Source organism: Sulfurimonas sp., assembly GCF_019429335.1.
Classification (GTDB): domain Bacteria; phylum Campylobacterota; class Campylobacteria; order Campylobacterales; family Sulfurimonadaceae; genus Sulfurimonas.
The window spans coordinates 1-56,933 of sequence record NZ_JAHYJB010000009.1 but is presented as its reverse complement, the minus strand read 5'-3'; the positions used below and the strand labels follow the sequence as shown (position 1 = coordinate 56,933).

The following is a 56,933-nucleotide window of genomic DNA, read 5'->3' as shown; positions in this document are numbered from 1 at the left end:
AAGGCGATAGAAAAAGGCGAGCTTCACAGAAACTTCCAAGGCTATACAACAAAGGGCGGGGCTGATTTGATAGGCGTTGGTCTTACTTCCATCGGCGAGGGAGTTGCCCACTATGCTCAAAACTTTAAAGAGATGAGGGATTATGAAGATGCTATTGACGCTGGAAAACTCCCGTTTGAGCGTGGCATATCTCTCAATGAAGATGATATTATCCGTCAATATGTAATCATGGAGCTTATGAGTAATTTCAAGCTTGATATAAAAAGATTTGAAAAGTTGTTTAACATTGAGTTTAAAACATATTTTGCAGACGCTCTCATTGCGCTCAAGCCTTTTGTAGAGGATGAGCTTTTGACTATAAGCAATGATTTTATAGAGTGCTCTCAGACTGGAACTCTGCTTATTAGAAATATAGCGATGCCTTTTGATGCTTATATGAAAAAACACGCAGCAAGCTCTAAAACATTCTCTAAAACGGTTTAATAATGAGCAAAAGCACGCAAGAAATTTTTAATTTTGGTGCAACTACGGATGAGTGCATTAAGTGCGCAAAGTGTATCCCCGTCTGCACGATTCACAACGTAAATGCAGATGAGGTTACCTCTCCAAGGGGATTTTTAGACCTTTTGGGAGCGTACCAGAGAGGCAATCTAGAGTTAGATGAAAATGCAAAAGCCATCTTTGAGAGCTGTTTTTTATGTACCGCATGCGTTGAGGTGTGTCCAAAATCGCTTCCTACGGATATGGTCATAGAGCAGGTTCGCTCTGACATAGGAAAAAAATTTGGCATCGCTTGGTATAAAAGAGCATTTTTTCTGCTTCTTCGTCACCGCTGGCTCAATGACTTGGCATTTAAGCTGGGTTGGGTATTTCAGACATGTTCGTTTAAGATTCAGGCAAACAAGGACTCTATGACCTCGCGCTTTAATCTGCCTATGCTAAAAGCCGACAGAGTGCTTCCTAGTCTTAAAAAAGTGTCGTTTCTGAACTCCCATAAAGAGAACATAGACAACGGCGGCAAAAGAAAAGTAGCGGTGTTTATAGGGTGTCTTGGCAACTACAACTATGTAAATGTCGGTAATTCGCTTTTAGAAATTTTGGAGCATTTAGAAATTGACGCATTTTTAGCAAAAGAGCAAAAGTGCTGCGGAGCACCTGCCTATTTTACCGGTGATTTTTACACGGTTGATTATAATGCGAAATTCAATATAGAGTATTTTGAGAGTTTTAGCAAAGATGTCGAGGCTATTATAATTCCCGAAGCGACATGTTCGGCTATGCTAAAAATTGATTATGAGCACTATTTCCATGACCAGCCGGAGTGGAAGGCAAGAGCAGTGGCACTTAGAGATAAAATCTTTATGGCGACCGAATGGCTTGAAAAACATACCGAGCTTAGTAAGATACTCGCATCCAAGAAAAAAGACCCAAAAATAGTAACTTACCATGACCCATGTCATGCAAAAAAGATGCAGGGAATACATATGGAGCCTAGAAATCTTATAAGCAAAAATTACAAAATCGTTGAGATGAGCGATTCAAATACATGTTGCGGTTTTGGTGGTGTTACTATGCAAAGCGAGAAGTATCACTTTGCAAAGGCGGCAGGCATTCCAAAGGCTGACATGATAAACAAGACAAAAGCAGACGTAGTCAGCGCTGAGTGCAGTGCTTGCAGGATGCAGATAAACTCATCACTCGGCTACACGCAGAGCAATGTTATATTTAAAAACCCTATTGAGCTTATTGCCCAAGCTCTGAGAGATTAAGCGTTAGATGTACAGCCAATGGAATAACATATACGAAAGATTCGACCCGATAGCTTTTAGCTTATTTTCAATACCTGTCCACTGGTATGGCATCATGTACGTTTTGGCACTTTTAAGCGCTCTTTACATAGGGAAATATTTTATTAAAAAAGACAATCTCGACTTTAAGGGCAAGGAGATTGACATCTACTTTATCTATGTAGAGATAGGCGTGATTTTAGGTGCAAGGCTCGGATATATCCTATTTTATGATACGCAGACACTCTATTATCTCTCACATCCTTGGCAGATATTCAATCCCTTTGTTAACGGAGAGTTTGTCGGAATAAGAGGCATGAGTTATCATGGCGCAGTTTTGGGCTTTTTGATAGCAACCTACATGTACTCTAAAAAACACAAGATAGATTTCGGCAGGATTATGGATTTGGTCGCAATAAGCGTGCCTCTTGCTTTTGTTTTTGGACGCATAGGAAATTTTTTAAATAAAGAGCTTATAGGGCGTGAAACTGATGTAAGCTGGGGAATTTTGGTAGATGGAATCCTCAGACACCCGTCACAGCTTTATGAGGCTATTTTAGAAGGTTTTGGTGTTTTTATAGTCGTTTATATATACAGAAATTTTCAAAAATTCAGCGGAGAGCTTATTTTGGTATATGGCATAAGCTATGGACTCTTTCGCGCAATTGCCGAGATTTGGCGTGCACCGGATGTTCAGATAGGCTATGTCTGCTGCGATGCGATAACACAAGGCCAAGTTATGAGTTTAGCTATGAGTTTAGCCGGAGTTGTTGCGTGGTTCTATTTTAAAAATAGAGGCGTAAAAGTTTAAGCGTCGCCCTCTTTTTTATCTTTTACTTTGTTTCTGTCGTTTTTTCGTAAATTATTATCTTTTTTAACCGAGTTTCTCCATAGGTGATTTATAAGGTAGTATGCTGTCGATGAGACAATAACCGAGTAAAAAGCTGCTCCTACATAGAGCGGGATAAAAATATTTCCTATATTTTCGCCAAACCACTCCAGAGTCATCTCAACCGGTGTTGTCTGGATTCCTAAAATAAAACTGCCCGTTAAGTACTCTATGTAGTACATTGCAGGCATTGTCAGCGGGTTGCTTACCCAGCACATAGCAAGTGCAATAGGGACATTAAATCTTGTAAATGGTATTACAGCAACAACTGCCAGCATCTGCATAGGCATAGGAATAAATGCAATAAAGAGACCTATAAATACACCTTTAGAGATCATTTTTCTGTTGGCTGAGAGATATTCAAAAGGGATGTTGTATTTTTGTGTAAGAGCTTTTAACTTCTCGCTTGCATTTAAATTTTTAAAAGTTTTTCTTATCATGAAGTTATGCCATTTTGAAATGTTTGTGATTATATCCACAAAAAACTTATTTTTTTAATAATATGTTAAAATTGCGATATTAATTGAAAGTAGGTAGACAATGTCATTTGAAAAATTAGGAGTTATTAAACAACTTCTTAGCGCTATAAAAGATTTAGGCTATGAAAAACCTACAACCGTGCAATCAAGAGCAATTCCCCTAGTTTTGGCAAAAAGCGATGTTTTTGCAACAGCTCAGACTGGAACCGGAAAAACTGCCGCATTTGGACTTCCGATGCTTCAGAGACTTAGAAATGTAACACCACAAGCAAGAGTCCTAAGAGGGCTTATTATCGCTCCTACACGCGAGCTTTCAATCCAGATATACGAAGATTTACGGGGTTATGCAAAAAATATGACTCTCAATATTGCGGTTTTGGTCGGCGGAAAAGATTTGGAGAGCCAGCAGAAAATTCTAAAAGAGGGAGTTGATATCGTCATAGCAACCCCAGGCAGAATTATGGAGCATATAGACAAGGGTTTAAACGTCTCAAATATAGAAATTTTTGTACTTGATGAAGCAGACAGAATGCTTGATATGGGCTTTATGAAAGAGATAAGAAAGATTCATCCGCTTTTGCCAAAAAGACATCAGACGCTTCTTTTCTCGGCAACATACAGTGACAAAGTAAGAAAGCTCTCAAAACTTATATTGAGAAAACCTGAGTTTATAGAGACATCTAAAAAGAACTCCACGGTTGATGCAATTAACCAAGTTGCTTATATGGTAGATACTGAGAAGAAAGCGCCGCTTTTAGCTTACATCATAGGTTCAAGAAACTTCAGACAGGTTTTGGTTTTCACTAGAACAAAAGCGAGCGCTGACGAGTTGGTGTTGGAGCTCAAAAAAGATGGCTTAAAATGCGGGATAATTCATGGAGACAAAACTCAAGCAAACCGCCTGAAAACTCTTAATGAATTTAAAGAGGGCAAAACCAAAGTTCTTGTTGCAACTGATATCGCTTCAAGAGGTCTTGACATAGAGGAGCTGCCGTTTGTTATCAACTATGAACTCCCTTCGGTTCCCGAAGATTATGTTCATAGAGTAGGGCGAACGGGTCGTGCGGGCAGAGAAGGCATGGCGATAAGCTTGATAGATGTTTACGAAAAGCATGATATCAGAGACATTGAGAGACTAATAGGTATGAAAATACCACAAGAGACCATAGAGGGCTTTGAGCCTGACCCTAATGTGCGAAGACGTGACCAAGATGAGGTAAAGCTAAAGAGCGAGCATAAAAAAGCAGAGGTAAAACGCATAAGAAAAGCGTATGTGAAGCCCGATAAAAACAAAAAAGAGACATCTTATAAAAAGCCTGTAACAACCAAAAAAAGAAAAACAACAAAGCGCGGATAGCAGATATTGCTAGAAATTTTATATAGGGATGAATTTTTAGTGGCTATAAACAAGCCATCGGGACTTTTAGTTCACCGCTCACCCATTGACAGGCATGAGACGGAATTTGCACTTCAGATTCTTCGCGATCAGATAGGGCAGTTTGTATACCCAGCTCATCGCCTTGACAAGCCTACTTCGGGAGTTTTACTTTTCGCGCTTGATAAAGAAAGTGCCAGAGTTATGGGCGAGCAGTTTATGTCAAGAGATACAAAAAAGAGCTACATCGCAGTTGTCCGAGGCTATACCGATGAGAGCGGCATGATTGAACATGCTCTGAGTATAAAGCTTGACAAAATAGCGGATAAAGATAGCGCTAAAGACAAAGAAGCCCAAGAAGCAGCAACTCTATACGAGAGACTTGCAACGGTTGAGCTTCCATTTGCCGTAGGAAAGTACGATAAAACACGTTATTCGCTAGTAAAGCTGACTCCGTTAACGGGACGTAAACATCAGCTTCGCCGTCACATGAAGCACATCTCTCATCATATTTTAGGCGATACAAAACATGGAAGAGGCGAGCATAACAAATTTATCCGCCAAGAATTCGGCTGCAATAGAATGCTTTTACATGCTTATGAACTTCAGATTAAACATCCGCGAACAAATGAGATGTTAATTATTAAAGCACCTTTAGATGAGACTTTTAACTCAATATGCAAGTTTTTCAATTGGCATCTTTGATATAATCACACTTATTTAAACAGGAGTTACAATGGAAGCAATATATCCATACGCGCATATTATCCACTTGATTTTGGCAATCATATTTTTAGGTTATGTCTTTACTGACGTATTTATGATATCGGCACTTAAAGGGAAGTTTGCCAAAGATACCGACAAAGAGATTAACCGAACTTTGGGGGCAAAAAGCTTCAAGATTTTCCCTATCTCGCTGCTTATTATAGTTTTAACGGGTGGCATGATGATGTCAAGATACATCAACTCAAATGCAGGTTTTTTTGAAACTGATTTGCAAAAACTTCTAGTCATTAAAATAGTTCTGGCGCTAATTATCGCTGCCGGCGTGCTGTTTAATCTTTTTATAAAATTTACGGGTCGCACTAAGCCCATTTTTATGCAGGAACATTTTCATAAAGTAGTTTTGGTTTTAGGCTTTTTTATAGTGGTTCTGGCAAAAATGATGTTCAGCGCATAATTTCTTAAAATGCTTAGATGAATAAAATCAAACTTATAACCGCTTTGGCGGTCATCGCCCTAATATTTTTAGTAGCTACAAGAGAGAGTAAAAGTAATTTGTCCACTATTGAGCTTAAAAGAGACGCAACAATACTCGCTTTTGGCGATAGCATAACTTACGGCTACGGTGTAATGCAAAAAGATAGCTACCCTTCGCAACTTCAGAAAAAAACTGGTTTACATGTAATTAATGCAGGCATCTCAGGCGAACTCTCTTCAGAAGGGTTGTTGCGTCTTCCAAAACTGCTAAAAGGGAAGCCTGATTTAGTCATCCTCTGCCACGGCGGCAATGACATCTTGCGTAAACGTTCACAAGAGCAGTTAAAGAGCAATCTAGTAGCGATGATTAATCTTATAAAAGAGAGCGGTGCAAAGGTTCTGCTTGTCGGAGTTCCGAATTTTGGCATGCTCGGGGTTAAAACACATCCGCTTTATAGCGAAGTTGCAAATGAGACAGGAGTCTTCTTTGAAGAGGATGTTCTATCTTTGGTAGAGGCGGACAATAGGCTCAAAATAGACTATATCCATCCAAATAAGCAAGGTTATGAGATTATGGCAGATGCATTTATAAAGCATTTGAAACTTATTTAAAAGTCCGTAATTTTACTCCATATAGATGTCACCAGTCTGATTGTATAGTCTAAAATCAGGGCTGGTTGTTGCATTCCCATCCCTGCAGTGTACTTCGTAAATTTTACCAAATGTATAACTGACAAAAATACCGTTACCCTCAGCGTTGCAGTTGATAAGGGCGGGTGCTAAAGTGTAATTTGGAATCATTTCTATATATTTGTCTAAAACAGCATTATAATCTGCAAAAGCAACGCTTCCGCCGCGGTTATCATCTATTGATTTGAACCAGATTGCAGGACCTACCGATCTGTTAAGCGTTCCGACAAAAGATTTTAGCTGAGTCTCTTTTGCTTGTTTTGCCATGTTAGTCATTTTCACAATTACTACGCTAGATAAGATACCCAAGATTATGATGACAAAGATTAGCTCAATAAGATTAAAAGCGGCTCTTTTCATAAGGCAGATCCAACTCTAATAATAGAAAATTTTTCCATATCTTTTATGGCTTCTTCTAAAATAGAACATTGGTTATCCTCTTCACATGAAGCCATTCCTATTGAGAGTTGGAGTTTGATTTTACTTTTCGATAGTTTTGACTCCAAATCTTTTTCCAGAATGAATGAAATCTTTTTTATGTTTGACGGTGACGCATTAGGTACTATTGAGGCAAAACAATTATTCTCAATCCTGCATATAGTGTCGCTGCGTCTGAAGAAATTACTAAAAATAGTGCCAACTTCCTTTATGTGCTTCTCAAAATCCGTTCTATTTAATGAGCTCTTTTGTTCATCATAGTTGTTTATCGAGAGAAGAAGAAGGGAGAGCGGTTTGTTATGGCGTATTGCCAGCTCTTTGGAGTTTTGCAAAACGCTCTCAAAATATTTTTTGTTGTACAAGCCTGTTACATGGTCGTATAACGTATGTTTGGAAAACTGCAATTTTATATAAGTGCGCACAAAAAATATGAGGATAATTACTAGAAGCGTCGTAAAAGCAAGAGAAACATAGAGCTTGTTCAGAGCCGTTTCGATTTTATACGACGTCATCTCCTCGACAAGTTTAGAAAAGGCATTAATCTCCATGGAAACCTTATCTGCAGCATCTCTTATTTTAGTGCTGTTTTGAGTAGAATTTTCTAACTTTTCATAGGCATTTTTTAGTAAAGAAAACATCTCCTTGGCACGGAACAGCTCTACATACTCTTTGTTTGGAGAAAAGTTTATAAAATTTTGTTCAATCGCACCCAGTGATGAGTCAATGCTCTTTGCAAGAATCTCTTTTTTATGTAACTCATCTTCAACAGATAGAGCTTGAATAGCTCCACTAAGTAAAACAAGACTATGCATAGTTGCGGCATCGTTTTTAATGCCATTAAACGACCCTTTTACAAAATAGTAGTTGATGGGAATAAGTAAGACGATGAGGTAGAGTAGGAGTGTTATTCTTATGGCAGACCAATCTTTTTTCATAAAAAACCTTTAGTTACAAGTTGCTAATCGTACAACTAGAATGATTAAAAACTATTTAATGGTTGAATAGAATGGATGATATTTTGGACATAAAATGGCTACAATGTAGCTACTGCCTGTTTTTGAAGTTCTAAAATATAGTGTTCATTAGGGGTTTGTTTAAGTGTGGCTCCGGATACTGGATTCGAACCAGTGGCCAAGTGATTAACAGTCACCTACTCTACCGCTGAGCTAATCCGGAATCTTAAAAAATGGTGTCAGAGGAACTATTTAAAAAACTCTCAAACCCCGTTAATACGGTTAAAGTAGTCATTTTAAAAATCCTTATTTAAGTTGTTTTAAAGTTGTCATCATTTAAGAAGTGTAATTATACTTTTTTTTACTTCATTAAGTCTTAAAACCTCTCATAAGTGGATAAGAATAAAGAAAATAATCAATTCGTGAAACGAATTGAAAAAAAACCATCATTCTTAAAAAACATTAACTTTTATTATAAAAACTATTCTTGTACAAAACATTATGTGTTGATTTTGAGTTATAAATCAAATGAAACTTATAAATCTATTCATGAAAAAACAATTTCCTAAATTTTTACCTATTTTTTTATTTTATGATAACCATTATCAATTTTTAATTTTGATTTAAATTTCTTTTAGTAGGTTTATCCTCTTGTCTTGAAAACTCCTCGAAACGAAGTGATAGAGGTGTTTTCAAGAACTAAAAGAAATAAAGAAAACACGATAGTGTTTTCTCTTGAAGATACTTTATACAAAGTGTAGGAAATTATTAAAAAATTACAATTTATTAAAATAAAAAAAACTTGACAAGAAAAAGAAATTTATTAAAATCTATAAAAGATTAAAATAAAGGTTTAAAAATGTTTGAGTTATTTGAAAATTTTAATACAGATATAAAACAATTGTCTAAAGATTATAATAATAAAATGTTTGAAGATATTTATAAAAAACAATTAGAAGAAGAAGAAAAAAATAAATCTAAAACTATAAAAATAAATCATTTAAACGAACATTATGAGATACAAGAACGATTTATAGAGATTGTTAAAGAAAAAGAAAAAAAACAAAATGATTTCTTTAAACATAAATATATAAAAAATTCAAAAAAAACAGAATATTATAAAATGAATTTTGATTTAGAAAAATGGTATATTAAACAAGGACAATTATCTTTACAAAAACTTTTATACAATAAATCAGTATCAAAAGATTTGGGTTTAAATGTAAGTTTTATAACTTTAACATTACCTTCGAGATTTCACAAATACATAACAACTGAAAAAGTTTATGATAAAAAAAGAAAAAAATATGTATCTAAAAAATTAAAATTTGAAAATTGGAAATTAAATAAAAAATTTGGTTTTAATAGTATAGAAGAGAGTATAGAAGAGGGTTATAAATTTTTATCTGATGTGTGGAGAAATTTATATTTATCTATAAAATTAAATGAAGAACATAAAGAAAAAATGGAAAATATGAAATATGATGTAGTGAGTGAATTTACAAAACAATTCTCTAATCATTTACATATTTTATTATATCACGATAAGAAATTAAATGATTTTATACATGAAGAATATAGAAATATTCTAAAAAAATATGAAATGAATGAAAAAAGTAATGATATAAAACAAGACTTCAAAAAAATCGATTTTGGAGTAAATTATATAATGAAATATATAACAAAAACTTTATTTGTAAATCAAAAAAATATCGTTGTTAATGGTGTAGAAATAGAACAAGATAAAGAAGATATAGTAGAAGAACAAGACAGAAAAAATTATATCGAAATGTATAACGGTTGGAGAACTGTTCTAGGGAAACATTCAAGAATACATAAATCTTCTAATTCTAAAATAGGTATAGGAAATTATAAAAAAATCTATCATTCAATGAGTGAAGAAGATAAAAAAATATTACTAAAACGAAGTAAAGATAATAACACTTGTTTACTCTATGAAATTGAAAAAGTAACATATAAAGAGACACATATTAAAGACGAAGATAAAATTAAAATAAAAACATTTAATGAAGAAATTAAAACTAAATGTATGTTTCAAGTTTACATAGAAAAAGAAGTAGTTAGAAAAGAAAAAGAAATTATTGATAATAGAAAGTTTTACAAATACATAGATAAAGACAAATATAAAAATATGTTTAAAAAAGATATAGAAAGAAGAAATAAATTTAAAATAGATAAAGAATTAACTTTAAACAAGTTACACAAAGACTTAATAGACGAATTAGAAATAAATCGAATATTTAATAAAAACAAAGAAATATACGAATTACAATTTAAAATATACGACTTAGAAGAATTTAATAATGAAAATGATTTAACTTTAACTTATAAAATCAATAAATTATCAGTTTTTAACAATAAAAAAGAAGAAATTTATAATAAAAATTGGTATGAAATGAAAATAAATCAAAATAATTTAGAAAATATCAAAACTTAAAACTCCTAAAATATGGGGTAATTTACAAATTTTAAAATTCTTTTACAATTTTCTTGGAAAAAAACATTTTTTTCTTATAATAGTTATGTAAAGAGAAAAAAGACAACTCTTTATCAAAAATAATTATATAAAAGGATAAAAAAATGTCGGAAGTTAAAAAAAGTATTAAAGAAATCGTATTATCACAAGATAGTATGTTTTACAAAAAAGTAAAAATCTCTGTTGGTGGTTATAGTATAAGTGAATTAGGGAATGTTACTTTACAAACTTGGAAAAAAGATAAAAGGTATCAAATTACATTACACAATGAAATTGGAATTAAAAAAGAACAATTAGAAACTATGTTAGATAAAGTTTATTATATTGACAATGTAATGGTTCAAAATGGTTGGGATAATGATAAAAAAGTTCAACTAAAAGGACAAGATTCTTATTTTGGAATTCTTAATAAAGAGAACTTAAAAGAAGTGTCTAAATACGACAAAGATTCAACAGAAGACGGATTATTTGAAATTTACTTTGATAGTAAAGAACCTTTACCTATTACAAATATTGAAGTAGTCGAAGTTACTGAATGGGTAGATAAAAAACCTAATAAAGTTAAACAATTAACTTTTACTACTAAACAAAGAGTTGACGGAAAAGTAACAAAAAGAGTTTATTTTGTTGATATGAAATTAAAAAGTGGTTTAGAAAATCTTAAAGGTAAAAAAGTTTTAGTAAATGATATTTACTCAACTGGAACAGGGAATTATACAAAATATCATACTGATATTTTACCAAAAATTTTAGGGGAAAATTCAAGAGTTCAAGAACCACAAAAAACAAACTAATTCTTAATGAATTAGTTTAAAAAGGGTAAAAAATGAGAAAAAGATTATTTGATAAAGAAAAATATAAAGAGATAAAGATTTTAGTAAATAGAGAAGATTACGACAGAGTATCAAAAAAAATTAAAGATATGAGTTTAAATCTCTCTGATATTTATAGTACATATATAGAAGAAACAATATTAGAAATAGAAAAAATTATAGATAAAAAAGAAAAATTAAAAACAGTAAATAGATTTTACTACAAGGATGTTTAAAATGGGTATTCAGAACAATATAGACAATATGTCTAAAGGAAAAGGTTTAATAGAGAATTTTGATGAAAAAACAAGAGAAATAATGGTTGAGTGGACTGAAAATAAAATTTTACAAACTCCATTTCGAATTATACACTTTTTATTAATTTCTGTTTTTTTAACAATGGTTTACAAAATGTTAAATGTGGTATTAGGAAAATGGTTAAATATGGAAAATAAAAACAATCAAATATTGAATTTAATACTAACAATAATTTCTACTATTTTTTTTATTTTATTTGGAATAGACAAAGAGTTAGAACTTGGAATATTCAATTATCTCTTATTACAATAGTTATATAAAAAAGAATTTCACAATTTTTAATTAAAAAATTTGGAAAAAAATATTTATTTATTACAATAGTTATATAGAGAGAAAAATTTTAAATCTCTTTATAAACAATAATACAAAAAAGGAAAAAAAAATGAAAAAAACAAGTTTAATATTAGTAATGTTGATGGGGTATAGTAGTTTATTCGGAGATTGGAAAATCGAACAAAATAAAGAAGAAATTGATAAATGTTTAAAATTGTCACAAGATTTTGATTATAACGAAAATTATGTATCTAACAAAGAAGAAGAAGAAAAATGTTTTATTATTCTTCAAGATTATTTAAAAAATAAAGGAGAATAAAGTGAAAAAAATATTATTAGGAATAGTGTTTATAAGTGTAAGTTTATTTGGAAATGAAATTGAAATAAGTCCAAAAGTTGGAGTTAGTTTTGTAAAAATTAATGAAATTGAAGAAAATGGTGAAAAAATCGACATGGTAGGAACTATTGTCAATGTAGGTTTAGATGGAATAAAAGATAATTTTTTAGTTGGAATGAACTTCGAAATTTTGACAAATGACGAAGATAGGGCTATTTCTCTACATGGAATTGTTTATAAAAACGATATTTTGACATCGAAATATAATTGTGGTTTAGGTGTAGAAGTTGGACGTGTTGGATGGGATTTATTATACGATTATGTTAATTATATAACTCCAAAAGTGTCATTTATTTATAATAGAAATCTTATGTTAGATATTAAAAAACGAGAAGACGATTTTATCTTAACAGTAAGTTATAGTTTTTAACTTACGAAAGGATAATAAAATGAATGATTTAAAATTTAGAGATATAAAAAATTATGAAATCAAAATAAATGAATGTAACGAAATGATAAAACATTATATAAAAATGATTTTAATGATAGAGATAGAAGAAAGAGAAGAAAGAAAACAAAAGAGAGAAAAATATAAAAATAATATATAAAAAAGGAGAATAAAATGTTTAAATGTGTTGAATGTAAAAAAGTAATAATTATAAAAGGTTTAAAAGGTTTTCACTTTTATGTTTGTGATAGATATTTAGAAATACATAAATAATTCAATAATAATATAAAAATATTAGAAGATAACAAAAAATACTAAAAAACACACTTTAAATAAACTCCTAAAAATCGTACTAATTTACAAATTTTAAAATTCTTTGGAAAATTTCTTGGAAAATACTATTTTTTTATTATAATAGTTATATATACATAAAAAAGGATTAAAAAATGTTAGAAATAATTTTAATAGTAGGACTTATAATATTAAGTCAAATAGTAAAAATAATCGAAATAAGAGGACTTTAAAATGAAAAATGACTATAAAATAAAAAATGAAGTAGAAATAGATTTCTTAGAAATTGATATAAATAAATTAAGAAAATTACTATTAAAAACGAAAAAAAAGAAATTAACGAAAAATTTGGAAAAAACTAAAAAGTTTTTATAATAGTTTAATAGAACAAAAAAAGGAGAATAAAAAATGGATTTTCATGTTGAAATATTTCAAAAAAGATATAGTGAAATTAAACCAAACGGATTTAATAAAGGTTACGTAGGAAAAGTAAATGTTGATTGTATGTTATCTTATGTCAAAAGTGGACTCGGTGGTTTAAAAAAAACAAGAATAGATAGAAACTATAAAGTTTTATTATTAGTAAATACAAACACAAGAAGTGTTGAAGTCTTTGAATTTTATGATTTTGAAAATGAGAAAAAAACAAGAAAAGACTTTCAAACATTAGATTATAACTTCAATGATATAAAATCTAAAACAATGAAATTAATAAAAATAGAACAAGATATTATTCTAGAAAAAACTTATAATGTAGGAAAATATTATGTCTAAGAAGAATCAAAAAGATTTTAATAATATATTATTTACAAGTGTATTTTTAAGTTTTATTACTACTATTTTCTTAGTATCAATATATTTTTTATTATATGAATATTATCAAAATCATAGAATAAACACTAATTTATATCATTATGTTTTTAACATAAGACAAAATCAACATCACGAATTAAATATAATTTTTTATACATTTATAACAATTACAATATTATATTTTATAAAGTTTTCAAGTAGTGATACAATTTTTTCAATTGGAGATATTAAGAAATATAAAGAATTACCTCAAAAATTAGGTTTTTATCAAAATGACAATAATAATAGTAATGAAAAGATATATGATAAATTTCATAGTTATGATAAAGAAAAAGGTGAAATAATATATAAAAATAATTTTGGTTTTATAGAAAGTAAAAATTACACTGATAGTAAAAAGATACAAAATATTCAACAATTTTTAAGTATAAATACAGAAAAAGACTATTTTGAACCTTATGTAATTTCAAAAAATATGATGGGAATTAGGTTAAAAAGTCCGTTTAAAGATTATAAATTTTCAATTGATTTTTTGAAGAAAGGACAAATTTTAGAAGGTTTCGATAAACAAGGAATTCCTTATTATACTTCTATTTTTAAACAAACACATATATATTCAACAGGAACCACTGGTTCAGGGAAATCTACAGATATAAGACTAAAATTAATAAGTATTTTATATCATTTGAAATTAGAAAATGAAACTGGTATTAAATACATAGAAAAGTTATATTTGACGGATTTAAAAGGAGGTATGGAGTTAAAAAAATATGATAGTATGTTTAACAATAAAGTTAAAGTAAATACTAATGTTGAAGAATTTATGAATTTTATAACAGAATTTTATAATATTATGATGGAAAGAAATAAAAAATGTGTTGAAAATGGTTTAGAATTCAGTGATGAACCTTTAATTTTAAGTATTGTAGATGAATTTGGACAATTATCACTAACTAAATTTACAGATAAAGTAATGAGAGATAAATATGATGATACTTTAAATAAACTTGACAAAATAATGACAGTTGGTAGAAGTATGAATATGTATATGAATTTCTATTCTCAGATATCAACTACTGAACATGTATCATCTTCGACTTTGGCGATGTGTATAACGAGATGTATTCTAAAAACTGACGATAAACCAAGTATAAATAAGTCTATTTCAAATGAAAAACTTGAAGAATTGAAATGTAATCCTGAGTATTTTCCAATTGGTGTTAAAGTGTTAAGAGATGAAACAGAATCTAATCAAAAAGGTGTCGTATATAAAGTTTTAAGAGGTGTATTTACTTCTCAAAAAGATGTTATAGATATTCTTACTGAAGAAGATAAAATTAAAGTTGTAACTCAATTACGAACACAATTAGAAAAAATGATAATTACTCAATCATACATTCATAATATGAAAGTAAAAGATAGATATGAAGAGTTAATAGAACTATTTAAAAATGAAGAACTACATAAATACATAGATAAAAATTTAATGTTAAGTAATTTAGTAAAACAAGGTGTTATAAACGATATACAAGTAAAAGTAAATAATCAAATAGAGAGTTTTAAAGAAATATACAATAAATGTAGAACAAATAATCTTATTAATGAAGTTTACGAAAAAGTTATAATAAATGAAGTTGTTGTAAGAGACGATAAAGAATTTCAATTATTATTAGATTTACAAAATAAGATAAAAGAAGAATTAGAAAACTTTGAAAAAGGTAAAGTATTTAAAAGTAAAAAAGACGATATTAAAAAATTTATAGAAGATAATAAAATGAAGTTTGACGAAACGAATACAGAACTTACAAATCTAATTTTAGAAAAAATCGAAGAAATGGACGAAGAAGAAGTAGTCGATATTGAAGACGAAATTAAAATTATAGAAGAAGAGTTAAAAAATGAAAATAAAGAACTTGATAAAGACATTAAAGAAAAAATTAAAATGTTTAGAGATTTAATTTCTAAAATCAAAGATGAAAAAATAAGAAAAAAGTTTTATAAAGAGACTGATAAAATTACAAGATTATTTAAAAGTGATACAAAAGAAGACATAATATTAGAATTATTAAAAGAACTTCATAATGAAGTAAAGAAGTATATTTAACAGAATTCTAATACTTCTTCATCAAATTTATCTTGTATTTTTTGAACTTCGAGAAAATTAGTAAAATCAATATTATTTATTTTTTCTAACATTGATTTATAATCTCTTTTACCTAAGATATAATGTGTGTCTGTAACATCGTTTTTAGTAGAATGTCCTAAAATAGTTTGAACTTCTAAATGTGTAAATTCATTACTTAAATGTATAATTTGAGTAAAACTTTTTCTTAAACTATGAATATCTAAGAATTTTTTAACATTTTCTCCAACAACGATTTTTATAATTTCGTTTATTATTCCTCCTACTTTTTCTTCTCTATATTTTTCTGTAAGTTTAGTCCATTCTTTTTCATTATAAAAAAGTAAATCTTCTCTATTTTTATCTATAATTTGTTCTTTAATAGTAGATATTAAATCTTCGTGAATAAACATCAATCTTTTAGAATTTTCTGTTTTAGTTCCATTGATATATATAGTTTTATTTTTAAAATCAATATCTTTTAATCTAATACTTAAAATTTCTCCTCTTCTTAAACCACTCATTAAACCAAATTTAAAAAAGTTGAATTCTTGATTTAGTTTTTTATTTTTCATGTATTTTAGAATTAAACTACTTTCTAATTCACTAAAATCTCTTTTTTTTGTAAATTTAGTGTTTAATTTTGACATTTTACTAAAGGGATTTTTATATATTAAAGTATTATCTAAAAAATATTCAAAAATACTTTTTGTTTTTACTATAATTTCATCTACTGTTTTAATATTAACTTTTTCATATTTATCTAAAATTTTCATTTTTTTATCAATCATAAGTTTTAAATTTTTATCTTTTAAATCTATCTTAGATTTCCATCTTACTGGAACTTTCATTAAAAAAGTTCTAAAATCATTACACTCTTGAATTGTAATATCTTTAATTAGTTTTTTTTCTCCAAAAAAAATAAATAAATACTCTATTGATTGTCTATATTTCATCATAACTCTATTATCTACAAGAAGAGATTTGAAATCTATATACTTATCACAAGACTTCTTTAAAGTCTGTATATCTCTTGTTTCTTCTTGACTTACACTTACTTTCTTATCTTTACTTATAAGTTTAATCTTCTTAATAATAGTCTTCTCTATCTCACTTAAAAGTAATCTTTCTTCTTCATTTTCAGGTGTTAAGATTAAACCATTTCCTCCGAGATTATTAATAGTGTAATAAGAATTTTTAGTGTCTTTTAATACATCTAATTCATTATCATCATTTTTAATCTTTCTAATCACTTCTAAGATTTTATATTTTAGTAGATTAGAATAAGTGAAATTATCTGTTTTAAGTGATTTCTTAAAAGTGTAATCGTTTATCTTTATAACAAAGTAATAAACATTATTCTTAAAAGTTAAATATTTGTTATTTAGAAGTCTGTTATCTTCTAAAAGTTGTTCTATTCGTTTAAGTTGTTTTAAAGTTGTCATGATTGTGTTTAAGTCCAATGAAATCGGAGTTTGTAGACAGTTTCTCTTGGTGTCAGAGGGGGGACTTGAACCCCCGACCCCCGGCTTATGAGACCAGTGCTCTAACCAGCTGAGCTACCCTGACATCTTTTAAGAGGCAGAATTATATACATATTAAACTTTAAATAACCTAAGATACGAAAAGCCAGCAAAAAAGATATTTTAGAGTTAATAGATATGTACATTTACCCTCAACAAAGTTTATAATATCCTATAAACTAACTTTAGTCATATTGGCTAAGACATTGACTTTGTTACCTTATTTGTATAAAATTCGCGTTGCAAATTATATTATTTAAGGAGTCAAAATGAATTTTCAACCGTTAGGCGAAAGAGTCTTAGTAAAAAGAGTAGAAGAGGCAAATACTACAAGCAGTGGTATTATTATTCCTGATAATGCGCAAGAGAAGCCATCACGTGGCGAAGTCGTAGCAGTAAGCAAAGAAGTTAGCGAACTTGCGTGTGGTGACGTTGTGGTTTTTGGCAAATATTCCGGTAGTGAAGTTTCACTTGAGGGCGGAAAGTTTCTAGTTTTAGAAACAAAAGATATTTTTGGAATTGTAAAATAAATTTAAAGGATTTTTAATGGCAAAAGAGATAATTTTTTCAGACAATGCACGTAATGCGATTGCTCGCGGCGTTGCAAAACTAACAGATGCAGTAAAAGTAACAATGGGGCCGAGAGGTCGTAATGTTTTGATTCAAAAAAGTTATGGTAATCCTGTAATAACAAAAGACGGTGTTTCTGTTGCTCGTGAAATTGAGTTAAAAGACAGACTCGAAAATATGGGTGCAACTCTTGTAAAAGATGTAGCTTCAAAAACTGCTGATGAGGCGGGAGACGGTACGACTACGGCTACAGTTTTGGCAAATGCTATTTTTAGTGAGGGTCTTAGAAACATAACAGCTGGTGCAAATCCTATCGAAGTTAAACGCGGTATGGACAAGGCTTGTGAAGCGATTTTGACACACTTAAAAGCATCAAGCAAAACAATCAACGGCAAGAAAGATATAGCTCAAGTTGCGACTATCTCTGCAAACTCTGATGAACAAATCGGAAATTTGATAGCCGAAGCTATGGAGAGAGTAGGTCAGGACGGTGTTATAACTGTTGAAGAGGCAAAAGGTATAGTTGATGAGCTTGACGTTGTTGAGGGTATGCAGTTTGACCGCGGTTATTTAAGTCCGTACTTTATTACAAATACTGAGAAGATGACGGCTGAGATAGAAAATCCTTGGATTTTACTGGTTGACAGCAAGATAGCATCTCTAAAAGACCTTCTTCCTGTTTTAGAGCAGGTTCAAAAAACTTCTCGTCCGCTTCTTATCATCGCTGAAGATGTAGAGGGAGAAGCGCTATCGACTCTGGTTGTAAACAAACTTCGCGGTGTTTTAAATATCTCTGCCGTTAAGGCTCCAGGTTTTGGCGACAGAAGAAAAGCTATGCTTCAAGATATAGCGGTTTTAACTGCCGGTACTGTAATAGCTGAGGAGACAGGACACACATTGAGCGCTGCAACTCTGCAGCATCTTGGTCAAGCATCTCGTGTTGTAATCGACAAGGACAACAGTGTAATTGTAAACGGCGCAGGTAAAGCTGAGGCTGTTAAAGCTAGAATTGCTGAGATTAAAGTTCAAATCGGCTCGACTACAAGCGAGTATGATAAAGAGAAACTCCAAGAGCGTTTGGCAAAACTCTCAGGCGGCGTTGCTGTTATCAAAGTCGGTGCGTCAAGCGAGACCGAGATGAAAGAGAAAAAAGACCGCGTTGATGATGCACTCTCTGCTACAAAAGCAGCAGTTGAAGAGGGTATCGTGATAGGCGGAGGAGCTGCTCTTGTTCGTGCGGCTGCTAAAGTAAAACTAGATTTGAGCGGTGACCAAAAAATCGGTGCAGAGATAATTTTACGCGCTATAAAGGCTCCTCTGAAGCAGATAGCAACAAATGCAGGTTATGATGCAGGCGTTGTAGTAAATGAAGTTGAGAATGCTAGCAATGAGAATATAGGCTTTAATGCTGCAACAGGCGAATATGTCGATATGTTTGAAGCCGGAATCATCGACCCGTTTAAAGTCGGACGCGTAGCTCTTACAAATGCTACTTCTATCTCAAGCCTGCTTTTAACAACTGAAGCGGCAATATATGAACTTCCTGAAGAAAAACCTTCTATGCCTGATATGAGTGGCATGGGCGGCATGGGCGGTATGCCAGGAATGATGTAATCACATTTTTATTTTTCAAGCCCCTGACAGACGGGGTTTGAACTTCTTTTTTAATTTCCCCAAACCTACATGTTAAAAATATAAATCAAATAGTCATAATTATCAGTATAATTAAGCCATAAAAATAATTTTGGCAAGAGCATGAAAAAAGAGATTTTAGAACGTTATGAACATACGCTAAACGGAGAGGTTATTATAGATATTTCTGCAAAAAGAGTAGAAGATTTATATAGCAATTTTGACAAAAAATCACACTTCTTGAAAAAAGATTTAAACCAAGATTTAGTCGAGTATATGATAGAGAGTGCGACGGAGATAGAGCAGGAGAAGTTTATTATCAGGTTTAATCTTGAGTCTGACGTTGATAGCGAAGCAACTTCAAGAATTTCAAACAGTGTAAATAAATTTTTTACCTACATGCAAGAGCATGAACGCAGAAACATGAAAGAGATGCTTAGAAAATCGCTGATTCTCTTTACAGTTGGCGCAGTTATTGCCACGATATCTGTATTTATGAATAAGAGCCAATTGATGCAGAGCAGTATCGCTTTTGCAGTTATTGCAGAGGGATTAACTGTTGCCGCATGGGTTTCTTTGTGGGAGTCACTGGCTACGTTTCTTATAAGATGGACGCCGTATAAAAATAAAGTATCTCTTTATGAGCGTATTTCAAATGCTAAAATCATCTTTAGCAAATCTCTACCTCGTTTAAATCAGTTCCGATAGCACTAACAACGGGAGTGGTGTCTCCAACCCCTATGGTATCCCCGATTAAAGTAAACTTTTGTCCCGTTGAACATAGTTGATTGCACAAACGTTCCCTTAATATTTTTTTGATAAAAAACGCTCTAAAACTTTGTTGAACTCCAAAATATCTATCGGCTTTGCGATAAAATCATCTGCCCCCGCTTCAAAAAACTTCATTTTATCCTCTTCCATGACATTTGCCGTAAGCGCGACTATCGGTGTTGCTGCTAAAGAGTTTTCTTTTTCATGGTCACGTATCTTTTTGAGAGCCTCGATGCCGGTCATATTTGGCATGCTGTCATCCATTAAAATAAGCTCAAATTTTGATGACTTAAACATATCTAGAGCCTCCAAGCCGTCTGAAGCTATAGTACACCCAAGGTTATACTCCTCAAGCAGTATCTTCATTAGCGTCTGATTCATCTTATTGTCCTCTGCAACCAAGACGTGCCCAGAGAGCTTGCTGTAGTCAAAATCTTCTGCCGAGTATTGAACCTCTTTGCTTGAGGCAGTATCGCAAATTTTTGCAGGCAGCGAGAGAGTAAAGTTGCTTCCTGCTCCAAGAGTGCTTGAGAGTGCCATCTCTCCCTCCATAAGTTTTGCCAGTTTTAAAGATATTGAGAGCCCAAGGCCTGTACCGCCGTATTTTTTGGCAGTTGTTCCGTCTGCCTGTTCAAACGGGTCAAAAATCTTCTTTTGAGCCTCCTCTGATATGCCGATGCCCTCATCTTGTACGGAGATGCTCAGGATAGAGTTTTCATATCTGATATCTATAAAAATTTTTTTGCCCTCGGAGGAAAATTTAATGGCATTGCTTAGTAAATTGAAGATTATCTGTTTTATTCTTATCAGGTCGCCCTCCAGACACTCCGGAATGGTTTTGTCTAGATTTGTAGATAGCTCGATAGAATTTTCAGCTGCAGAAGCTTCAAATAGTTCAATGCAGTGAATTAGCTCGTTATGGGGATTGAAAGGGTGTCTGTTTATCGAGAGCTTCCCATTTTCTATTTTTGAAAAATCTAAAATATCGTCTATAAGATGCAGCATAGTTTTCGAGCTTGATTGAATAATATTGACATAGGATAAATTTTTCTCTCCCCTTACACTGTTTTTTAAAATATTTACAAAGCCTATAATGGCATTCATCGGTGTACGAATTTCATGGCTCATATTTGAGAGGAACTCCTCTTTAGCTTTTTTTGCTTCCAACGCTTTTTTAGTCTCGTTTTCTGCAATGAGCTTCTCTTCTTGAGTTTCCTTAAACCTGTCGGCTAAAGCAAAGGAGAGCAAAATCGTATCGATTATCATACCATAATCGACCGCATGAAGTCCTGCATCCGTGTAAGGTATCAGCGCCATTACGGTTAATGCTGTAACTAAAATTCCAAGTAGTCCTGCAGTTATCGCAAGCAAGAATAGTCTTGCGTAGTGATTTCCCCTTAAGATGGAGTAGATGGTTATTCCAAATACATAGAGGCTAAAGAGTACGGTCAGACTTATGGCAAACGCGACATGGTATCTGTAGCCGATAAAGAAAGTGACTATCATAATGGCGACATAAAAGAGGAGAAGATAGTTTGTGACTAAATTGAGTCTGGCAAATGAGTGTTTAAGATTTAGAAATGATTGTGCAAAGAGTATGCCTCCTATCGAAAATAGATATATAAATGTCGACTCAAACCAGTTTTGAAGGGATGGATAGTCATAAAAAAACCACTTGAAAGTGTAGCAGTTGTAGGATGCGTTCATAACTAAAAAGAGGCCAAGATAGAGCACGTAGAAGCCGTAATATGCTATTTTTATCCTAAAAAATAGAATCAGGTTGTAAAGCAGCATCGCCATTATAATCCCATATACAAAACCCGTGTAGTTTGAGTGATTGATCTCATCTTGTAAAAACTCGGAGCTATCCATAACTGATATTGGGACAATAAAGGGATCAAGTGTCTTTACCTGCACATAAACGCTTGAGTGTCCGCTCCTAAACTCATGCTCAAAATTGGTATTGACATGGTCTATTGTTCTGTTGTTATAAGCAAAAGTATCTCCGCCCTCATATATTGAGAGTTGCTCATTCTCATTTTCTACATGTATTTTCACGCTGTCTATCCATGGGACGCCTATGACAATCAATCTCTTTAGAGGGGAGGGCTCTTTGTTGTAGACATCAAACTTGTACCAAAATGCAGATGTGGTAAAAAGCTAGCTGTCAACATCTTTGTTTAGTGGTTTAAACGCATCGTTTGGTAGATTTTTGATTTGGCTAAAATCCATCTTTGCGCTTTTGTCTTCAATGTAGAGGATGCTTTTTCCGATGTTTTTGTTTTTTTTGGATAAATCTAGTACGGGCAGGGTTGAAGAGGCAGTGGCAAACGTTATAAAGAAAAATATTAACATGCAGAAAATTTTTTGCATCTGAGTGCTTCTTTTTAATTAAAAATCCTACGTATGATATAATAAGCTTCTTTAAGATAAATAAAATTTGTCATTTTAATGTCACAAAAACTTCCGGAGATTTAATGCAAAACCCTTTTGAAACAGGACATATCAAAAACTATATACTTTTATATGCCAGCGTAGTGATTATTATGATACTTTTTTTTATAGCGACTACACTTTTTCACGATGCAAAGAGCATTGAGACAAGGGTGTTTAGCAGTGATATGAACAGTTTGGAGTTGGTTGAGAAGAGGGAGAAAGTCTCCCAAGATGAGAGCAATCAAACCAAGAGGTTTAAGTTGCTTCAAAGAAGCTACTGACTACTCTTTTGTGACTATGTAGAGCTGCTCGTGGTTTAGGCGTTTTAAGACATCCATAACACTTACAAAATCCTGAAACTTTGAATCTTTATCGCTTCTAAGAACCACAGTCTGCTCTTTTGAGATTGCAGATAGTCTCGTCTCAAGCGTCTTTAAATCAACATTCTCTTTGTCAAAGAAAAGCTCACCATTAGCTTTTACATAGATTGAGACCTCTTTTTTTGCATCCTCTTTTTTAGAAGCTTTTGCCTCTGGAAGCTCAATAGGAATAATCCCCTGATTTACAAACGTTGCAGTCGTTAAAACCATAACAAGAAGAACAAGCATGATGTCGATAAAAGGGATGACGTTTATCTCATCGAACCTTTTTCGCTGTTTTTTATACTTAGCCATATTTAGTTGCTTGTTTTTTTGTCTTGGGCGATGTCAAAAATCGTCAAAATTTTTTCAACTTTTCTAAGAAGTATGGTATAAAAAATAATAGCCGGCATTGCAACGATAAGTCCCATGGCGGTAGCTTTAAGTGCGAGGGCCAGTCCTACCATTATCTTCTTTGCATCTATTGTTCCGACTTCGCCCATAGTGTAGAATGTGAGCATAATACCGATAACTGTTCCCAAAAGCCCTACATAAGGTGCATTTGAGCCGATAACGCTTATAACGCTTATGTTATCTGTCAGATCCATCTCAAGCTTGTCTCTACTCTCATAGTCACTCACGCGAACAGCGCTGTAAAACATCATTCTCTCTATAAATAACCACAGAGTAAGAACGCTCATAAGTATAAGAAGTCCCATAACTCCATAGTCTAGTGTCACTTCCGCATAAGCCAAAATACTGTTTTCCACTAATTTTCCTTGAATTTTAAAATAACCGTTGTGCCAAAATTTGGCTTTGATTTGAAATTTAACAAAATCTCGTTTGCATCACAAAACCGCTTAACCATATTGAGCCCGATACCAAAGCCCTGCATATTCTCATTACTTTGGTAATATCTGTCAAAAATTTTTAAAAGCTCCACTTCGTCCATACCGCAGCCGTAATCTTGGATAAGGAGCGTGCAGTCTTGCAATTTTATACTTATTTTGTGAATATTTTGTGAGTATTTTACAGCATTGTCTATAAGATTGTCAATTACTTTAGATAAGCCCACTTTATCATTGCTTATTCGTGCAGGAGTCATCTCAACGTCGAACTCTATATGCGGATATATACGGCTTAAAAACTCAACTCTGCTTCGCAGAAGTTCATCAAGATTAAATTCTTCATACTTAATATTTGAGCTTTGCAATTTTATCATATAGTCCAGCTCATTATAGCGCTGCTCTAACATATCGCAAGCGCTCTCAATCCTTGAAATCCTCTTTAAATCTTTATCGCTTGTAATATTCTTTTTTAACATGTGGATATTTGTTTTGATTGTGCTTATGGGAAGATTCAGCTCGTGAAGCGTCTCAGTTGAGAGATTTTGCAGATTTCTTACATGTTCAAACAATGGGTCGATTGAGAGTCTTGTGATGACAAAGCCTGTAAAAGCAGTTAAAATAAGCAGTGTAAGCAGCAACAAAAAGATATTTTCTATCTCTATAACCGCCACAAAATAGTACAAAACAGCCATAAGTGAGATGACGGTAAGCGCGTAATATATAAAAATATTTATGCGCAGATTACGAAACAAGTTTGTACCCTATACCGCGGACGTTCTCTATGCTTATCTGGGGGATAAGCTGTTTTATGCGGTTTATGTAAACCCTGAGCGCACCGTCGCTTCCGCCTTCACTGCTGCTCCATAATTCGCTCTGAATCATCTCTTTTGGCACCGTGTTATTTGCGTGTCTCATCAAAAGAAGAAGAAGCTCATACTCTTTTTTTGAGAGGTCAAGCTCTTCGTTGTTGTATGAGATGCGCTTGTGAACATTGTCGTTGCTAAGCAGACCGACAGAGAGGGAAATATCGCATTTGGCTCTTTTTAAGAGAGCTGACATGCGCAAAAGCAGTTCGTCACTGTCAAAGGGTTTTGTTAAAAAGTCATCTCCGCCGCTTTTAAAACTTTTTTTGAGCACCTCTTTGTCTTTGTGCGAAGTTAAAAAAATGGCAGGGGTGTTGTCGTTTGATTCTCGCAACTCCTTTAGGAGCGTTAAGCCGTCAATAAGTGGCACGTTTATATCAAGAAGATAAAGGTCAAATTTTTGCGTAAATGTCTTGTCCAAAGCGCTCTGTCCGTTTGGTACATGTTCGACTTCAAAACCGCTCTCTTCTAGCAAATCTACGAGTGTATCCGCAAAAAGAGGATCATCCTCAAGCAATAGTATTTTACTCAATGCTCTCAATCGCCCAGTTTATAATTTTTCCCGCATACATAGGCACAACACCGTTGTAGGTCTCAGGCACAACAAAAGGGCGCTTTTCTAAAACAACCTCTTTAAACTCAGGACAAATTCCATAGATATTTTGCGCATTGTCGCTTACAAAAGCTTGAAGATTGTCAAGTTTATCGTACTGCTCAAATATTTCACATAGAAGCTGAATCGCTATCGGTGCACTAAAAACTCCTGCCGCACAGCCGGAACACTCTTTTTTCTCTTTTGAGTGAGGTGCCGAATCTGAACCGAACATAACCTTTGGGTGCGCTTCAAGAGCAACGCTCAAAAGTGCGTCCAAATCCTCCGGTCTTTTTGCAATCGGCTTGCAGAAGTTATGCGGCATCATCATCCCGCCGACAACATCATCAAGCGTTAAGAGGAGGTGATGCACGGTTATGGTCGCATAGAGATTTTTGTGTTTATCAAGCATCGCAACCGCTTCTTTTGTCGTAATATGCTCCATAATGATTTTTAAATCAGGAAAATTGGTCGCAAGAAGCTCGTAGATACTCATAAACTCCGCTTCTCTGTCCATAACAAAACCGTCAGTCTCACCATGCACACAAAGAGGAATTCCAAGAATGCTCATAGCCTCAAGCGTCTCACGCATCTCCTCTATGTCAAATGATGAAACGCCGCCCTCGGAGTTTGTCGTAATGCCCGCAGGGTAGAGCTTAATCGCCGTAATATGCTCTTTTGCATCGGCTAGAAATTTTTTGCCGTAGTTTTTATAAAAAAGCGTCATGTAAGGCTCAAAGTAGTCGTTTGGAACCGCTGCAATGATGCGCTCTTTATAAGCTTTTACATCTTCAAGCGTAGTAGCGGGCGGAACAAGGTTTGGCATGATTAGAGCGCCGCTGAAACTGTAGGCACTAAGAGGCGCAACATTTTCAAGCATTACTCCGTCGCGAAGATGGAGGTGCATGTCAAGCGGCATTAAAAGTGTGTGGGTTTTCATAGGGCATCCTTTGCACTTTGTATAAGATTGTTCATCTCTTTTTCGTAGAGTTTTGCCTCTTCCTCTGAGGTCGATTCAAAGCGGGTAACAAGAACCGGAGTCGTGTTGCTAGCACGTACAAGCCCCCACCCATGTTCAAAGTTTATGCGTACCCCATCAACATCAATGATATTTTTGATGACAGGAAATGACTTGGGAGGATTTTTGAGAAGATCTTTAACTTTGTCTATGATTTTAAACTTCTCGCTCTCGGTAGTGTGAACTTTTATCTCCTCGGTTGAGAAAACCTTTGGAAGTTTTGCAAGCTCTGCGTCCAAATCAACTCCGTCATGGATAAGCTCCAGCATTCTAAGCGTTGCATAGATGGCGTCATCGTAACCGAAATAGCGGTTTTTGAAAAATATATGCCCGCTCACTTCACATGCAAGGTCTGCACCAATCTCCTGCATCTTTACCTTTATATTTGAGTGACCTGTTTTATACATCACGGCTTTTGCACCGCGCTTCTCAAGCTCATCATACATGACTTGTGAACACTTTACCTCGCCCACGACGGTCGGTCTGTCCATCTTCATGGCAAAGAGAAGTGCCATCATGTCGCCTTTGATGTTGTTTTTATGTGTAAGCACGGCGATTCTGTCCGCATCCCCGTCGTAAGCAAAAGCTATGTCGCCCTCAGCTTCTAGAAGCTTTTTTACATCCTCTAGATTGTGTTCATCTGATGGGTCGGGATGATGGTTTGGAAAAGTTCCGTCAGGCTCAATATAGAGACCTTTCGTGTTAAGTCTTAAAGTGTTAAAAATTCTTTCGGTAACAATTCCGGCAACACCGTTTCCGCAGTCATAGACGATGCGCGTCGGCATATCTTTGAGGTGGGAAAATTCGCTGATAAGAAAGTCAACATACCTTGTAACCGCATCTATCTCCGTTACATCTCTTTGTGGTACATGTGGAAACTCCATCGTCTCACACTCACGACCAAGAGCATAGATGTCCTCGCCAAAGAACGGCGCTTTGTCTATAGTGATTTTAAATCCGTTGTATTCGCTTGGATTGTGAGAGCCTGTAATCATAACTGAAGCGCTTGCAAGTACGCCGTTAAATTCGTTGTAGTTGCAGAAGTAGTTTACGGGTGTCGGAACCATTCCCATGTCAAGAACTTTTTTGCCGCCGGCATTTAGTCCATGAACAAGGTACTCAAAGAGAACGGGAGAGTGGCTTCTAGCGTCATACCCGACAGCCACATACTCGCCTTGGATCTTTGAAGCAAGCGCGTAACCTATACGCACAACGCTCTGCTCGTTTAACTCTTTCTCGTAAATCCCTCTGATGTCATACTCTCTGTAGATGCTCACTATGTTTGCCTTTTGTAGTTTATGGATGTAATTTTACTATAAATGACTTATAATCAGATAATGGAGAAGAGAGGAGAGTTATTCTCCGTGGGAACGCAGATGAAGTAAAAGCAGACAGAAGGTATACACTCCCACGCAGGAGCATGGGAGCGAGATAAAAAGATTGTAGTTGTCATAATTTTAGGATTTTCCTACCACACAAAACGGATAAGCGCATCTACTGTGTCATAATCATACTCAAAGTTTAAGCTTGAAACTCCCATATCGTATGTTCTGTACTCTAGCGCGAGTGCTACATGTTCAAGCACTTTGTAAGAAACTCCAGCTCCATAACCAAAACCGTCTGCCGACGTGCTTGAGCTGATGGCTTGCATCTGATACCCTGATGATACGATGTGCTAAACCCAGCCATAACGCAGTTGCTAAAGACTTTACTAAAACCGTAACCGATGCTAAAAGTGGTTGTTGACTGCTCATCCATCATATCTGCTTTTGATGCACCGACATAGACATAATTCTCTGCCATAAGGCTTGACGCGATAGAGAAAGCCAAGAGACAAAGAGTGCAGATTTTTTTAACATGTAGAACCTTCTTTGTAATTTTAAAGATGTAGATTAAGTATGCATTCTCACTTGAAAAGCGGGAACGAGGAAGATATTAGCTAAACTTTACTTACACGCCCAAGGGCTTTGGTTGCATAAAATATCAAGATTTTTTTGACAACCCTCTTGTGCTTTAGGATTAGACACGTCAGAATCTACACATTTCATCCAATATTTATACGCAAGTTTTTTATTCACATCAACATTTCCCTCTCCTCTATAATAAACAATGCCAAGATTATACATTGATCCCACAGATTTTTGTTCAATAGCTTTTTTAAACCAATATACTGCTTTTTGTTTATCTTGTGCGGTGCCTTCACCCCATCTGTAATGTTCTGCTAGTCCAAATTGAGCTAAAGCAGACCCAAGTTCTGCACCTTTTAAATTAAGTTCAAATGCTTTTTGAAGATTTTTTTCTGTTCCATAACCATCTGTATATTGCACTGCAAGTAAAGGATATGAGTTAATATCGCATTTTGGACAGTTAGAAATTGACTGTTCAAAAGCAAGTTTTGATTTCTCATAATCTTTTGCAAAATAATAGTTTATCCCAGATTTATATGCATCGTCATTTTCATAAGCCAATAAGCTATTGATAAATAAAAAAATATTAGTAGCTTTTTCATATTGAGAACTCCTTCTCAAATTCTGATATTTGTTGATTTAAAAAACCTTTGTCTCCCTTTTCTCCGGTAGATGTTTTTATAAATTCTGCTGAATTTATCGAATCTTCTAATAAGTGTTTTTTAACATAGTCAAGAACAATTTCATTGTTTAGGAACTGTTTCTTATTTTCTAAGTTTAATTTAATTTCACATAAATCAAACTCACAGTTAATTTGCATTTGAATTTTCATTTGTTTTCCTTTGTTTTTTTTATAACACTCTATTGCATTTTGCACAATTGCTACCATTTTTGGAAGCTTTTTTTTGTTTTTATGAAGAGTAATTTGTGCATATACTGCATAAGCTGCAACACCTAGTAAAATAACAATTACAAAAGATTGTACATATGAATCATGCATATTTTTACTTTGTGCAAATGATGCCATCATTGCACCAATTAATAATAGCAATGTCATAATTCTCAATATATTGTCCAATATAAATAACGCTGAAACCTCTCTTGCAGCAAGATTTTCCAGTACATGTTCATAATACGCTAATTGTGTATCGTTTTCAATTTTAATATATCCCTCTGACAAACCCATTTACTACCTTTGTTTTGAAATGAAACAAAGACTTTACCCCCCCTTATTAAGAAATGCTTAAACAACAATATATTTTTTATTTTCACGGTTTTAGTGTGGATATTTACAGAAGGTAGGAAGTGTAAATTTTATGTAAAGCGTGTAGAAGTTTAAGCGTGAATTTGGCGTATTTTTAAATCAGGTATATTTTTTAATCGTATATCGTTTGTAATCAAAAGAGCGCTGTTTACTAAGCAACTAGCGCAAATAATTGCATCTGGCAGTTTTATTTTATGAATTTTTCTTAACATGATGACCTTAGTTATAACTTCTTTGGATAAATATATTATGGCATTTGAATCAAGAAGAGTCATATTACCACTCTTCTCTTTGCTGCTCTTGCCACTTCATTGGGTCGTTTATAGATTTAAAAGGTTCAACATTTTTATTTTCAAAAAGTTCTTGAACTGCTTTTTTAGTTGAAAGAGTCTGTGAGACCTCTTTTTTCTCAATAATTTTCACATCAGACTTCAAATGATTTAAAAAGTACATAATTTTATCGAGTGCAGAGTCTTTGACATCTATGGTTATTTGCATCTGAAAATCCTTTGCTTTGTAATGTTTAAAATTATATCAAACTTTTTTCATTATAAACCAAAGAGCACTCTATAAGCCTCAAATAACTCTCTTATGCTATTATTATAAAAAAATTAAAGAGAAGTTATGAGCAAAGCAGAGACTATTTACCTAAAAGATTATAAAGCACCCAAATTCACCGTTAAAACCTGCGATCTTGTATTTGAACTTTACGAAGAGCATACGCAGGTTACAAATCTTATGAGCATTGAGAGAGTGGATGCGAGGGCTAAGGATTTAGTGCTTGACAGCATAGATCTTGAACTCTTAGAGATCTACCTTGATGATGAAAAGCTCTCCGAAAAGAGATATGTCATAGAGGATGAGCATTTGAGAGTTTTAGATGTTGGAGATGCGTTTAAGCTTATAATCATCAACAAAATCTATCCGCAGTTAAACAGCGAACTTGAGGGGCTTTACAAGTCTGGAAATATCTTCTGTACGCAAAACGAGCCTGAGGGGTTTAGACGCATTACTCCATATATAGACCGTCCTGACGTTATGGCGATCTTTAAAACGACTCTTGTGGCAGATAAAGAGCGTTACCCTGTTTTGCTGAGTAACGGAAATAGAGAGTCAAACTTTAAGCTCGACGACGGCAGACACGGTGCTACATGGTTTGACCCGCATCCAAAACCGTCCTACCTTTTCGCACTTGTTGCAGGAGATTTGGGAGTAGTTCAGGATAAGTTTGTGACAGCAAGCGGTAAATACGCAAGGCTATATATCTACACCGACAAAGGGAACGAGTCCAAGTGCAAACATGCCATGAAGTCGCTAAAAGATGCTATGAAATGGGATGAAGAGGTTTACGGACGTGAGTATGATTTGGAGCTTTATAACATTGTTGCGGTTGATAGTTTTAACATGGGGGCGATGGAGAACAAGGGTCTAAATATCTTTAACTCAGCTTATGTTCTTGCAGATGAAGACAGTGCAACTGATGCCAACTTCATGGGGATTCAGAGCGTTATTGCACATGAGTATTTTCACAACTGGACGGGAAATCGCATCACATGCAGAGATTGGTTCCAGCTTACTTTAAAAGAGGGTTTGACGGTCTTTCGCGACCAGTGTTTCTCTGCGGATTTAAACTCAAAAGATGTACAGCGTATCGATGATGTCAACTCTCTGAGAGAGAGACAGTTTGTAGAGGATGCTTCGCCGACGGCGCACCCTATTCAGCCCGACTCCTACATGGCTATAAACAACTTCTACACGGCTACGGTTTATGAGAAGGGTGCTGAGGTTATCCGCATGCTGCACACTCTTTTGGGCGAAGAGAAGTACCGCAAGGCAACTGATTTGTACTTTGATACGTTTGATGGTCAAGCGGTGAGAACAGATGACTTTTTATGGGCGATGAGTAAAGCGGGCGGAATTGATTTGAAGCAGTTTGAGAGATGGTACCATCAATCAGGTACTCCGAAGCTACATGTTGAAGAGAAATTTGAGGACAGCAAATACATGCTTACTCTTACCCAGAGAGTTCCAAATGCGGTTGACGGCAGCGAGCAGAAGCCATACTTTTTTCCTCTGAAAATGGCTCTTTTGGATGAGAACGGCAGGGAGATAGAGGCAAAAACGCTAATAGTGAGCAAAGAGAGCGAGGAGTTTGTTCTCAAAACTGACAAAAAGCCTATTTTATCAATAAACAGAGATTTTTCGGCACCTATTATCGTTGAGCTAAAAGAGGGTAATTACGCTTTTTTAATGAAGCATGACAGCAACAGCTACGTAAGATACGAATCGGCGCAATCCTTTGGGCTTGTGGCGATAGAGAGCATTATGAGAGGCGAGGCAATCGATGAGGAGTTTGTAAAAGCTTTCGGGCACGTTTTGGATGATAAAAAACTTGACCTCTCGTTTAAAGCGCTTCTGATGGAGTTGCCAAGTGTAACGGCAGTTATGCAAAGGCAAGAGGTGGTTGATTTTGAGCCGATATATGAGGCAAAAGAGAAGCTGCAAAAACATCTTGCACTCACTTTTAAAGATAAGCTTTTAGATGTTTATAACAAAAATCACAAACCTACATGTAAAAATCTTGACGCAAAAAGCATGGGTGAGAGAAGCCTCAAAAACCGCTCTCTTAAACTTCTCTCTGCTTTAGAGAGTGAAGAGATAATTGCAATAGCAAACACTCAGTACAATAGCTCTGTAACTATGACCGACAGGATAGCCGCTCTTGATGTTTTAGAAAACACATCGCCAGAGTTCTCGACTGTTGCACTGGAGCATTTTTACAAAAAGTATAAAAATGACACGCTTGTTATGAATAAGTACTTCTCAATTTTGGCGGCTTCACACAGAAGCGGAACGCTTGAGAGAGTTATGGCGCTTGAGCATGACGAGGCATACAATGAGCTGGTTCCAAACCTTGTCCGCTCGCTTATCGGAGTATTTGCAAGAAACTACAAACACTTTCACGCAAAAGACGGTCACGGCTATAAGTTTGTGGTTGATAAAATAATAGACATCGACAAGATAAATCCGCAGATTGCATCAGGTCTTGCAGGTGCATTTAAGATATTTAAAAAATTAAACAGCGCAAACAAAAAATTAATGAGAACAGAACTTGAGAGAGTAATTGCTGAGCCGTCTATCTCAAAAAATGTATATGAAATTGTGAGTAAAATATTAAACTTTTAGTCCAATAGTATAAAATGTGTTAAAAATGTCACGCTTTTTACTATATTTAAGATATCATTGAAGCGAAGTTTTTAGACTTATAAAGGATATTTTTATGGCAAGATTAGTTGTTCTTGGCGGAGGTGTTTCAGGTCATACTGCTGCTACTTTCGCAGCAAAATGGTTAGGCTCGACGCATGAAGTTGTTGTTGTAACTCCAAACTCAAAATGGAACTGGATTCCATCAAATATTTGGGTTGGTGTCGGAGAGATGAGTAAAGAGGAAGTTACTTTTGATTTAGCTCCTGTTTACGCGAAAGCGGGTATTAATTATAAGCAGGCAAAAGCTGTTTCGATTAACCCAGAAGGTAGTGAATTGGTCAACAAGCCTTTCGTTACTATTGAGTATACGCTTGCAGGTCGCGAGGGTATGACTGAAAATATAGAGTATGATTATCTCATCAACGCTACGGGACCAAAACTTAATTTTGGAGCAACCCCTGGACTTGGTGATGCTAACGGTCTTGGCGAGTTTACTGTTTCAGTTTGTACTGCGGATCACGCTGTTCATGCAAACGAAGAGTTTCAAAAGTGCATCCAAAAGATGAAAAAAGGCGAGCGTCAAAAGTTTTTAATAGGAACGGGACATGGTCTATGTACATGTCAAGGTGCTGCATTTGAGTATATATTTAACATCGAGCATGAGTTAAACAAAGCCGGTGTTCGCGATATGGCTGACATGAAATGGATTTCAAACGAATCTTTCTTGGGTGATTTCGGCGTTGGCGGATTGCACATGAAAAGTATGGGGTTTGCGGTTAGTTCAAAAATCTTTGCTGAATCACTTTTTACCGAGAGAAATGTTGACTGGATAATAGGTGCGCATGTAAACAAAGTAGAAAAAGGAAAAGTTAGTTATGAACTGCTTGATGGTTCCATGGGTGAAGAGGAGTTTGACTTCTCAATGCTGATTCCTCCTTTTGCAGGAGTTGGCTTAAAAGCTTTCGCAAAAGACGGAAGTGATATAACCGCTACTGTTTTTGCTCCAAACGGATTTATGAAAGTTGATGCTAACTACTCAGCAGGTACTTATGAGAACTGGAAAGCAAGTGACTGGCCAAAAACTTATCAAAACCCTACTTACCCAAACATGTTTGCTTGCGGGATAGCGTTTGCTCCTCCACATCCAATTTCTAAACCTATGAGTTCTCCAAACGGAACACCGATTGGACCGACTCCTCCAAGAACGGGTATGCCATCGGGCATTATTGGAAAAGCGGTTGCTCGTAGTATTTGTGATCGTATCCTTCAGGGTGAAAACGCTCCTCTGCATGAAGCTTCTATGGCTCATATGGGTGCTGCTTGTGTTGCTTCGGCAGGAAAAGGCATATTTGACGGAACTGCAGCTGCCATGACTATCTATCCTGTTGTTCCTGACTTTGAGAAGTACCCTGGAACGGGACGTGATACAGAGTATACATTTGGCGAGATTGGTCTTGCGGGTCACTGGATTAAACATATCCTTCATCACCTATTTATTTGGAAGGCTAAGCTAAAAGCTGGCTGGACAATGATCCCTGAATAAAAATAAAAGATATCAAAGGAGATATGATGAGTAAAAAAGCAGAACATAACATTAAGGCATACGGCAAAAATTTTACAACAATGACACCTGGTTCATTTGCTATAAAATTAAGAACATGTAAAATTTGGCAATTTATCAGATTTATCATTATTAATATTAAAATGTTGGTTGTAGTAAGAAAAAGCCACTAATGTTCATCCAAAAAGACCTTAGAGAATAATCTAAGGTCTTTATTCATAAAAAGCATTAAAATCCTCAACAAGAAAGTAGTTTAACAAGGCACACCATGATTAGAGAGATAGTTACATATCCGACTCCGCCAAGCGTAGAGTATGCAACGGATGTGAGAGTTTTCAATGAAGAGATATTTTCTTTGATAGAGGATATGAAAGATACGATTGGGGCTAACTCTTTGAATGCTTTGGCGGCTTTTCAGATAGGCAGTTACTATAATGTCGTAGTTGTTAAAAAAGAGCAGGGCGGAGATTTTTTAGAGTTGATAAATCCAAGAATCATAAGTCAAAGAGGCAAAGTGACAACCGTTGAAAAAACGGCTTACTTCCCAGGGTTAAGCGCAAAAATAACGAGATATGAAACAATTAGCCTAGTTTATCAAGATAGATTCGGCAACCAACACTCACTCAAAGCCGACGGAGATTTTAGTATTTTACTTCAAAGAAAAATTGATTATACATTTGGGTCAAGTTTTTTAAATAAGTTAAGCAAAGAAGAGAAAAAGATTTTTACTAAAAAATTAGAGTTTGGAAGCGATGTTGCAATTTCTGAGAGCTGTCCAACAGTTTTTAAAAGAGATTATATAATTAAAGCTATCAATGCACTAATGCTGGCAATGATAATTTTACTTATAGGCTCACTTTTTGTCAGCGATGAGACATTAACACAATTTTGGCAATATCAAACATATCTTTTTTATGGTGTGCTTGTATTGAATGTTATCTATTTTTTCTATGCGCAGTATGAGGGAAAGCGTTTTATATCATGCACAAGTTGTCAGATAGGAAATATCATCGGCACGTCAGTGATATCTCTCATTAAGCTCTCCGTGATAATGTTGTTATCATATTTCATTATATAGGAAAAGTAAAAGCTCATGAAAAAAAAACTGCCAAATCTTCAAGAAAATCAGCATATTTTTATTGATGCAAAAAAGCAGATACTCACAGCATGGATGTCATATGACTCTCCAAGAGAGATAATGGCTCTTCACAATATTGATGTACAGAATTTTTTAAATGAATATGCGGATGGCATTTTTGACTACTTTATGGGAGTGATTTCCGACAAGTTGGAGATAGGGGAGTGCCCTGTAATGCAGAGCCTCTTGGAGTATCTAAAGGATAGAAACATAAGTGCAGACGAGGTTTTCGAAATATGTACGCACTTTAGAAAAACTATGATTAATTTTACCTACGATAAAAAGTTAAACTCCAAAGAGCTTTTTGGCGAGATGTCATATATTTTTGACAAAAATCTAAAAGGCATTTTAAAATACTACACCGATACGATTTTTCAAAAAGAGCAGGAGATAGACAGACATGTAAGCCTTTTGCGAGAGTATCAAAAAGCGCTTGATGAGAGCACTATTATCTCTAAAACCGACATGCACGGCAAGATAACCTATGTAAACGACAAGTATGCAAGGCTTAGCGGATACACCGTTGATGAGCTTATCGGCAGCAGTCACAGCATAGCAAAACATGAGGATATGCCTCAGGACTATTTTAACGATTTGTGGTTTCAGCTAGAGCACAGAGGTATTTTCAGAGGAACCATCAAGAATAACAAAAAGAACGGCGACTACTTCTACATAGATGTTACTATCGTTAAAATCACAGACCCGCATGATGATTCGGTAGAGTACATGTCAATAGGAAACGACGTAACAACATTGATAGATGCAAGACTTGAAGCACAAAAAGCATCGCAGGCAAAAGAGTATTTTTTATCCAACATGTCACATGAAATCCGCACCCCTTTAAATGCAATTTTGGGCTTTGTAAATCTTCTTATCGAGCAGGACCTCTCAAAACAGCACAGAAGATATCTTGAGATAATTTTAAACAGCGGAGAGAACCTACTAAGCATCATCAATGACATACTTGACTTCTCAAAACTAAGAAGCGGCGAGTTTACAATCGAGCCTAGAATTTTCTCAATACACAACGAAATCAGTCACACTTTAGAGCTATTTGTCGCCTCAGCAAACGCAAAAGATATAACGATTACTTCATTTATTGACCCGACAATCCCAAAAGAGCTCTATGCTGATTCTCTAAGAATCAAGCAGATACTCTCAAACTTTCTTAGCAACGCCATAAAGTTTACAAGGGTAAAAGGACATATACACGTAGAGGCTACATGTCAAAATAATATTTTAAAAGTAAGCGTCAATGACAACGGAATAGGAATAGCGAAAGAGGAGATAAAAAATATATTCACGGCATTTACTCAGGCAGGACGCGGAGAGATAGAGCATCTTGACGGTACGGGGCTTGGGCTCTCCATCTGTCATCAGCTCTCAGAACATATGGGCGGAAGCGTTCATGCATACTCAGAGGTCGGAGAGGGGAGTACCTTCTGGGTTGAGATACCGGTTGAGATACATAACAGCGAGTGCCAGATTTTTAGTGATATGGATGAGCTGGTAAAACTAAAAACCGTGTTTTACTCAAAGGATATGGCAAGAGGCTATAAGTCAGACTCATTCTTGAAATACTCAAACATGTTCAATATGAATATAAACATGGTTGACAGACTAGAAAAAGAGCATGATGTAGTTATATTTTTGGATGAGTACGTTGACGATGAGTTTAAAGAGATGATTTTAAATTCTGAGAAAAGGTATATAGCGCTTACGAGCAAACCAAGCTCAAACTATGAGAAATATTCGCATATTGCAAACATATGCTTTCCGCTCTACTGCTCAAAGATAAGAACCGCTTTTGACGAGCTTTTGCATCCTGACTCTTTTTCTCCCCATAAACACGAGTGCAGTATGAAGTTTCAAGGTCATATACTTGTTGCTGAGGATAATGAGGCAAATCGGGAGCTTATAAAAATTATTCTTACAAAGTACGGACTCACATATGATTTGGCCGCAAACGGACTTGAAGCACTAAATCTTTACAAGGCGAACAACTACGACCTTATATTGATGGACGAGCAGATGCCTATAATGGACGGAAACGAGGCTGTTGCGGAAATAATAAAATATGAGAAAGAGAAAGAGCTAAGACACACGCCAATCTCAGCGCTTACCGCAAATGTAATAAAGGGTGCAAAGGAGAGAGGTCTGATGAGCGGTTTTGACTCTTTTTTAGGAAAGCCAATCGTTATCAAAGAGCTTGAGAGGGTTTTTTCCAACTATCTAAAAGTTACCAAAGAGGATTTGCCTGAAGCAAAACCGGCTCTGCTCCATAACGGAGTTGAAGGTCTAAACTGCGAAAAACTAAATCAGGAGCTTATGCTAAGCGGGGATGAGCTTATAATGCTTATAGAGCTTTTTATAAAGAAGATGGCAAAACAGATACCAGAACTTGAAGATGCCATAAAGGCTCGTGATTATAAAAAAATTGCGCTTATTGCACACAGTATAAAGGGCTCAAGTGGCAATTTCAGACTTGAAGAGGTGCAGGAGGATAGTTCAAAAATAGAGAAGATGGCTAAAAACAAAGATATCACCTACAATTACGAGGCGATGTTTGAGAAGATAAAAAACAGACTCTCTAAAATAAGGGTTCTTTAACTACTCCTCTATATAGTAGCCAATTCCGGAGGCGTTTTTTATTATGTCCGTCGGAAGTTTGCTCCTTAGTCTCCAGACAAGCGTTCTTATGCTGTTTTCCGTCGCTCCGTTCTCTCTCCAGACATACTCTATCGCCTGCTCAAAGCTGATTACATGACCAAGCTTCGCTACCAAAAGGCGCAGTATCGCACTCTCTTTTTTTGTAAGTTTGACTTTTTGGCTATTGTAAAAAATCTCATCTTTGGAGATATCAAGGCAGTACCCCTCTCCAAAGAGGACTGTCGGTCGATCAGACTCTCTTTTTGCGTAGAGGAGTTTCTCTACGTTTTGGTCATCAATTTTTGAGGCATTTATCTCCTCATATCTCTTGTTTTCCATCTCAAATTTAAAAATAGCCATCTGTATCGTAGCGTGTAGCGAAGATGGGTCAAAAGGTTTTACAATGTAGCCGTATGGCTCTGTTTTTATCGCCTCGGCTATGATATCGTCATCGCTATATGACGTTAAGTAGATGAATGGGATTGAGTAGTGTTGTCTGATGGTTTTTGCCAGCTCTATTCCGTCATTTCCCTCTTGAAGAGAGATATCGATGATAATTACGTCAGGTTTGTATTCGTCAATTTTTTCTCTTGCCTGAGGCGCATTGTCGCACATAGCAATAATCTCATAGCCATGTTTTCGAAGAGAGAGGTTTAAGTTCAGCGCGGTTATTTCGTCATCTTCGACGATGATGATTTTGTGTTTTTCCATATTTAGCCCAAATGTTCATTAATAATTATTTTGTGATATTATTTTGTAATAGTATCACAAATATATAAGTTTTTATTATTATAAATCAAGAATGTGATAATTGAAATATTTTTATCACTGTTTTGTTACAATATTACACCAAAGCACTATTTTTAATCTTTAAACTTTGAGCGTATCTATAAAAGGTGCCTATATTTTCAAAAAAAATATCTATGGAATGACCATAGTGGGGCAGAAAAATTAATAAATAAATCGGATTATTTTAGTAATGGTAGTATTATAAAAAGTAATACTTAGAAAATATTTTAGCTGCCATATAGCTATTATTGATTTTAAAGTCTTGAAATGTCATATTTTTTGTGGGATTAAAAAGTGTGGCTCCGAATACTGGATTCGAACCAGTGGCCAAGTGATTAACAGTCACCTACTCTACCGCTGAGCTAATTCGGAATATTTGATAGGTCCGAATTATACTTTATGAGGCTTAAAAAGTCAAGAATTTTGCGCTACTTTGCGCGTTTTCTTTTCTCGTTTTCATGCAGGATGAAAAATTCCAAATTCCCGACTTTTTTGGTAACTATTTTTGACTCAGAGATTAGATTTTGAAATCGTTTTTTGCTATCTTCGTCAAAGAGCAGGTTTATATCCTCTATGGTTTGTGGTCTTTTGTCAAGAGTGTTTAAAATCTCTTCATCGTCATAGTGTCTATTGTTTGGCTCAGCATGGACTCTTGACGCAATATGTATAGGCAGAGAACTCTCAAACAGAAGCGAAGCATCATGAAGCTCTTTATAACTAAGACCACTCACAGGATAAGCAGGCGGTCTGTCAATGCTGCCCAAATCAATTCTTGTTACATGCAGCCTTAAAAGAGTCTCGTTTAGCTTTGCTATCTCCTCTTTTGTGTCGTTTAACCCTTTGACAAAAAGAATCTCGATAAAGAGTTTGCCTTTGTAAATATGGCTAAATTCAATAACTTTTTTTACTATCTCTTCTATCTTTATGCCGACATGTGGTCTGTCTACTCTTTTAAATACGTTGTCGGTAACGGCGTCAAGAGAGAGTTTAACTTGGTCAAGCTTTAAGAGAGAGTTAAAAACTTTTTCATCAACTAGCGTTGCGCTGTTTGATAAAATGAGTGTCTCGGTGGAGTTTTTGATTCTGTTTATCGCATCGATTAGCTCATCAAGATAGGGATAGAGCGTAGGTTCTCCGTTTGCAGTTATGGTTATGACATCTATTTTTTCGCTTAGATGCTCTTTGAGTTCGGCAATTATCGTAGAGACTTCTACTGCTTCTTTTTGTACGTTTGTAGTCGCACTTGGTGCTAGTTCGCAGTAAAGACAGTCAAAGTTGCACTGTTTTAGAGCAGGGGAGAGGTCTATGCCCAAAGAAGAACCAAATCTTCTTGAGTTTACAGGGCCAAAAATAGTTTTCACTTACTTTTTACTAACTCTATGACATTCACGAATAAAATGTTTTGCATTTTCTACAGGCACATCAGGAAGGATTCCGTGACCGAGGTTAAATATATGTCTTTTTCCGCCCATGATTTTTTGAAGCGCTTCTACACACTCCGTTGTTGCCTCTTTTGAGTACAATCTGCACGGCTCCATATTTCCTTGAAGAACATATCTATCTCCTAGTTTCTCTTTTGCATAACCCATAGGGGTTGACCAGTCAACACCAAATACGTCAAAATTGCCGTAAACTTCATCTAAAAATCCAGGAATTCCTTTTGGAAACATTATAATCGGAACATGAGGATATTTTGCTTTTAGATAGTCGGCTATTTCAACCATATATTTCCATGAGAACTCATTATACTTTGCAGGCTCAATCGCCGCAGCCCATGAGTCAAATATTTGAACTACGTCTATTCCGGCTTCAATCTGTTTTTCCATATATAATTTTACGACCTCTGTTACTTTTGCAAGAATTTTATGCAGAAGTTCAGGGTTTGAGTACATCATTTTTTTGCAGATATTGTAAGTTTTTGTACCTTCTCCCTCTATCATGTAAGTAGCAAGCGTCCAAGGTGCTCCGGTAAAGCCTATAAGAGCCTTGTCGTCTGCCAACTGCTCTTTTATAATTTTTATGGTCTTATAAACATAAGTTAGCTTTAATGCCGCCTCTTCGCCGCCTAAAAGAGCATCTAAGTCAACCTCATTTTTTATCGGTTTCTCGAAAACAGGTCCCTCTCCAACAAGAAAGTCAAGCTTCATACCCATCTCATTTGGAACAACTAAAATATCACTAAATAGAATAGCCGCATCGACACCTACAATATTTACCGGCTGAAGTGTGACTTCCGCTGCAAGTTTTGGATTGTGGCAAAGATTTAAGAAATTTCCCGCCTCTTTTCTTACTTCCATATACTCGGGAAGGTATCTTCCGGCTTGTCTCATCATCCAAACCGGTGTATATTGCGTATCTTTACCAAAGCATGCGTCTACAAATATTTTACTCATAAGTTACCCTTATTTAATCAATTTTTTTAGTGAATACGGCACTCAAAAAGAGAGAAGGCAATTCTCGTCTCTTTAGCGTTCAACGGTTAGTGGTTTTTTCCAACTTTTCCAAGGAAGTAAAGCCCTACTGCCACGGCAGTAATTGATAGCGCTAAGTATAGCATATCAAGTGCACCGTTGTACTGCGTATGCCCAACTTTTTGAAAAAATCCTACCACAAGAACCATTACGATAACTTTTGATATTTTGTCTTTCAGGTGGTCTAGCGAGTGGATAGCTAAAAGTTGAGTTTCGTCATGTCCAGACTCTTTTGCAGGGTCGATTTCTGATATAAAAAGCTCATATAGACCAAAAGAGAAAAGAAGCATAACTACGCCGATAAGATAGAGGTCGACCGCTCCTATAATTCCGCTTATTATATTTTCATGAAAATGGTCTGGATGCGCTTGATTTATGTAGGTTGTAATAACATACTTCGCAGTGTCGTATATATCAAAGCTCGCAACAATAAATAGTGAAACTGCCCCTATAAGACCAAAAAATACCGCAAGGATTACTATAAACCTTGAATTCCATAATGCGTTTTCAAATATTCTCTCTAACATTTTTATTTCTCCTCATCCATTTCTACCCATTTTTGGGCGATTCTAACTGCATTTGTAGCAGCGCCTACTCTTAAATTATCTGCAACTATAAACATGTGAAGCATATTTTTAGAGAAGTTGTCATTTCTGATACGTCCTACAAACGTCTCGTTTTTCTCCATCGATATTGCAGGCATCGGATATATTGACTCTGATGGAGTGTCAAGTATAACGATGTTGGGAGCTTTTCTTAGTATCTCTCTTGCTTCATCAGCATCTACATCTTTCTTAAAGGTAAGAGTAATTGTTTCAGCATGACCGCGAAGAGTAGGAACACGAACACATGTAGCGCTAAGCGGGATTTCTCTGTGCATAATTTTTGCAGTTTCATTCACCATCTTCATCTCCTCTTTTGTGTATCCGTTATCTACAAACAGATCTATCTGAGGGATTACGTTTAGAGCAATCTGGTGTTTAAATGCCTTATGCACGCTCTCGCTTAGTTTAAAGCTGAAAAAGTCTTTCATCTGATTGACAAGCTCTTCCATGGCGCTTTTTCCTGCGCCGGAAGTTGCTTGATATGTGCTAACGTCAACTCTTGTAATACCATAAGCATCATCAAGTGGTTTAAGCGCTTGAATCATTTGAATTGTAGAGCAGTTTGGATTTGCGATAATGCCGGTTTTTTTCCACTTAGCGATATCTTCAGGATTTACTTCAGGCACTACAAGCGGAGTGTGCTCATCCATTCTAAAGTGTGAAGTGTTGTCGATTACTACCGCACCCGCTTTAACAGCAAATTGCGCAAACTGTGCGCTCACGCTTCCGCCAGCTGAAAATAGGGCGATTTCAATATCTTCTTCTTCAAAAACAGTGTCTGTAAGCTCTTTGATAGCTATCTCTTTGTTTCTAAACTCCACACTTTTACCCAGGCTTCTTGAACTAGCCAGAGGAACAAGTTTGTTTATAGGAAAGTTAACCTCTTCCAAAATTGCTAATATCTCTTCACCTACTGCTCCGTTTGCTCCGACAACAGCTACATTATATTTTTTCGACATTATTGTTCCTTAATAATTTTAATTAAATCCACGGGATTCTAAAAAGAGCTCATGCGGCGTTATATCATCACTCTCGCTTAAGATAACCGCTCTCTCAACTACTGAAATCAGCTCTCTAATATTTCCCGGCCAGCCGTAAGAGAGAAGATGCTCTTTTGCCTCGTCTGAAAATTTTTTCAATTCAAAACCGTATTTTATACAATTTTGCTCTAAAACTCTTTGGGCAATCTGCAATATTTCATCTTTTCTCTCACAAAGAGGCGGAATATGTATCGGAATTGTATTTAGTCTAAAATAGAGGTCGTTTCTAAACTCACCATCTTTTATCTTATCAGAGAGATTTGCATTTGTAGCAGAGATGACTCTGATATCTATTTTTACGCTCCTTGAGGAGCCTAGTCTTCTGACTTCTTTCTCCTGCAATGCTCGCAGAAGTTTTGCTTGAACGCCGTATGGCATCTCGCCTATTTCATCTAAAAATAGTGTTCCGCCGTTTGCAAGCTCAAATTGTCCCGCTTTTGATTCGCTTGCATCCGTAAAAGCGCCTTTTTCAAACCCGAATAGTTCGCTCTCTATAAGGTTGTCAGGAATTGCAGCCATATTGATTGCAACAAAAGGTTTTTTCGCTCTAGGCGAGTTTTCGTGTATATAAGAGGCAAAAACCTCTTTGCCGACACCACTCTCTCCCAGAAGTAAAATACTCGCATCCGTTTTAGCAGCTTTGTTTGCCATATTAAGAGCAGCTTCGAGAGCTTTTGATGTACCAAAAAATCCGCTTGCAGAGCCGTTGTCACTGCTGGGCGGTGCCGCTTTTTTAACTTTTTGTATCTTATCTTCTCGTTTGATTGCAGATATGAGCGTATCCACATCAAACGGTTTTAACAAAAAATCTTTTACGCCCAAGTGGATTGATTCGATTGCTCTTTGAAGCGTCGCATTTCCGGTCATAATAATAACCTCAAACCTGCCATCAAGCATTTTTACGAACTCTATGCCGTCCATACCGGGCATATTGATATCCGTAATTATCAGATCAAAACTCTCATCGATTCCCTTTAGTGCGTCTTTTGCATTTTTAAATGTCTTGATTTCAAACTCTTTGTAGTCGCTCATAGCGATTTCAAGAGATTTTCTCATATTTATATCATCTTCAACTATTGCAATTTTCACTAAAAACCTTGGAGTTTTGGTATTTTCTAACTCTCATTTTAAAGGGGCAATTCTAGCGAAATTATCATTAAAATCGACTTTGAAACAAGTGGTTTTGAGCGTGAGTGTTGTGGTGAAACTGTTTTTAAGATTGGAGGTAGTTCCCTTATGTTCCACATGTAGACCGAGTTTGTGTATATACTCTATAAACTCCACAGAATTTTGAGATATAAGTTTTTTTAAATCATCGCCTGAGGTATTTATTAAAATAAGTTCTGATTGCGGCTCTCCGCTGCATTTTGTCATGGCATTTGAGATAAGCAGAGTCTCATTGTAAAGAATGGCGTCTTTGACTATGTATTTGTAGGAGATAAGGTGCTCACTTGCGATTAGTGTAAGTGAGCTAAAGATTGTTACTATTGAGCAAAGTCTGAGTAAGAAATTAAGATTTCCATCTCTACTTCGCATAATCCCTCTTTAAAAGTTGTTTCAACGACATCAGCATTTTTAACCATTGCTTGAACATAAGTATTTATTGTTGATCTTTGAATCATCATATTCTTGATTGTATCATGACCATCAACACGCACTCCTTTTACTTTTTCTGCGATTGCTCTGTACGCATCTGCTATTGCCGCTCTTTTTGCAAGTGCATAAGCTTGAGCAGGAGAAGATGTGTTCATTGGAGCAACGCCTTGACCTACAACTGAAATGCGAAGAGATTTGTTCTTCTGAAGCATCTCCTCTTTAGCAGCCATAGTCGCAAGCTCCTCTTCTTTTTGAGCTTTTACTTGAGCAAGCTCCTCGATAGCTCTTTGGCTATCTTCTTTTGCCTGAGTTGCCTCCGCTTTAGCTTTAGCAACCTCCTCTCTGACCGCTGAGAGTTCTGCGTTTGTCTGCTCTATAACAGTTGTGTCTAGCGGTTGAACTTTGTCTGCACCAAAGAGCGACGAAGCGCTTAAAAGCAGTGCAAGTAGTATGGAGTATCTCATTGTTAGTCCCTTAGCATGGTTTTATAATTGTTGTACTTAAGCAACTACTATTCCAATTCACTTAAGCCAGTAAGAGAGTCATCTTCCTCTTCGTCTTCCATGGGCTGTTTTGGACAGCGAGAAACACTTATTACATCATCGCCTTTTACTATGAAAACACCGCTTGTATTTCTGCTTGATTTAGATATTGTCTGCATATCAACGCGTATCATTTTACCCTCTTTTGTAAGAGCCATCATATCCATCTCTTCATCTACCATTAGACAACCGACAACATATTTTCCTGTTTTAGCAGTCATCTTCATAGCGATTACGCCGCTTCCGCCGCGATTTGTTAAACGATATTCTGCGGCATTGGTGCGTTTGCCGATACCTTTTTCGCTGACAACCAAAATCTCTTCTTCGTCATTTGCGATAATGTTAGCATCAACCACTTCATCAGAATCATGCTTGAACTTGATACCTCTTACACCTCTTGTATTTCTACCTTGGTCGCGCGTTTTTTCTATCTCAAATTTAATACACTGAGCAAGTTTAGTCATAATAAATAGGTATTTAATGCTCTTGTCCGCAATTTTTGCAGTGATAATTGAGTCATTTTTGTCAAGAAGAATAGCTTTTACGCCGTTGCTTCTTATATTTGAGAATTCGCTTAGGTTTGTTCTCTTTACAACACCTTTTTTAGTGAAGAATACTAGAGATTTGTCGTCGCTGAAGTCTGTTGTAGGATTGATTGACTGAATCTGCTCATCTGCTACAAGGTTAAGAAGATTGACTACCGCTTTACCTTTTGCAACTCTGCTTCCTTCAGGTATTTTGTAAACTTTTAACCAGTGAAGCTGTCCGCGGTCTGTTACAAAAAGAAGTGTGTCATGTGTGTTACATGTAAAGAATCTCTCTATAAAGTCATCCTCGTATGTAGTAAGCGCAATCTTACCTTTTCCGCCTCTTTTTTGCTTCTCATACTGTGCAAGAGGAACTCTCTTGATGTAGCCTCTGTGCGTTATGGTTACAACCATCGGCTCGTTGGGGATAAGGTCTTCAATATCGATATCGTCATAGTCATCTTCGATTTCAGTTCGTCTAACGTCTGTATATGTAGCAAGAATTTCATCAAACTCTTGACCTATGATACCGTGAAGAACCTCTTCGCTCTTTAGGATTGACTCTAGGTATTCTATTAGTTTGATAAGCTCAAAAAGTTCATTCTCTATCTTCTCGCGCTCTAATCCTGTTAATCTTCCAAGACGCATATCAACGATGCTTTGCGCCTGAAGTACGCTGAAGTCAAACTCTGAAACTAGGTTGTCTCTCGCATCTTCTATATTTGTACTTGATTTGATAACTCTGATAATCTCATCAATAATATCAAGAGCTTTTTTAAGACCTTCTAAGATGTGTGCTCTTGCTTTTGCTTTTTCAAGGTCAAAGATAGTACGTCGGATGATGATAGTTTTACGGTGATTTATAAAGTGTTTTAAAATCTCGATAATACCGAATACTCTCGGCTCTTGATTTAAGATAGAGAGCATGATAATACCAAACGTAGTCTGCATGCTTGTCTGCTTGAAAAGGTTGTTTAGAACGATTTCGCTCATTGCATCTTTTTTCAGCTCAATTACAACTCTCATACCGTCACGGTCAGACTCGTCGCGAATTTCAGATACGCCATCGATAAGCTTCTCTTTTACCAAATCAGCAATATTTTCAATCAAACGAGCTTTGTTAACCTGATAAGGAAGCTCATCAATTACGATAACCTCTTTTTTCGCTTTTTGTTCAATATGGGTTTTTGCACGAACTTTGATACGTCCGCGGCCTGTCGCATAAGCGTCAGTGATACCTTTTTTACCGAAGATGATACCGCCTGTTGGAAAGTCAGGAGCTTTTATGTGTTCCATAATTTCATAAAGTTCAATATCCGGATTTGCAAGAAGAGCTTTTAAACCCATCATAACCTCTTGAGGATTGTGCGGAGGAATATTTGTAGCCATACCGACTGCAATACCTGAAGAGCCGTTTATAAGGAGGTTGGGAACACGTGTAGGCATAACGTCGGGCTCTTTTGTAGTGCCGTCGTAGTTGTCAATCATATTTACCGTGTTTTTTTCTAAATCTTTTAGAAGTTCGCCTGCATATTTTGTCATTCTGGCTTCGGTATAACGCATAGCCGCTGCGCTGTCGCCATCAACCGAACCGAAGTTACCTTGACCGTCAACCAGCTCCATTCTCATAGAGAAGTCTTGAGCCATACGAACAAGCGCATCATAAACAGCAGTGTCGCCGTGCGGGTGGTACTGACCGATAACGTCACCGACGATACGTGCCGACTTTTTAAACTTTGAGCCATGAGAGAGACTTAATTTATCCATTGCATAAAGGATTCTTCTGTGAACAGGTTTAAGTCCGTCACGAACATCAGGAAGTGCACGACCGACGATTACGCTCATGGAGTAATCTAGATAGCTGCTTTGAAGAGTCTCTTCAATGTTTATGCTCTGTATATTATCGTTGTTTAACAAGTTGCCCATATATAACACCTAATCTTTATAAAATTCAAAAATTAATTCGATAGATGATATCTTAATGTCGCTTAAGAGTTATCTAAAAGTATTATTTTTTTATATAACTTTGTGATAGTGTGAAAATGCGTTGCAAAATAGTAGTTTATACATGTAGAAACCCACTTTTTTCTTCATATTTCTATGGAATAAAAAATGTATATATACTCCATAATAGCAAAAATATGAACAAACGTTTACAATTAAATCCGATTAAACTTTCACAGCCGATTACTACGGGAATGATTGAGACAAAGGGTGATGACATCAAGGATGCCGCATATTTATTAAAAGATACGCAACTTATGGCATATGTACAGACTCCTGATTTTGAGGGCGGATTGGAGAGCGGTTTTGCAAAGTCAATCGAGGCAGTTATAGAACAGCTTGTAGAGCCTAAAGAAGATAAATAGACAAAAAGCCCTTTTGATTGCAAACTCACAAAAAGTTGCCAAAGAGATATTGATGTACATTAATACCGACGGCTATTTTGAAGGCGACAAAAATATAGACAAGTATAATAAGCACCACCGCTTTGAAGAGGCGACTGAGATTATAAAGAAATTTAAATCACCTCCTGCAATTGATTTTCAGGAAGATAACGAGTATATCGTTCCTGATTTTTTTGTAAAAGTGGATGATGACATCTCGGTGATAATGAATCACAGTTACTATCCGGACCTTATTATTAGCGACCCTTTTAAGAGTAAAAATGACGAGCTCAGACATAAACTAAAAGAGGCGAGAGACTTGGTAAATCTGCTTGATTTGAGAAAATCGACACTCTATTTTTCGCTCAAATCATTTTTTACAAATGCGCTCTCAAGCAATCTCTCTTCGTCTGAGATAAAAAACTACATCCAAAATCTCATAGAAAACGAGAACCACGATGAGCCTCTCACCGATCAGGACTTAGTAGATTTGGTCATGAAAAGATACGATATGGAGATGGTAAGAAGAACGATTACGAAGCATAGAAAACTCTTAAATGTGCCATCATCCAAAGAGAGAAAAAAGATTTATAAAGTTAGGGACTAGAGTTAGTAGACTTCTTTTCTGTGGGCAATTCTAATTACAGAGATAACTAGAAGATTGTTTTCTTTTAAATAGATAATGCGGTAATTACCTGCCCGCTTTCTAAACTTGCCTTTATGCTTGCCCTTCAACTGTTTATCATTAGCAAAGTTTCCGCTTTGTAAATCTAAAATTTTGGATGAAACGAGTAGTTGAGCTTGCTTCTCAAGTTTCAAAAACTCCCGCTCGGCATCTTTGTCAAAAGCGACGCTATACATCAATGCCGGCTTTTTTAAATACTTCTGCAAGAGGCACAACTGTGGTCTTTCCTGCTTTTAAATCGTCTATTCTTTTGTCGGCAATCATCTCATCTAACTTATCAAAGTATAACTCAATGGCTTTTTCAACTAAGCTTGTTCTAGTCTTGTCTAGCTCTAGTGCATATTCATCCAATGTTTTAACAACATCTTTTTCAAGTCTAATGTTTATGGCTTGTTTCATAATCTACCTCATTTGCATTTCGTGTATACAATTGTAGTGCATAAATGATTATTTTGTCAAGGGATAGTAACGACTTATTTTAACTATACTACCGTAAGATTATATCAGTCTGAGAATAAGCTGACCTGTGTCTTATAATCTTTCTTTTTTTTGAGGAGGGAGAATTCTGCATCACAAAAGTGGAGATTCACCCGTAGAGGTGTAATGTCAAATTTGCTCAAAGAATGAATCAGTAAAAACAACGACTATTTATCATTACTTTTAATACAAATAGTATACCTTGTCATGTGCATGTTTGCGAATTCAGTATATCTTGCAAGAAATTCAAGATTTTTATATGAACTATCCATTCCTTCATCTACCATCTTTATATATTTATCCGCTTGTTTAAGGTGTTTAATACAATCACGGCTGTTTCATACTAGAATATTACATAACTTCTGAATATTTCCGCTAATCATACGAATAGCTTGAGTAAAATTAATAAAGTTTTCTCTTCTAAGCACATTCATTGCAATATTTCTAACAATCGAAAAATTAGTCGGGGCATTGCCGGTACGGATTAAAGATGCATCTTCACCAAATGTTACATCTTTTACATAATGCATACTTTCAATTGCCCAATGAGCTCTTATTCCGTGATTATATTCTTTAGCGGGCATCTTTTACTGGATATATAAAAAGATGTTTCAACGGAGCACTTATCACTTATTCTAAGTCTATAGATTGGAGGTATGTCATTTCCAGTCATTTTTTTAATATCCCCATTCGGGATATTATTTATAGCTTCAAAAATTTTGACTTGTAGCTTCTTTTGATAAGTTGCAAACTTTTTTCAAATGTTTTTGAATATGAAATTTTCATAAGTTAAATTTTTTAGCAAACTCATCTTGAGATGAAAAAGTATCATTTTTTAAAATGGATAAAATCTCTTTTTCATCAGTAGCTTCCAACAGAAGTTCTACCTGAGCTTTTTTTTCTTTACTTTTATCAAGATATTCAATTAGACTTTCACGAATCATTTGCGAGATAGATTTGTTTTCTAAAAAACTAAATGCTCTGGCTTTTTCATAAAGATTTTCATCTTTGTATGTACGAAAATTTCAAAATTGTAACTATTTTTTTATCTTTTATTTTGCTCAAAAAAAAGATAAAAATTATCTTAATTATCTATTTTACTCCGTAAAATAGGCATTTACACGGGTAAAACTAAACGCCGATATCATCAAGATAGGCGGCTCGCTAGTCAAAGAGATAGATAAAAATCAAGACCACTATGATATTGTAAAAACAATCGTGAACTTTGCAAAAATCAAAGGTTTGGAAGTTGTAGCAGAGTTTGTAAGTTCTGAGGCAATTTATGAAAAGATTAAGGAACTAAATATTGAGTATTGTCAAGGTTTCTACTTTGCAGAGCCTAAAGAGATGGAGTTTTAAAAGTGAGGTGTGTCACCGCAAAGAGTTAACTTTGCAGTGAGATAGAAGTTGATGTTTCTAATAAGATTAGAATGACACCATAGACATAAATAGAATGTCGCTTCCTGAGTATTTTTTATCACCGACATCATCTCTGTCGCTTGAAGTGTAAGAGTACTCAAGAGCAAAACGAACGTTTTGTCTCATGTTGTACTCTAAACCAAGAGAGTAGACATTGAAGTCTCTGTTTGCTGTTGCATCGTCAGTTACGCCCAATATAGCTGCCTTAACGCCAAATCTCTCTACCGGATTTACCTGTATATCTGCATGGTAACCTGTTTTGTCCTGTGCTTTAGGAGTAGCATAAATTTCATCATTTACTTTGTCAAGATAACCGGTATAGTCATTCTTCATTACGTAACCTGCTGTTGCCATAACTGTCATATCACCTATAGCGCTCTCGATCTGAAGGTCTAGACCATATGATTTTCTATCCAAAGCATCGACATCAACACTGTGTACTTTGTCTACAACTTCGTCCATAGATATAGTCAAATCACCATTCGCATCGTCGAACAGTCTGTCTATGATTTTCTTTCCAGATTTACCACCGATGTAGTATCCGCCTAGAGCGACCGTTGTGTCGCCTGCGCTAAACTCATATGCAGCTCTTGCCAAAGTTTTGAAAGAGTCTGTTCCCGCTTCAGCACTTTGAGCAAACATAGGAACATATGCGCCTACTGTTGCGTAAAGACCATTTGCTCTATAGTAAACTTGAACACCCGTAGCTTCTCCTGCACCAATACCTAAGTTTTGGAAGATGTTTGTTTTTCCACGGTTTTCAAACTGGCGAACCGGTCTGTATAGTCCCGTAGTATACATCTCTGTTCCTGCGAATGCACCAAGCGCATCAGTCATGTGGTAAGTTGCACCCACTCTTCCTCCAAGAGCTTCAGTAGAAAACATTATCTTACCACCAGCTAAGCCCTCAGCAAACTCCATAGAAGCACCTACGTTATCAGCTATTTTACCGCCGAAAAGGAAAGCAGATTCGTCAAAAATCTCTGTTTTAGTCTCTACATCGTTACTTTTATCTTCAAGTATACGAGCTTTGATAACAAAAGCCATATTTAGGTTACTAGGCATTTGTAGACCGCCGTTTTGCTCAGAAGTCATCTCTTTGCCGCTACTCATCGTGAAACCTGACATCTTAAAGTCTCTACCGAAAGCATTTAGCTTTGGCATATTTTGAAAGTGGCAAGACATACAGTCCATATCCATCTGTCTAGCAAATGCAGGCGTTGCTTCTGCCGCAGTTGCACACATTAATGACAAACCAACCAATGAGATGATTTTTTTTGTCGAGAATCTTTTTTTCATCATGAAAAAACCTTTGTATAAAAAAATATTATGGAAGCACCATCAATGTCCATAAGACAGAACTATAATAATTCCCATATTAAAAGATGCTTAAATACTCATTTTTTGGTAACATTAGCAGAAATATGTCATGTGATTAAAAAATAATCAATTAACTGACTATTTTATTTTTTAGCTACTGTATAATTTGACAGATTAAAAAAAGGATCGAAAGATGAAGAGGTTTTTGTTTGGTATGTTGGCTATACCCTCCTTTGTGTTTGCAGAGGATCTTTTAAACAGCGGTGACACAGCGTGGATGTTGGTTGCTACGGCTTTGGTTATGCTTATGACGCCTGCCGGTTTAGCGCTTTTTTATGGCGGTTTGACTCGCTCTAAAAATGTGCTCAACACAATAGGCATGAGCTTAGGTGCTTATGCGGTCGGTACTTTGATATGGGTTTTGGTCGGTTACTCTATTGCTTTTGGCGAGGGAGATATTATAGGAAGCGGCAAGTTGCTTTTATCGGGAATTACATCTGAGACTCTAAGCGGAACTATTCCTGAGCTTCTTTTTGTTGCATTTCAGGGAACATTTGCGGCTATTGCGGTTGCGATTGCAAGCGGTTCTATGATAGAGCGTGTAAAATTCTCTACATATATACTCTTTGCGGCTCTTTGGATAGCCGTAGTTTATGCGCCGGTTACACACTGGGCTTGGGGCGGTGGAGAGACGCTTAACTTTGGAGAGATGGATTTTGCAGGAGGAACTGTTGTTCACCTAAGCGCAGGTGTTGCAGGTCTGGTTGTGGCTCTGATACTAGGCAGAAGAAAAGATTACGGCAAAGCTGCTATAAAACCATTCTCGCCTGTTTTGGTAGCACTCGGTGCAGCTCTGCTATGGTTTGGATGGTTCGGTTTTAATGCGGGTTCTCAGTTAGCTGCCGATGGTGTTGCAGCATCTGCATTCTTGGTAACTAACGTTGCTGCGGCACTTGGTGTAATCGGATGGATTACGGCAGAGTGGTTTGTTTATAAAAAGGCTACAATCGTAGGCGGAGCTTCGGGTGCGGTTGCAGGTTTGGTGGCTATCACTCCGGCTGCCGGAAGCGCAGGAGTTGAGGGCGCTCTTATCATCGGTTTAGTCGGAGGTATCCTAGGATTTATTGCTGTTTCAAAACTCAAAAATATGTTCAGAGTGGATGATGCACTGGATGCTTTTGGATTCACGGTTTAGTCGGAATCTGGGGTTCAATCGCAACAGCGATATTTATATCTTCTTATGCGATGGCGGATGATTATGATATGTTTTCCCAGCTTGTCAGCCAATTTCAAGCAATCGGTCTGACTATCGTATATAGTGCTATTGCAACCGCAGTTGTCTTCTTTATAGCTTCTATGCTTACAGGCGGAGGAAGAGTAGATGATGAGAGTGAAAGCAGAGGACTTGATGAGACTGTGCATGGAGAAAAAGCAATAAATCTATAGTGTTGATTAAAACCATAAAAACGGTTACAATTTTAAACTAAATTTGGAGATATTATTATGAAAAAAGTGGAAGCGGTTATTAAACCATTTAAATTAGAAGATGTAAAAGATGCTTTGGCAGAGATAGGAATTACCGGCATGACGGTAAGCGAAGTAAAGGGTTACGGTCGTCAAAAAGGGCATAGCGAGTTATATCGCGGTGCTGAGTACGTAGTTGATTTTCTACCGAAAATAAAGATGGAAATGGTAGTTGAAGATGATAGTGTTGATCAGGTTGTAAACACAATCGTAGAGGCTGCTAGAACCGGAAAAATCGGTGATGGAAAAATCTTTGTCAGCGATATTGAAAAAATCATCCGTATCCGCACGGGTGAGACAGATAGCGAGGCTATATAACTATCAAAAAGGTCTCTTGAAATTCTCGAAAAACGAAGCTTCTTTAGAAAAAGGAACGCGTTCGTTTTAGTGCGTAACATCAGTTAATAGAATAGTAACAATTCGTATGTTACAATTTGTGTCATGGTTAAATATGGCAATTCCCTTCTTATCTCGCTATTTGTTCACGCTGTTATTATGTTAATGTTTTTTATTGTGTATAAAAGCTATTTTGACATTAAAAAAACAGAAGAGGAGATGCACTGTTTAAAACTTTGCAATATTAAATTAAGCAAAGAGACAGCAGAGAAAAAAGAGACGCAAAAGGCAAAAACAGTTGTGCAAGAGAAGCAGATAGAGCCAAAAAAAGTAAAAAAAGCCCAAATGCCAAAAGAGATTGCAGAAAAAAAGATAGAGATAACAGATAAAGTAGCTGATATCAAACCCTCTTTAGTCGATCAAACAGAAGATAATATTTTAGCGGATGCAGAGCCTAAAGCAGAGGAAAGAGAAAAATCCTCAGTTGAGCCAGAGGTTGCGCAGAGCGCATTAAAAGAGCAAAAAGCGGATGATGCCGCATTGACTCAAAAAGTGGTGCAAGAGGAGTATATTGAGATAAATATGCAAAAAATTGCCCAGCTTTTAGAGGAGAACCTCTACTATCCGATGAGTGCTAGAAAAAGAAATATTACAGGCTTGGTGAAAGTAAGTTTTACATTAGGCATCGATGCAAAAGTAAATAATGTAAAAATTCTTGATTCGCAGAGTGATATACTAAGTCGCGCGGCGATTAAAACCATCCAAGACCTCTCCACTAAATTCCCAAAACCAACTAAAGAGCTTACTCTTAGCGTTCCTATCAACTACAATCTAAACTAAATTTGTAATTTATGATGTTAGTCAAATGTCTTTTAATAATTACATGCTAAAATCTTGTAATAACGGAAATACAATTTAACATAACGTAGGATGTAAAAAAATGACAAGTGCATGCAGAGATTTTTTCTCATTAAAAAAAGTCAATCTTTTAGTCACGGTTTTGGTTGCGGTAATTCTCTCAATTACGCTTTTTTACACATACACGGTTGCTAAAAATTACTTTAAAACGCAGGACATCGAGCGGATAAAGGGTGATGTGCTCGAACTTGGGCAGACTCTAGCATCATCGATGCAGAGAGCTGACGTTGATAGTGCGTTACGTATTATGAACAAAAGAATGACTACCCACAAAGAGTATGAGACTCTCTCTATCGCACTAGAGAACAAGATAGTCGTCTCAACCGACAACAAAATGGTCGGAGGCGTTTATGAGGAGGGTTTGCATGCAGATGATATAAGCGGCTGCTCAGTAAGAGAAGATGTCGTATTTTATTCTGATTTTAGCTACTTTAAAAACGGCAAAGAGGCTACATTTAACTTGATAGTAGATTTAAATGATGAACATCTCTTAAGCGCCGAACATGACGTTCAAAATCTTGTTGTAACATTTATGCTCTACTTTATTTTGATAATAGTGATTTTTCTTATCTTATTGTATTTTTTAAATATCTATCCACTTATAAAACTAAACAGATGCATACTGAATCATGAGTGCAAACCTTCTGACTTTATCATAAAAGAGCACTCTTCTATCTATAGAAACATTGTAGAAAAATATAATGAGATTGCGCATCTAAACAAAACCCTTGAAGAGAAAGTTGCCCAAAGAACCAAAATGCTCTCAAAAACAAATGAGCTCTTTAAAGAGGCTCAAAAGCTTACACGCATAGGCAATTGGGAGTGGAACATAGGTAGCAATATGATAGTTTGGTCGGATGAGGTATTTACTATTTTTGGGCATAAGCCGCAGGAGTTTACACCAACTTATGACGCTTTTATGAATTTTGTTCATCCAGATGACAGAGAGTTTCTAAAAGATGCTATTGAGAAAGCACTCCGCAGCGGGAAAGATTATGCCGTGCACCATAGGATAGTACTCCAAGATGGAACTCAAAAGGTGGTTTATGAAAAGGGAAGGATGAAGTATGATGAGATGCATAATCCTCTGCGCATGCTCGGAACGGTTCATGATATAACCGAGAGGTACAAGATAAACAAAGAGCTGGAGTTTCAATCAAGACTTCTTAATTCCGTAACGGATTCGATATTTGTTCATGACTTGGATGGAAATTTTATATACGTCAATGAGGCGGCATATGCAACTAGGGGATACACAAAAGAGGAACTTCTGCAGATGAAAGTGCAAGACCTTGAATATCATGATGAAAAAAGCGGTGATGAGGTGTATGAAGATAACTTAGCAAACACCAAAGAGCAGCTAAGCAGAAAAGAGAAGGCGGTTATCGAGGTTTCTCATAAAACAAAAGAGGGCAAAATAATCCCGATAGAGATTACATGCAGGTTTATACAAGACGAGGGCAAAAGCTATCTTATAAGCATTGCCCGCGATATAAGTATACTAAAAGCGATGAATGAAAATCTAAAAAGGATGGCAAATACCGACAGTCTTACGGGGATTTACAACAGGCACAAATTTGAAGATATATACAAAGCAGAGGTTGAACGTGTTTTGAGATATAAGAGCCCGCTCTCTATGATAATGGTTGATATTGATTATTTCAAGAAGGTTAACGATACTTACGGGCATGACGTTGGCGACTACGTCTTAAAAAGTATGGTGGAAATTGTAAAGAAAAATATCAGAAATATAGATATATTTGTAAGATGGGGCGGTGAGGAGTTTATCATCCTTTGTCCTGAGACAGACTCTTTAAGTGCTGCACTATTAGCAGAGAAGCTAAGAGGTTCAATAGAAGAAACCACGCTTGAGAAGGTTGGAAATATTACATGTAGTTTCGGCGTGGCATCGTATGTTAAAAAAGAGAGCGAAGAGAGTTTTATAAAGCGTTTGGATAGTGCGTTGTACAGAGCAAAAGATGAGGGAAGAAACAGAGTGGTTGTTATTTAGATAGAGTGTTATTAAATGGTGACCCCGAGGAGAATCGAACTCCTGTAACATGGATGAAAACCATGGATCCTTACCGCTAGACGACGGGGCCACAAAATAAAAAATGGTGTCCTGTGATGGATTCGAACCATCGGCCACCTCATTAAAAGTGAGATGCTCTACCAGCTGAGCTAACAAGACATTTACAAACATAGTGTTTGTGGACGCGAATTATAGACAAATAGAG

General features: G+C 35.6%; 63 protein-coding genes, 5 tRNA genes and 3 pseudogenes (1 of these 71 running past the window's edge). 33 read left to right on the top strand and 38 right to left on the bottom strand.

Translation table 11 applies throughout. The annotated features are described in order from the left end of the window. The 3 genes in view from hemN to lgt are tightly spaced (at most 7 nt apart) and all read left to right on the top strand, a layout consistent with a single transcriptional unit that may run on beyond the window. On the top strand, positions 1-483 hold the final stretch of the coding sequence (gene hemN, locus K0A91_RS05305; RefSeq protein ID WP_295008732.1) for an oxygen-independent coproporphyrinogen III oxidase. The gene continues 885 nt to the left of window position 1, outside the view; 483 of the gene's 1,368 nt are visible here — the last part of the coding sequence; its start codon lies off the left edge, out of view; it ends in the stop codon at positions 481-483. A gap of 2 nt (positions 484-485) precedes the next feature. Then, complete coding sequence (locus K0A91_RS05300) at positions 486-1,769, top strand: (Fe-S)-binding protein (RefSeq protein WP_295008731.1); 1,284 nt, start codon at positions 486-488, stop codon at positions 1,767-1,769. Between the two features lie 7 nt (positions 1,770-1,776). Continuing rightward, positions 1,777-2,598 carry a prolipoprotein diacylglyceryl transferase gene (lgt, locus tag K0A91_RS05295; protein ID WP_295008730.1) on the top strand — a complete coding sequence of 274 codons (822 nt, stop codon included), beginning with the start codon at positions 1,777-1,779 and terminating at the stop codon, positions 2,596-2,598. Here lgt and K0A91_RS05290 read toward each other — a convergent pair. Next, entirely contained in the window at positions 2,595-3,116 is a 522-nt protein-coding gene (locus tag K0A91_RS05290) for a DUF2062 domain-containing protein (RefSeq protein ID WP_295008729.1), read from the bottom strand. The genes lgt and K0A91_RS05290 overlap by 4 nt on opposite strands. Before the next feature lie 100 nt (positions 3,117-3,216). Between K0A91_RS05290 and K0A91_RS05285 the strand changes: the two genes are divergently transcribed. Genes K0A91_RS05285 through K0A91_RS05270 form a run of 4 tightly spaced genes read left to right on the top strand, consistent with a single transcriptional unit; the run spans position 3,217 to position 6,342 of the window. Beyond that, the gene (locus tag K0A91_RS05285; protein WP_295008728.1) at positions 3,217-4,512 is read left to right on the top strand and encodes a DEAD/DEAH box helicase; all 1,296 of its coding nucleotides are present in this window, start codon (positions 3,217-3,219) and stop codon (positions 4,510-4,512) included. Between the two features lie 6 nt (positions 4,513-4,518). After that, positions 4,519-5,235, top strand: coding sequence for a tRNA pseudouridine(65) synthase TruC (gene truC, locus K0A91_RS05280; RefSeq protein WP_295008727.1), 717 nt, complete (start codon positions 4,519-4,521; stop codon positions 5,233-5,235). Between the two features lie 31 nt (positions 5,236-5,266). Next, positions 5,267-5,710, top strand: coding sequence for a hypothetical protein (locus K0A91_RS05275; RefSeq protein WP_295008726.1), 444 nt, complete (start codon positions 5,267-5,269; stop codon positions 5,708-5,710). A 17-nt stretch (positions 5,711-5,727) separates the two neighbouring features. Continuing rightward, the gene (locus K0A91_RS05270; RefSeq protein ID WP_295008725.1) at positions 5,728-6,342 is read left to right on the top strand and encodes an arylesterase; all 615 of its coding nucleotides are present in this window, start codon (positions 5,728-5,730) and stop codon (positions 6,340-6,342) included. Between the two features lie 12 nt (positions 6,343-6,354). Here K0A91_RS05270 and K0A91_RS05265 read toward each other — a convergent pair whose 3' ends face one another. From K0A91_RS05265 to K0A91_RS05255, 3 genes are all read right to left on the bottom strand, one after another. Further along, a complete protein-coding gene (locus tag K0A91_RS05265) occupies positions 6,355-6,780 on the bottom strand; it encodes a type II secretion system protein (protein WP_295008724.1) in 426 nt (141 codons plus the stop codon). Then, a complete protein-coding gene (locus K0A91_RS05260) occupies positions 6,777-7,793 on the bottom strand; it encodes a diguanylate cyclase (protein WP_295008723.1) in 1,017 nt (338 codons plus the stop codon). The genes K0A91_RS05265 and K0A91_RS05260 overlap by 4 nt, the downstream gene beginning before the upstream one ends. Before the next feature lie 166 nt (positions 7,794-7,959). Next, positions 7,960-8,034 (bottom strand) — tRNA-Asn (locus K0A91_RS05255). 636 nt (positions 8,035-8,670) lie between these two features. Here K0A91_RS05255 and K0A91_RS05250 point away from each other — a divergent pair. The 10 genes from K0A91_RS05250 to K0A91_RS05205 all read left to right on the top strand — a co-directional run bounded on the left by K0A91_RS05250 (position 8,671) and on the right by K0A91_RS05205 (position 15,704). Then, positions 8,671-10,269: a hypothetical protein gene (locus tag K0A91_RS05250; protein ID WP_295008722.1), complete on the top strand. Its 1,599-nt coding sequence runs from the start codon at positions 8,671-8,673 to the stop codon at positions 10,267-10,269. Positions 10,270-10,412: 143 nt separating this feature from the next. Then, positions 10,413-11,102, top strand: coding sequence for a hypothetical protein (locus K0A91_RS05245; protein ID WP_295008721.1), 690 nt, complete (start codon positions 10,413-10,415; stop codon positions 11,100-11,102). A gap of 32 nt (positions 11,103-11,134) precedes the next feature. After that, on the top strand, positions 11,135-11,356 hold the full coding sequence (locus K0A91_RS05240; protein WP_295008720.1) for a hypothetical protein: 222 nt from the start codon (positions 11,135-11,137) through the stop codon (positions 11,354-11,356). Between the two features lies 1 nt (position 11,357). After that, positions 11,358-11,690: a hypothetical protein gene (locus tag K0A91_RS05235; RefSeq protein ID WP_295008719.1), complete on the top strand. Its 333-nt coding sequence runs from the start codon at positions 11,358-11,360 to the stop codon at positions 11,688-11,690. Between the two features lie 130 nt (positions 11,691-11,820). Then, a complete protein-coding gene (locus K0A91_RS05230; protein ID WP_295008718.1) occupies positions 11,821-12,030 on the top strand; it encodes a hypothetical protein in 210 nt (69 codons plus the stop codon). 1 nt (position 12,031) lies between these two features. Next, positions 12,032-12,478: a hypothetical protein gene (locus tag K0A91_RS05225; protein WP_295008717.1), complete on the top strand. Its 447-nt coding sequence runs from the start codon at positions 12,032-12,034 to the stop codon at positions 12,476-12,478. A 19-nt stretch (positions 12,479-12,497) separates the two neighbouring features. Continuing rightward, positions 12,498-12,656 (top strand): hypothetical protein, encoded by a 159-nt coding sequence (locus K0A91_RS05220; RefSeq protein ID WP_295008716.1) that lies wholly within the window; start codon positions 12,498-12,500, stop codon positions 12,654-12,656. 365 nt (positions 12,657-13,021) lie between these two features. Further along, complete coding sequence (locus K0A91_RS05215) at positions 13,022-13,162, top strand: hypothetical protein (RefSeq protein WP_295008715.1); 141 nt, start codon at positions 13,022-13,024, stop codon at positions 13,160-13,162. Positions 13,163-13,195: 33 nt separating this feature from the next. Further along, positions 13,196-13,561 carry a hypothetical protein gene (locus tag K0A91_RS05210; protein ID WP_295008714.1) on the top strand — a complete coding sequence of 122 codons (366 nt, stop codon included), beginning with the start codon at positions 13,196-13,198 and terminating at the stop codon, positions 13,559-13,561. Further along, the gene (locus K0A91_RS05205) at positions 13,554-15,704 is read left to right on the top strand and encodes an FtsK/SpoIIIE domain-containing protein (protein ID WP_295008713.1); all 2,151 of its coding nucleotides are present in this window, start codon (positions 13,554-13,556) and stop codon (positions 15,702-15,704) included. Before K0A91_RS05210 ends, K0A91_RS05205 begins: the two co-directional genes overlap by 8 nt. Here K0A91_RS05205 and K0A91_RS05200 read toward each other — a convergent pair. Both K0A91_RS05200 and K0A91_RS05195 read right to left on the bottom strand, forming a co-directional pair. Then, positions 15,701-17,167 (bottom strand): tyrosine-type recombinase/integrase, encoded by a 1,467-nt coding sequence (locus K0A91_RS05200; protein WP_295008712.1) that lies wholly within the window; start codon positions 17,165-17,167, stop codon positions 15,701-15,703. The two genes, K0A91_RS05205 and K0A91_RS05200, sit on opposite strands and share 4 nt — an antisense overlap. A 47-nt stretch (positions 17,168-17,214) precedes the next feature. Continuing rightward, positions 17,215-17,291: transfer RNA gene (locus K0A91_RS05195), tRNA-Met, on the bottom strand. A gap of 223 nt (positions 17,292-17,514) precedes the next feature. Here K0A91_RS05195 and groES point away from each other — a divergent pair. The 3 genes from groES to K0A91_RS05180 all read left to right on the top strand — a co-directional run bounded on the left by groES (position 17,515) and on the right by K0A91_RS05180 (position 20,155). Further along, positions 17,515-17,775, top strand: a complete 261-nt coding sequence (groES, locus tag K0A91_RS05190; protein ID WP_295008711.1) for a co-chaperone GroES — start codon at positions 17,515-17,517, stop codon at positions 17,773-17,775. Positions 17,776-17,791: 16 nt separating this feature from the next. Further along, positions 17,792-19,429 carry a chaperonin GroEL gene (groL, locus tag K0A91_RS05185; protein ID WP_295008710.1) on the top strand — a complete coding sequence of 546 codons (1,638 nt, stop codon included), beginning with the start codon at positions 17,792-17,794 and terminating at the stop codon, positions 19,427-19,429. Between the two features lie 141 nt (positions 19,430-19,570). Then, the gene (locus K0A91_RS05180; RefSeq protein ID WP_295008709.1) at positions 19,571-20,155 is read left to right on the top strand and encodes a hypothetical protein; all 585 of its coding nucleotides are present in this window, start codon (positions 19,571-19,573) and stop codon (positions 20,153-20,155) included. Positions 20,156-20,251: 96 nt separating this feature from the next. Here the strand turns inward: K0A91_RS05180 and K0A91_RS05175 are convergent, their stop codons facing one another. The 3 genes and pseudogenes from K0A91_RS05175 to K0A91_RS05165 form a co-directional block, all read right to left on the bottom strand. After that, positions 20,252-22,090, bottom strand: a complete 1,839-nt coding sequence (locus K0A91_RS05175; RefSeq protein WP_295008740.1) for a 7TM diverse intracellular signaling domain-containing protein — start codon at positions 22,088-22,090, stop codon at positions 20,252-20,254. A gap of 9 nt (positions 22,091-22,099) precedes the next feature. Next, positions 22,100-22,363: pseudogene (locus tag K0A91_RS05170) on the bottom strand (7TM-DISM domain-containing protein); the annotation flags it as partial. A gap of 15 nt (positions 22,364-22,378) precedes the next feature. Continuing rightward, a complete protein-coding gene (locus K0A91_RS05165) occupies positions 22,379-22,591 on the bottom strand; it encodes a hypothetical protein (RefSeq protein ID WP_295008708.1) in 213 nt (70 codons plus the stop codon). A 104-nt stretch (positions 22,592-22,695) separates the two neighbouring features. Here K0A91_RS05165 and K0A91_RS05160 point away from each other — a divergent pair, with 104 nt between their 5' ends. Further along, positions 22,696-22,935 (top strand): hypothetical protein, encoded by a 240-nt coding sequence (locus K0A91_RS05160; protein WP_295008707.1) that lies wholly within the window; start codon positions 22,696-22,698, stop codon positions 22,933-22,935. On the opposite strand, the gene exbD is transcribed toward K0A91_RS05160, so the two are convergent. The 12 genes from exbD to K0A91_RS05100 all read right to left on the bottom strand — a co-directional run bounded on the left by exbD (position 22,936) and on the right by K0A91_RS05100 (position 30,003). Beyond that, a complete protein-coding gene (gene exbD / locus K0A91_RS05155) occupies positions 22,936-23,328 on the bottom strand; it encodes a TonB system transport protein ExbD (protein WP_295008706.1) in 393 nt (130 codons plus the stop codon). A 2-nt stretch (positions 23,329-23,330) separates the two neighbouring features. Then, positions 23,331-23,783, bottom strand: a complete 453-nt coding sequence (gene exbB, locus K0A91_RS05150; RefSeq protein ID WP_295008705.1) for a TonB-system energizer ExbB — start codon at positions 23,781-23,783, stop codon at positions 23,331-23,333. Further along, the gene (locus K0A91_RS05145) at positions 23,783-24,613 is read right to left on the bottom strand and encodes a HAMP domain-containing sensor histidine kinase (protein WP_295008704.1); all 831 of its coding nucleotides are present in this window, start codon (positions 24,611-24,613) and stop codon (positions 23,783-23,785) included. The genes exbB and K0A91_RS05145 overlap by 1 nt, the downstream gene beginning before the upstream one ends. Further along, on the bottom strand, positions 24,603-25,256 hold the full coding sequence (locus K0A91_RS05140; protein WP_295008703.1) for a response regulator transcription factor: 654 nt from the start codon (positions 25,254-25,256) through the stop codon (positions 24,603-24,605). Before K0A91_RS05140 ends, K0A91_RS05145 begins: the two co-directional genes overlap by 11 nt. Then, entirely contained in the window at positions 25,249-26,256 is a 1,008-nt protein-coding gene (gene pyrC / locus K0A91_RS05135; RefSeq protein ID WP_295008702.1) for a dihydroorotase, read from the bottom strand. Before pyrC ends, K0A91_RS05140 begins: the two co-directional genes overlap by 8 nt. Further along, the gene (locus K0A91_RS05130; protein WP_295008701.1) at positions 26,253-27,611 is read right to left on the bottom strand and encodes a phosphomannomutase/phosphoglucomutase; all 1,359 of its coding nucleotides are present in this window, start codon (positions 27,609-27,611) and stop codon (positions 26,253-26,255) included. The genes pyrC and K0A91_RS05130 overlap by 4 nt, the downstream gene beginning before the upstream one ends. 191 nt (positions 27,612-27,802) lie before the next feature. Then, complete coding sequence (locus K0A91_RS11015) at positions 27,803-27,985, bottom strand: outer membrane beta-barrel protein (protein WP_366511623.1); 183 nt, start codon at positions 27,983-27,985, stop codon at positions 27,803-27,805. Further along, the gene (locus K0A91_RS05120) at positions 27,904-28,137 is read right to left on the bottom strand and encodes a hypothetical protein (RefSeq protein WP_295008699.1); all 234 of its coding nucleotides are present in this window, start codon (positions 28,135-28,137) and stop codon (positions 27,904-27,906) included. Before K0A91_RS05120 ends, K0A91_RS11015 begins: the two co-directional genes overlap by 82 nt. Before the next feature lie 143 nt (positions 28,138-28,280). After that, entirely contained in the window at positions 28,281-28,862 is a 582-nt protein-coding gene (locus K0A91_RS05115; RefSeq protein WP_295008698.1) for a tetratricopeptide repeat protein, read from the bottom strand. After that, positions 28,840-29,427 (bottom strand): hypothetical protein, encoded by a 588-nt coding sequence (locus tag K0A91_RS05110; RefSeq protein ID WP_295008697.1) that lies wholly within the window; start codon positions 29,425-29,427, stop codon positions 28,840-28,842. The genes K0A91_RS05115 and K0A91_RS05110 overlap by 23 nt, the downstream gene beginning before the upstream one ends. A gap of 149 nt (positions 29,428-29,576) precedes the next feature. Then, the gene (locus tag K0A91_RS05105) at positions 29,577-29,780 is read right to left on the bottom strand and encodes a PIN domain-containing protein (protein ID WP_295008696.1); all 204 of its coding nucleotides are present in this window, start codon (positions 29,778-29,780) and stop codon (positions 29,577-29,579) included. Position 29,781: 1 nt separating this feature from the next. Further along, the gene (locus tag K0A91_RS05100) at positions 29,782-30,003 is read right to left on the bottom strand and encodes a hypothetical protein (RefSeq protein WP_295008695.1); all 222 of its coding nucleotides are present in this window, start codon (positions 30,001-30,003) and stop codon (positions 29,782-29,784) included. 126 nt (positions 30,004-30,129) lie between these two features. Between K0A91_RS05100 and pepN the strand changes: the two genes are divergently transcribed. From pepN to K0A91_RS05075, 5 genes are all read left to right on the top strand, one after another. Continuing rightward, positions 30,130-32,691 carry an aminopeptidase N gene (gene pepN, locus K0A91_RS05095; RefSeq protein ID WP_295008694.1) on the top strand — a complete coding sequence of 854 codons (2,562 nt, stop codon included), beginning with the start codon at positions 30,130-30,132 and terminating at the stop codon, positions 32,689-32,691. 94 nt (positions 32,692-32,785) lie between these two features. Next, on the top strand, positions 32,786-34,255 hold the full coding sequence (locus K0A91_RS05090; RefSeq protein WP_295008693.1) for an FAD-dependent oxidoreductase: 1,470 nt from the start codon (positions 32,786-32,788) through the stop codon (positions 34,253-34,255). 26 nt (positions 34,256-34,281) lie between these two features. Continuing rightward, entirely contained in the window at positions 34,282-34,446 is a 165-nt protein-coding gene (locus K0A91_RS05085) for a hypothetical protein (protein ID WP_295008692.1), read from the top strand. Positions 34,447-34,541: 95 nt separating this feature from the next. Beyond that, the gene (locus K0A91_RS05080) at positions 34,542-35,351 is read left to right on the top strand and encodes a peptide deformylase (RefSeq protein ID WP_295008691.1); all 810 of its coding nucleotides are present in this window, start codon (positions 34,542-34,544) and stop codon (positions 35,349-35,351) included. A 15-nt stretch (positions 35,352-35,366) separates the two neighbouring features. Then, positions 35,367-38,021 carry an ATP-binding protein gene (locus K0A91_RS05075; protein WP_295008690.1) on the top strand — a complete coding sequence of 885 codons (2,655 nt, stop codon included), beginning with the start codon at positions 35,367-35,369 and terminating at the stop codon, positions 38,019-38,021. Here the strand turns inward: K0A91_RS05075 and K0A91_RS05070 are convergent, their stop codons facing one another. From K0A91_RS05070 to gyrA, 10 genes are all read right to left on the bottom strand, one after another. Further along, a complete protein-coding gene (locus K0A91_RS05070) occupies positions 38,022-38,771 on the bottom strand; it encodes a response regulator (RefSeq protein WP_295008689.1) in 750 nt (249 codons plus the stop codon). A gap of 375 nt (positions 38,772-39,146) precedes the next feature. Continuing rightward, positions 39,147-39,221, bottom strand: a tRNA-Asn gene (locus K0A91_RS05065). A gap of 56 nt (positions 39,222-39,277) precedes the next feature. Further along, entirely contained in the window at positions 39,278-40,210 is a 933-nt protein-coding gene (locus K0A91_RS05060; protein ID WP_295008688.1) for a radical SAM protein, read from the bottom strand. Continuing rightward, entirely contained in the window at positions 40,211-41,242 is a 1,032-nt protein-coding gene (gene hemE, locus K0A91_RS05055; protein ID WP_295008687.1) for a uroporphyrinogen decarboxylase, read from the bottom strand. An 86-nt stretch (positions 41,243-41,328) separates the two neighbouring features. After that, positions 41,329-41,847: a YqhA family protein gene (locus tag K0A91_RS05050; RefSeq protein WP_295008686.1), complete on the bottom strand. Its 519-nt coding sequence runs from the start codon at positions 41,845-41,847 to the stop codon at positions 41,329-41,331. Positions 41,848-41,849: 2 nt separating this feature from the next. Continuing rightward, on the bottom strand, positions 41,850-42,884 hold the full coding sequence (locus K0A91_RS05045; RefSeq protein ID WP_295008685.1) for an aspartate-semialdehyde dehydrogenase: 1,035 nt from the start codon (positions 42,882-42,884) through the stop codon (positions 41,850-41,852). 18 nt (positions 42,885-42,902) lie between these two features. Beyond that, a complete protein-coding gene (locus K0A91_RS05040; RefSeq protein ID WP_295008684.1) occupies positions 42,903-44,054 on the bottom strand; it encodes a sigma-54 dependent transcriptional regulator in 1,152 nt (383 codons plus the stop codon). Positions 44,055-44,087: 33 nt separating this feature from the next. Next, complete coding sequence (locus K0A91_RS05035; RefSeq protein WP_295008683.1) at positions 44,088-44,501, bottom strand: hypothetical protein; 414 nt, start codon at positions 44,499-44,501, stop codon at positions 44,088-44,090. Further along, on the bottom strand, positions 44,450-45,025 hold the full coding sequence (locus tag K0A91_RS05030) for an LPP20 family lipoprotein (RefSeq protein ID WP_295008682.1): 576 nt from the start codon (positions 45,023-45,025) through the stop codon (positions 44,450-44,452). The genes K0A91_RS05035 and K0A91_RS05030 overlap by 52 nt, the downstream gene beginning before the upstream one ends. 47 nt (positions 45,026-45,072) lie before the next feature. Next, positions 45,073-47,556: a DNA gyrase subunit A gene (gene gyrA, locus K0A91_RS05025; protein WP_295008681.1), complete on the bottom strand. Its 2,484-nt coding sequence runs from the start codon at positions 47,554-47,556 to the stop codon at positions 45,073-45,075. Positions 47,557-47,771: 215 nt separating this feature from the next. On the opposite strand from gyrA, the gene K0A91_RS05020 reads away from it, so the two are divergent. Both K0A91_RS05020 and K0A91_RS05015 read left to right on the top strand, forming a co-directional pair. After that, positions 47,772-47,999, top strand: coding sequence for a nitrogenase component 1 (locus K0A91_RS05020; protein WP_295008680.1), 228 nt, complete (start codon positions 47,772-47,774; stop codon positions 47,997-47,999). A 13-nt stretch (positions 48,000-48,012) separates the two neighbouring features. Next, on the top strand, positions 48,013-48,624 hold the full coding sequence (locus K0A91_RS05015) for a hypothetical protein (protein WP_295008679.1): 612 nt from the start codon (positions 48,013-48,015) through the stop codon (positions 48,622-48,624). A gap of 2 nt (positions 48,625-48,626) precedes the next feature. On the opposite strand, the gene K0A91_RS05010 is transcribed toward K0A91_RS05015, so the two are convergent. From K0A91_RS05010 to K0A91_RS04995, 4 genes are all read right to left on the bottom strand, one after another. Next, on the bottom strand, positions 48,627-48,878 hold the full coding sequence (locus K0A91_RS05010; RefSeq protein WP_295008678.1) for a type II toxin-antitoxin system RelE/ParE family toxin: 252 nt from the start codon (positions 48,876-48,878) through the stop codon (positions 48,627-48,629). Next, positions 48,871-49,101 (bottom strand): ribbon-helix-helix protein, CopG family, encoded by a 231-nt coding sequence (locus K0A91_RS05005; RefSeq protein ID WP_295008677.1) that lies wholly within the window; start codon positions 49,099-49,101, stop codon positions 48,871-48,873. Before K0A91_RS05005 ends, K0A91_RS05010 begins: the two co-directional genes overlap by 8 nt. 416 nt (positions 49,102-49,517) lie before the next feature. After that, positions 49,518-49,763, bottom strand: coding sequence for a hypothetical protein (locus K0A91_RS05000; RefSeq protein ID WP_295008676.1), 246 nt, complete (start codon positions 49,761-49,763; stop codon positions 49,518-49,520). Between the two features lie 198 nt (positions 49,764-49,961). Continuing rightward, positions 49,962-50,123: a hypothetical protein gene (locus K0A91_RS04995; protein ID WP_295008675.1), complete on the bottom strand. Its 162-nt coding sequence runs from the start codon at positions 50,121-50,123 to the stop codon at positions 49,962-49,964. A gap of 196 nt (positions 50,124-50,319) precedes the next feature. Between K0A91_RS04995 and K0A91_RS04990 the strand changes: the two are divergent. Continuing rightward, a pseudogene (locus K0A91_RS04990) lies at positions 50,320-50,538 on the top strand (EAL domain-containing protein); the annotation flags it as partial. A gap of 66 nt (positions 50,539-50,604) precedes the next feature. Here K0A91_RS04990 and K0A91_RS04985 read toward each other — a convergent pair. After that, a complete protein-coding gene (locus K0A91_RS04985; protein ID WP_295008674.1) occupies positions 50,605-51,900 on the bottom strand; it encodes a hypothetical protein in 1,296 nt (431 codons plus the stop codon). Positions 51,901-52,111: 211 nt separating this feature from the next. Here K0A91_RS04985 and K0A91_RS04980 point away from each other — a divergent pair. The 4 genes and pseudogenes from K0A91_RS04980 (at position 52,112) to K0A91_RS04965 (ending at position 56,707) form a co-directional block, all read left to right on the top strand. After that, positions 52,112-53,364 (top strand): annotated as a pseudogene (locus tag K0A91_RS04980) (ammonium transporter). 57 nt (positions 53,365-53,421) lie between these two features. Beyond that, on the top strand, positions 53,422-53,760 hold the full coding sequence (locus tag K0A91_RS04975) for a P-II family nitrogen regulator (protein ID WP_295008673.1): 339 nt from the start codon (positions 53,422-53,424) through the stop codon (positions 53,758-53,760). A gap of 123 nt (positions 53,761-53,883) precedes the next feature. Continuing rightward, entirely contained in the window at positions 53,884-54,618 is a 735-nt protein-coding gene (locus K0A91_RS04970; RefSeq protein ID WP_295008672.1) for an energy transducer TonB, read from the top strand. A gap of 100 nt (positions 54,619-54,718) precedes the next feature. Further along, a complete protein-coding gene (locus K0A91_RS04965; RefSeq protein ID WP_295008671.1) occupies positions 54,719-56,707 on the top strand; it encodes a sensor domain-containing diguanylate cyclase in 1,989 nt (662 codons plus the stop codon). A gap of 16 nt (positions 56,708-56,723) precedes the next feature. On the opposite strand, the gene K0A91_RS04960 is transcribed toward K0A91_RS04965, so the two are convergent. Both K0A91_RS04960 and K0A91_RS04955 read right to left on the bottom strand, forming a co-directional pair. Beyond that, positions 56,724-56,798 (bottom strand) — tRNA-Glu (locus tag K0A91_RS04960). Positions 56,799-56,811: 13 nt separating this feature from the next. Further along, positions 56,812-56,887 (bottom strand) — tRNA-Lys (locus K0A91_RS04955). Positions 56,888-56,933 lie beyond the last annotated feature (46 nt).

Bases quoted from the DNA above. Each gene is read 5' to 3' on its own strand.
- K0A91_RS05300 (WP_295008731.1), top strand. From the start codon at position 486: ATGAGCAAAAGCACGCAAGAAATTTTTAATTTTGGTGCAACTACGGAT.
- lgt (WP_295008730.1), top strand. From the start codon at position 1,777: ATGTACAGCCAATGGAATAACATATACGAAAGATTCGACCCGATAGCT.
- K0A91_RS05290 (WP_295008729.1), bottom strand. From the start codon at position 3,116: ATGATAAGAAAAACTTTTAAAAATTTAAATGCAAGCGAGAAGTTAAAA.
- K0A91_RS05285 (WP_295008728.1), top strand. From the start codon at position 3,217: ATGTCATTTGAAAAATTAGGAGTTATTAAACAACTTCTTAGCGCTATA.
- K0A91_RS05275 (WP_295008726.1), top strand. From the start codon at position 5,267: ATGGAAGCAATATATCCATACGCGCATATTATCCACTTGATTTTGGCA.
- K0A91_RS05270 (WP_295008725.1), top strand. From the start codon at position 5,728: ATGAATAAAATCAAACTTATAACCGCTTTGGCGGTCATCGCCCTAATA.
- K0A91_RS05265 (WP_295008724.1), bottom strand. From the start codon at position 6,780: ATGAAAAGAGCCGCTTTTAATCTTATTGAGCTAATCTTTGTCATCATA.
- K0A91_RS05260 (WP_295008723.1), bottom strand. From the start codon at position 7,793: ATGAAAAAAGATTGGTCTGCCATAAGAATAACACTCCTACTCTACCTC.
- K0A91_RS05250 (WP_295008722.1), top strand. From the start codon at position 8,671: ATGTTTGAGTTATTTGAAAATTTTAATACAGATATAAAACAATTGTCT.
- K0A91_RS05245 (WP_295008721.1), top strand. From the start codon at position 10,413: ATGTCGGAAGTTAAAAAAAGTATTAAAGAAATCGTATTATCACAAGAT.
- K0A91_RS05240 (WP_295008720.1), top strand. From the start codon at position 11,135: ATGAGAAAAAGATTATTTGATAAAGAAAAATATAAAGAGATAAAGATT.
- K0A91_RS05235 (WP_295008719.1), top strand. From the start codon at position 11,358: ATGGGTATTCAGAACAATATAGACAATATGTCTAAAGGAAAAGGTTTA.
- K0A91_RS05230 (WP_295008718.1), top strand. From the start codon at position 11,821: ATGAAAAAAACAAGTTTAATATTAGTAATGTTGATGGGGTATAGTAGT.
- K0A91_RS05220 (WP_295008716.1), top strand. From the start codon at position 12,498: ATGAATGATTTAAAATTTAGAGATATAAAAAATTATGAAATCAAAATA.
- K0A91_RS05215 (WP_295008715.1), top strand. From the start codon at position 13,022: ATGAAAAATGACTATAAAATAAAAAATGAAGTAGAAATAGATTTCTTA.
- K0A91_RS05210 (WP_295008714.1), top strand. From the start codon at position 13,196: ATGGATTTTCATGTTGAAATATTTCAAAAAAGATATAGTGAAATTAAA.
- K0A91_RS05205 (WP_295008713.1), top strand. From the start codon at position 13,554: ATGTCTAAGAAGAATCAAAAAGATTTTAATAATATATTATTTACAAGT.
- K0A91_RS05200 (WP_295008712.1), bottom strand. From the start codon at position 17,167: ATGACAACTTTAAAACAACTTAAACGAATAGAACAACTTTTAGAAGAT.
- groES (WP_295008711.1), top strand. From the start codon at position 17,515: ATGAATTTTCAACCGTTAGGCGAAAGAGTCTTAGTAAAAAGAGTAGAA.
- groL (WP_295008710.1), top strand. From the start codon at position 17,792: ATGGCAAAAGAGATAATTTTTTCAGACAATGCACGTAATGCGATTGCT.
- K0A91_RS05180 (WP_295008709.1), top strand. From the start codon at position 19,571: ATGAAAAAAGAGATTTTAGAACGTTATGAACATACGCTAAACGGAGAG.
- K0A91_RS05175 (WP_295008740.1), bottom strand. From the start codon at position 22,090: ATGGATAGCTCCGAGTTTTTACAAGATGAGATCAATCACTCAAACTAC.
- K0A91_RS05165 (WP_295008708.1), bottom strand. From the start codon at position 22,591: ATGCAAAAAATTTTCTGCATGTTAATATTTTTCTTTATAACGTTTGCC.
- K0A91_RS05160 (WP_295008707.1), top strand. From the start codon at position 22,696: ATGCAAAACCCTTTTGAAACAGGACATATCAAAAACTATATACTTTTA.
- exbD (WP_295008706.1), bottom strand. From the start codon at position 23,328: ATGGCTAAGTATAAAAAACAGCGAAAAAGGTTCGATGAGATAAACGTC.
- pyrC (WP_295008702.1), bottom strand. From the start codon at position 26,256: ATGAAAACCCACACACTTTTAATGCCGCTTGACATGCACCTCCATCTT.
- K0A91_RS11015 (WP_366511623.1), bottom strand. From the start codon at position 27,985: ATGCAAGCCATCAGCTCAAGCACGTCGGCAGACGGTTTTGGTTATGGA.
- K0A91_RS05120 (WP_295008699.1), bottom strand. From the start codon at position 28,137: ATGGCAGAGAATTATGTCTATGTCGGTGCATCAAAAGCAGATATGATG.
- K0A91_RS05110 (WP_295008697.1), bottom strand. From the start codon at position 29,427: ATGGGTTTGTCAGAGGGATATATTAAAATTGAAAACGATACACAATTA.
- K0A91_RS05105 (WP_295008696.1), bottom strand. From the start codon at position 29,780: ATGACTCTTCTTGATTCAAATGCCATAATATATTTATCCAAAGAAGTT.
- K0A91_RS05100 (WP_295008695.1), bottom strand. From the start codon at position 30,003: ATGCAAATAACCATAGATGTCAAAGACTCTGCACTCGATAAAATTATG.
- pepN (WP_295008694.1), top strand. From the start codon at position 30,130: ATGAGCAAAGCAGAGACTATTTACCTAAAAGATTATAAAGCACCCAAA.
- K0A91_RS05090 (WP_295008693.1), top strand. From the start codon at position 32,786: ATGGCAAGATTAGTTGTTCTTGGCGGAGGTGTTTCAGGTCATACTGCT.
- K0A91_RS05085 (WP_295008692.1), top strand. From the start codon at position 34,282: ATGAGTAAAAAAGCAGAACATAACATTAAGGCATACGGCAAAAATTTT.
- K0A91_RS05080 (WP_295008691.1), top strand. From the start codon at position 34,542: ATGATTAGAGAGATAGTTACATATCCGACTCCGCCAAGCGTAGAGTAT.
- K0A91_RS05075 (WP_295008690.1), top strand. From the start codon at position 35,367: ATGAAAAAAAAACTGCCAAATCTTCAAGAAAATCAGCATATTTTTATT.
- K0A91_RS05070 (WP_295008689.1), bottom strand. From the start codon at position 38,771: ATGGAAAAACACAAAATCATCATCGTCGAAGATGACGAAATAACCGCG.
- hemE (WP_295008687.1), bottom strand. From the start codon at position 41,242: ATGAGTAAAATATTTGTAGACGCATGCTTTGGTAAAGATACGCAATAT.
- K0A91_RS05050 (WP_295008686.1), bottom strand. From the start codon at position 41,847: ATGTTAGAGAGAATATTTGAAAACGCATTATGGAATTCAAGGTTTATA.
- K0A91_RS05045 (WP_295008685.1), bottom strand. From the start codon at position 42,884: ATGTCGAAAAAATATAATGTAGCTGTTGTCGGAGCAAACGGAGCAGTA.
- K0A91_RS05035 (WP_295008683.1), bottom strand. From the start codon at position 44,501: ATGCGAAGTAGAGATGGAAATCTTAATTTCTTACTCAGACTTTGCTCA.
- K0A91_RS05030 (WP_295008682.1), bottom strand. From the start codon at position 45,025: ATGAGATACTCCATACTACTTGCACTGCTTTTAAGCGCTTCGTCGCTC.
- gyrA (WP_295008681.1), bottom strand. From the start codon at position 47,556: ATGGGCAACTTGTTAAACAACGATAATATACAGAGCATAAACATTGAA.
- K0A91_RS05020 (WP_295008680.1), top strand. From the start codon at position 47,772: ATGAACAAACGTTTACAATTAAATCCGATTAAACTTTCACAGCCGATT.
- K0A91_RS05010 (WP_295008678.1), bottom strand. From the start codon at position 48,878: ATGTATAGCGTCGCTTTTGACAAAGATGCCGAGCGGGAGTTTTTGAAA.
- K0A91_RS05005 (WP_295008677.1), bottom strand. From the start codon at position 49,101: ATGAAACAAGCCATAAACATTAGACTTGAAAAAGATGTTGTTAAAACA.
- K0A91_RS05000 (WP_295008676.1), bottom strand. From the start codon at position 49,763: ATGCCCGCTAAAGAATATAATCACGGAATAAGAGCTCATTGGGCAATT.
- K0A91_RS04995 (WP_295008675.1), bottom strand. From the start codon at position 50,123: ATGATTCGTGAAAGTCTAATTGAATATCTTGATAAAAGTAAAGAAAAA.
- K0A91_RS04985 (WP_295008674.1), bottom strand. From the start codon at position 51,900: ATGATGAAAAAAAGATTCTCGACAAAAAAAATCATCTCATTGGTTGGT.
- K0A91_RS04975 (WP_295008673.1), top strand. From the start codon at position 53,422: ATGAAAAAAGTGGAAGCGGTTATTAAACCATTTAAATTAGAAGATGTA.
- K0A91_RS04970 (WP_295008672.1), top strand. From the start codon at position 53,884: ATGGTTAAATATGGCAATTCCCTTCTTATCTCGCTATTTGTTCACGCT.
- K0A91_RS04965 (WP_295008671.1), top strand. From the start codon at position 54,719: ATGACAAGTGCATGCAGAGATTTTTTCTCATTAAAAAAAGTCAATCTT.